At 60.1% G+C, this 51,503-nt stretch carries 39 protein-coding genes (1 of these 39 running past the window's edge); 6 read left to right on the forward strand and 33 right to left on the reverse strand.

Going from position 1 to position 51,503, the window contains the following annotated elements; genetic code table 11:
• From F6X39_RS11850 to F6X39_RS11860, 3 genes are all read left to right on the forward strand, one after another.
• Positions 1–1,082, forward strand: the 3' portion of a protein-coding gene (locus F6X39_RS11850) for a cytochrome-c peroxidase (RefSeq protein ID WP_187616770.1). Its footprint begins 364 nt before the window's first position; only the last 1,082 of its 1,446 coding nucleotides appear in the window; its start codon lies off the left edge, out of view; it ends in the stop codon at positions 1,080–1,082.
• A 98-nt stretch (positions 1,083–1,180) separates the two neighbouring features.
• On the forward strand, positions 1,181–1,867 hold the full coding sequence (locus F6X39_RS11855) for an HAD family hydrolase (RefSeq protein WP_187616771.1): 687 nt from the start codon (positions 1,181–1,183) through the stop codon (positions 1,865–1,867).
• A gap of 208 nt (positions 1,868–2,075) precedes the next feature.
• Entirely contained in the window at positions 2,076–2,330 is a 255-nt protein-coding gene (locus tag F6X39_RS11860) for a hypothetical protein (protein WP_187616772.1), read from the forward strand.
• Positions 2,331–2,425: 95 nt separating this feature from the next.
• Here F6X39_RS11860 and F6X39_RS11865 read toward each other — a convergent pair whose 3' ends face one another.
• The 33 genes from F6X39_RS11865 to F6X39_RS12020 all read right to left on the reverse strand — a co-directional run bounded on the left by F6X39_RS11865 (position 2,426) and on the right by F6X39_RS12020 (position 46,132).
• Positions 2,426–2,818, reverse strand: coding sequence for a carboxymuconolactone decarboxylase family protein (locus F6X39_RS11865; protein WP_187616773.1), 393 nt, complete (start codon positions 2,816–2,818; stop codon positions 2,426–2,428).
• 96 nt (positions 2,819–2,914) lie between these two features.
• Positions 2,915–3,625 (reverse strand): GNAT family N-acetyltransferase, encoded by a 711-nt coding sequence (locus F6X39_RS11870; protein ID WP_187616774.1) that lies wholly within the window; start codon positions 3,623–3,625, stop codon positions 2,915–2,917.
• Positions 3,626–3,724: 99 nt separating this feature from the next.
• The gene (locus tag F6X39_RS11875; protein WP_187616775.1) at positions 3,725–5,200 is read right to left on the reverse strand and encodes a glycosyltransferase; all 1,476 of its coding nucleotides are present in this window, start codon (positions 5,198–5,200) and stop codon (positions 3,725–3,727) included.
• Positions 5,201–5,213: 13 nt separating this feature from the next.
• Positions 5,214–6,299 (reverse strand): glycosyltransferase, encoded by a 1,086-nt coding sequence (locus tag F6X39_RS11880; protein ID WP_187616776.1) that lies wholly within the window; start codon positions 6,297–6,299, stop codon positions 5,214–5,216.
• Between the two features lie 5 nt (positions 6,300–6,304).
• Complete coding sequence (locus F6X39_RS11885) at positions 6,305–7,618, reverse strand: glycosyltransferase (RefSeq protein ID WP_187616777.1); 1,314 nt, start codon at positions 7,616–7,618, stop codon at positions 6,305–6,307.
• The gene (locus F6X39_RS11890) at positions 7,615–8,586 is read right to left on the reverse strand and encodes a polysaccharide deacetylase (protein ID WP_262413934.1); all 972 of its coding nucleotides are present in this window, start codon (positions 8,584–8,586) and stop codon (positions 7,615–7,617) included. The genes F6X39_RS11885 and F6X39_RS11890 overlap by 4 nt, the downstream gene beginning before the upstream one ends.
• A gap of 5 nt (positions 8,587–8,591) precedes the next feature.
• Entirely contained in the window at positions 8,592–9,143 is a 552-nt protein-coding gene (locus F6X39_RS11895; RefSeq protein WP_187616778.1) for a hypothetical protein, read from the reverse strand.
• The gene (locus F6X39_RS11900) at positions 9,140–10,252 is read right to left on the reverse strand and encodes a glycosyltransferase (protein WP_187616779.1); all 1,113 of its coding nucleotides are present in this window, start codon (positions 10,250–10,252) and stop codon (positions 9,140–9,142) included. Before F6X39_RS11900 ends, F6X39_RS11895 begins: the two co-directional genes overlap by 4 nt.
• A complete protein-coding gene (locus F6X39_RS11905) occupies positions 10,249–11,418 on the reverse strand; it encodes a nucleotide sugar dehydrogenase (RefSeq protein WP_187616780.1) in 1,170 nt (389 codons plus the stop codon). Before F6X39_RS11905 ends, F6X39_RS11900 begins: the two co-directional genes overlap by 4 nt.
• Positions 11,419–11,555: 137 nt before the next feature.
• Positions 11,556–12,293 (reverse strand): CatB-related O-acetyltransferase, encoded by a 738-nt coding sequence (locus F6X39_RS37365; RefSeq protein ID WP_316251680.1) that lies wholly within the window; start codon positions 12,291–12,293, stop codon positions 11,556–11,558.
• A gap of 82 nt (positions 12,294–12,375) precedes the next feature.
• A complete protein-coding gene (locus F6X39_RS11915; protein WP_187616781.1) occupies positions 12,376–13,329 on the reverse strand; it encodes a hypothetical protein in 954 nt (317 codons plus the stop codon).
• Positions 13,330–13,391: 62 nt separating this feature from the next.
• Positions 13,392–14,195 (reverse strand): heparin lyase I family protein, encoded by an 804-nt coding sequence (locus F6X39_RS11920; protein WP_187616782.1) that lies wholly within the window; start codon positions 14,193–14,195, stop codon positions 13,392–13,394.
• 53 nt (positions 14,196–14,248) lie between these two features.
• Positions 14,249–16,480, reverse strand: a complete 2,232-nt coding sequence (locus F6X39_RS11925) for a glycosyltransferase family A protein (protein ID WP_187616783.1) — start codon at positions 16,478–16,480, stop codon at positions 14,249–14,251.
• Positions 16,474–17,619 carry a glycosyltransferase family A protein gene (locus F6X39_RS11930; protein WP_187616784.1) on the reverse strand — a complete coding sequence of 382 codons (1,146 nt, stop codon included), beginning with the start codon at positions 17,617–17,619 and terminating at the stop codon, positions 16,474–16,476. Before F6X39_RS11930 ends, F6X39_RS11925 begins: the two co-directional genes overlap by 7 nt.
• Positions 17,597–18,910: an FkbM family methyltransferase gene (locus tag F6X39_RS11935; RefSeq protein WP_187616785.1), complete on the reverse strand. Its 1,314-nt coding sequence runs from the start codon at positions 18,908–18,910 to the stop codon at positions 17,597–17,599. Before F6X39_RS11935 ends, F6X39_RS11930 begins: the two co-directional genes overlap by 23 nt.
• Position 18,911: 1 nt before the next feature.
• Positions 18,912–20,495 carry a hypothetical protein gene (locus F6X39_RS11940; protein WP_187616786.1) on the reverse strand — a complete coding sequence of 528 codons (1,584 nt, stop codon included), beginning with the start codon at positions 20,493–20,495 and terminating at the stop codon, positions 18,912–18,914.
• Positions 20,496–21,758, reverse strand: coding sequence for a UDP-N-acetyl-D-mannosamine dehydrogenase (gene wecC, locus F6X39_RS11945; RefSeq protein WP_410450076.1), 1,263 nt, complete (start codon positions 21,756–21,758; stop codon positions 20,496–20,498). It abuts the gene before it with no gap.
• Positions 21,755–21,886: a hypothetical protein gene (locus tag F6X39_RS36770; protein ID WP_262413946.1), complete on the reverse strand. Its 132-nt coding sequence runs from the start codon at positions 21,884–21,886 to the stop codon at positions 21,755–21,757. Before F6X39_RS36770 ends, wecC begins: the two co-directional genes overlap by 4 nt.
• Positions 21,887–21,942: 56 nt before the next feature.
• On the reverse strand, positions 21,943–23,124 hold the full coding sequence (locus tag F6X39_RS11950; protein WP_187616787.1) for a chain-length determining protein: 1,182 nt from the start codon (positions 23,122–23,124) through the stop codon (positions 21,943–21,945).
• Positions 23,121–23,783 (reverse strand): ABC transporter ATP-binding protein, encoded by a 663-nt coding sequence (locus tag F6X39_RS11955; RefSeq protein WP_187616788.1) that lies wholly within the window; start codon positions 23,781–23,783, stop codon positions 23,121–23,123. The genes F6X39_RS11950 and F6X39_RS11955 overlap by 4 nt, the downstream gene beginning before the upstream one ends.
• Positions 23,780–24,598 (reverse strand): ABC transporter permease, encoded by an 819-nt coding sequence (locus F6X39_RS11960; protein WP_187616789.1) that lies wholly within the window; start codon positions 24,596–24,598, stop codon positions 23,780–23,782. Before F6X39_RS11960 ends, F6X39_RS11955 begins: the two co-directional genes overlap by 4 nt.
• Before the next feature lie 6 nt (positions 24,599–24,604).
• Positions 24,605–25,780 carry a polysaccharide biosynthesis/export family protein gene (locus F6X39_RS11965; protein ID WP_187616790.1) on the reverse strand — a complete coding sequence of 392 codons (1,176 nt, stop codon included), beginning with the start codon at positions 25,778–25,780 and terminating at the stop codon, positions 24,605–24,607.
• Between the two features lie 304 nt (positions 25,781–26,084).
• Positions 26,085–27,416 (reverse strand): aminotransferase class I/II-fold pyridoxal phosphate-dependent enzyme, encoded by a 1,332-nt coding sequence (locus F6X39_RS11970; RefSeq protein WP_187616804.1) that lies wholly within the window; start codon positions 27,414–27,416, stop codon positions 26,085–26,087.
• Between the two features lie 37 nt (positions 27,417–27,453).
• On the reverse strand, positions 27,454–28,380 hold the full coding sequence (locus F6X39_RS11975) for a UDP-3-O-acyl N-acetylglycosamine deacetylase (RefSeq protein WP_187616805.1): 927 nt from the start codon (positions 28,378–28,380) through the stop codon (positions 27,454–27,456).
• On the reverse strand, positions 28,377–36,041 hold the full coding sequence (locus tag F6X39_RS11980) for a type I polyketide synthase (protein ID WP_187616806.1): 7,665 nt from the start codon (positions 36,039–36,041) through the stop codon (positions 28,377–28,379). The genes F6X39_RS11975 and F6X39_RS11980 overlap by 4 nt, the downstream gene beginning before the upstream one ends.
• 2 nt (positions 36,042–36,043) lie before the next feature.
• Positions 36,044–37,576, reverse strand: coding sequence for an LTA synthase family protein (locus tag F6X39_RS11985; RefSeq protein ID WP_187616791.1), 1,533 nt, complete (start codon positions 37,574–37,576; stop codon positions 36,044–36,046).
• 1 nt (position 37,577) lies between these two features.
• On the reverse strand, positions 37,578–38,363 hold the full coding sequence (locus tag F6X39_RS11990; protein ID WP_187616807.1) for an SDR family NAD(P)-dependent oxidoreductase: 786 nt from the start codon (positions 38,361–38,363) through the stop codon (positions 37,578–37,580).
• Between the two features lie 799 nt (positions 38,364–39,162).
• Entirely contained in the window at positions 39,163–39,567 is a 405-nt protein-coding gene (locus F6X39_RS11995; protein WP_187616792.1) for a hypothetical protein, read from the reverse strand.
• A gap of 751 nt (positions 39,568–40,318) precedes the next feature.
• A complete protein-coding gene (gene cyoD / locus F6X39_RS12000; RefSeq protein WP_187616793.1) occupies positions 40,319–40,660 on the reverse strand; it encodes a cytochrome o ubiquinol oxidase subunit IV in 342 nt (113 codons plus the stop codon).
• A complete protein-coding gene (gene cyoC / locus F6X39_RS12005; RefSeq protein WP_018425052.1) occupies positions 40,661–41,266 on the reverse strand; it encodes a cytochrome o ubiquinol oxidase subunit III in 606 nt (201 codons plus the stop codon). It abuts the gene before it with no gap.
• Positions 41,266–43,287 carry a cytochrome o ubiquinol oxidase subunit I gene (gene cyoB, locus F6X39_RS12010; protein ID WP_187616794.1) on the reverse strand — a complete coding sequence of 674 codons (2,022 nt, stop codon included), beginning with the start codon at positions 43,285–43,287 and terminating at the stop codon, positions 41,266–41,268. The genes cyoC and cyoB overlap by 1 nt, the downstream gene beginning before the upstream one ends.
• Positions 43,288–43,290: 3 nt before the next feature.
• Positions 43,291–44,184 (reverse strand): ubiquinol oxidase subunit II, encoded by an 894-nt coding sequence (gene cyoA, locus F6X39_RS12015; protein WP_187616795.1) that lies wholly within the window; start codon positions 44,182–44,184, stop codon positions 43,291–43,293.
• 391 nt (positions 44,185–44,575) lie between these two features.
• Positions 44,576–46,132 (reverse strand): NuoM family protein, encoded by a 1,557-nt coding sequence (locus tag F6X39_RS12020; RefSeq protein WP_187616796.1) that lies wholly within the window; start codon positions 46,130–46,132, stop codon positions 44,576–44,578.
• 669 nt (positions 46,133–46,801) lie between these two features.
• Here F6X39_RS12020 and F6X39_RS12025 point away from each other — a divergent pair.
• The 3 genes from F6X39_RS12025 (at position 46,802) to F6X39_RS12035 (ending at position 51,361) form a co-directional block, all read left to right on the forward strand.
• Positions 46,802–47,533 (forward strand): ABC transporter ATP-binding protein, encoded by a 732-nt coding sequence (locus tag F6X39_RS12025; RefSeq protein ID WP_187616797.1) that lies wholly within the window; start codon positions 46,802–46,804, stop codon positions 47,531–47,533.
• Positions 47,523–50,102: an FtsX-like permease family protein gene (locus tag F6X39_RS12030; protein WP_187616798.1), complete on the forward strand. Its 2,580-nt coding sequence runs from the start codon at positions 47,523–47,525 to the stop codon at positions 50,100–50,102. The genes F6X39_RS12025 and F6X39_RS12030 overlap by 11 nt, the downstream gene beginning before the upstream one ends.
• 176 nt (positions 50,103–50,278) lie before the next feature.
• Positions 50,279–51,361: a lipocalin-like domain-containing protein gene (locus F6X39_RS12035; RefSeq protein WP_187616799.1), complete on the forward strand. Its 1,083-nt coding sequence runs from the start codon at positions 50,279–50,281 to the stop codon at positions 51,359–51,361.
• The last annotated feature ends 142 nt before the right edge of the window (positions 51,362–51,503 follow it).

Raw genomic sequence — 51,503 nt, forward strand, 5'->3', positions numbered from 1 at the left:
CTCCCAACGACCTGACGGTACAACCAGGCGGCCTTCACATGACGGAAGCGGGCTATCGGCCGGTGCCATCGCTCGCGTACCTGTATCGCCAGGCGCCGTTCAGCATCGGTCCCGATCAGGGCGATACCGACGCCGCACCGGTCAGCCTCGATACGCAGGCCTCGGCCGCGCTAGGCGTGCAGCGCGCCCAGAAAACCGCGGGCGTTGCGCCTGCCGCGCCGGCTATGGTGCCGCAAGGGGGACTCTTCTGGGACGGCCGGGCAAGCACGCTGCAGGACCAGGCGCTTGGGCCGCTGACCAACCCGGTCGAGATGGCGAACCCCGATCTGGCTTCGGTTGCCGACAAGCTAAGGCACTCGAAGCACATCGATACGCTCAGACAACTTTTCGGTCCGCACGTCGTCAACGATCCCGATCTGCTCGTGTCGGAAGCCATGTTCGCGATCGGTCGGTATGAATTCGAAGACCCGGCGTTCCATCCATTCTCGAGCAAATACGACGCCTGGCTCGAAGGACGTGCACGCCTCACGCAAGCCGAACTACGTGGCTTGCGTCTGTTCAACGACAAGGACAAGGCCAATTGCGCGGGTTGCCACCTGAGCCAGCCGACGTCGGACGGCCTTCCACCTCTTTTTACCGACACGCAGTATGAAGCGCTCGGCGTGCCGCGCAATCGCGAACTTGCGCCGAACAGGAATCCGAACTTCTACGACATGGGCATTTGTGGGCCCTTCCGGACCGACATGGCCAGGCAGACGCAGTATTGCGGCATGTTCCTGACGCCGACGCTGCGCAATGCCGCCGAACGCAAGACGTTCTTCCACAATGGCGTGTATCACGACCTCAAGCAGGTGCTGGACTTCTACAACCTGCGCAATACGTCGCCGGACAGAATCTATCCGCGCGATGCGTCGGGCAAGGTGCAGAAGTACGACGATCTGCCGCCGCAATACCATGCGAACGTGGATGTGGCTGATGCGCCGTTCGACCGCAAGTTCGGCGACCAGCCCGCGATGACCGATCAAGACATCCAGGACATCATCGCGTTCATGAAGACGCTGAGCGACGGGTACAAGGACTGAGCAGCCGCGCTGGAGGCCGCCGCTGCAGCTTCCAGGCTGCGGCACGCGGCCCGGTGCGGTATCCTTGCCGGTCCGCGACCTTATCCCTACCCTCCCCGATGGCCGATTTTCCTTTCGACGCCGTGCTCTTCGACTGCGACGGCGTGCTCGTCGATTCCGAACCCATCACGAACCGCGTGCTCACCGAGATGCTCGGCGAGCTCGGCTGGCATTTGAGCGTCGAAGAGACGATGCGCATTTTCGTCGGCAAGATGGTCAGGGACGAAGCCGCGTTGATCGAGGCGCGCACCGGCTTCGCGATCACGGCCGGGTGGCTGGCGCAGTTCCGCGCGCGTCGCAACGTGGCGCTCGACAATGAGTTGCGCGCGATCGACGGCGCGCCTTTCGCGGTTCGCGCGCTGCAGCAGAGGTTGAATGGACGCATCGCGGTGGCGTCGGGCGCGGATCGCATCAAGATCGAATTGCAGCTCGTGAAGGCCGGCATCCTCGACTGCTTCGACGGACGCATCTTCAGCGGCCACGAAACGCCGCGCAGCAAGCCGTTTCCCGACGTCTACCTCGCCGCGGCCGCGGCACTCGGCGTCGAGCCGACACGCTGTGCGGTCATCGAGGATACGGTGACGGGCGCGACCGCGGGCGTCGCGGCCGGCGCGACGGTATTCGGCTATTGCCCGACGCACCTCGGCCATAGCAGCGCGACCGCGTTGCATGGCGCGGGCGCGGTGCACGTCTTCAGGGAGATGGCCGAGCTACCGACGTTGCTCGCGGGATGGGGCACGCGCTGATCGACCGACGTGTTGGCGGTTGAACGACACCGGCTTGCCGCAAGTTGGCCAACGCCGATCAGTTTTCGACTGCGCAGATCCGGTCGATCAGCGCTCGACCCAGCACAGACGTTGAATCCCGCCGCATGGCATGGTGCGTGCAACTGGAACGACCGGGCGCAAAGCATTTGCGCGCTCGATACCCATCCAACGTTGCCGGAGATTCATCATGTCGAACTTGACCCTTGCCGACCTGTCGCGCTGCGACGACCTCGACCACGCAGCTGCACAGTCCGTGCGCGGCGGCCACTCGTGTTTCCCGCACGAATACCCGCCTTCGTGTTACGGCGAAAAACCGCCGGTTCGCGGCCCGTCGTACTACAACCCTCCCTCCTACAACCCCTGCCACCCCGTGCATTACGGCTGCGGGCCGGTCTATACCCCGGTCTGCCATCCGGAGCCGGTCAAGATCGTGCCGCTGTAAGCACGAGGCCCAGCGCCGGTGCGTACGACGGCGCAATCATGCATGGGTTGCGGCCCGGGTTGGTACGATCGGGCCGCATTGCGCGCTTCATGCTTTTATTCGAAGGCCGGATCGATCGGCACGCGATAGCCGACCGCTAGCCGGTTCGTTTCGTTAGCCATCCCGACGATGGCCTGCAGCTCGCCGAACATCTCGTCGGTCATGCCGGCGCGGCGTGCCGCCGCCGTGTGGCTCGCGACGCAATAGCCGCAGTTGTTCGTCACGCTGACCGCGACGTATAACAGCTCCTTGACGAGCGGGTCGAGCGCGCCGGGCGCCATCACTTCCTTCAGGCTGTCCCACGTGCGCGTGAGGGTCGGCGGATGCTGCGCGATGTACTTCCAGAAGTTGTTCACGTCGTCGACCTGGCGGGTCGCTTTGATGTCGTCGTAGACGGCTTTGACTTCGGGTGATGCGTCCGTGTATTCGATTGCTTTGGGCTGGTTCATGCGGGCTCCTTGGCGTGTCGGTTGGGGGTGTGCGTCGGGGTATTGTGCACTTGCAGTGGCGGATGCGTGAGGCGAATGTGTACCCCACCGCGCCTCTCAATCCTTCCTGACCCACTCCATCCGCACCGACTCGAGTTCTCGCGGCAAACGCGCTGAGACAGGCGCCCGGCGCGGCAATTCGACGAAGCCGAGACGCCGGTAGAGCGCGTATGCGCGCTTGTTGCTGATCAGCACATCGAGCACGAGTTGCTGCCGATCGCGTTCGCCACGCCCCGCGCGAGCCTGCAAATTCATCAGCTCACCCGCGCGCATCGCATCCGCAAACAGCGTGCTGAAAACACCCGTGCCGCGCAGGCGCTCATGCGTCGCGCAGTGGGCGATCAACCTCTGCGACGACTTTGGCGCCGGCAATTCGCTTTCGAGCACGAGACCGCGCAGCAGCATGCGAACCGTGCGGCGCAAGCCAAAGAACAGTAGTAGCATCAGCGCGACGTGCGGATCGTCGAACCATGTGTGGCGTCCGTCATGCAGCGCGAGCACCGCGACCGGCTGATCGTCCCCGGTCACGGCCACACGGTGGCGTCGATACGAAAAGCGCCCGAGCTTCGAGGCAAACGCAAACGCCAGAAATTCGATGCAAGCTTCGGCCGGCTCACCGAGAAAGAAACCGAATTCACGCACGCCAGATGCGAAGATCAGCGGCGCGCATGCTTCGGCATCGTCGGCGCGCGCGGCGCGAAAGCGCAGGAGGAGCGGTTCGTCGTCGCGAGCGGGCGCGTGCGCACGTGCGGGTTCTACGGCATACATAGCAGACTGCCCTTTCGTGGATTCGTTGATTTTTTGTGTTTAGCGCGGCAGGCGCGCGAGCGCGCACTGGTCTTTATAATTGGCCAGGCTGACAGGAAGTCAGTATCTTTTAAAAGTTCGCTTTTCCTTGCACGTCCAATAGAGCACCATGCCAAAACCGACGCACACAGTCACATTCAGTGGAATCAAAAAATAATTCCCTTTTTTGAATCCTAGCAGTACCGAAATCGCCGAATAGAGGAAGCTGAAGACCTCGCCCGCCAGCAACACGGTATTGATCCGCGGCATGATGGCGCGATAGCCATTCGTGCCTTTCGGCGTTCTGTGAAAGTCGCCATACACGCCGAACAGAGCACGCACGCCGCCGACGAAGTAGTACCAGGCCATCGGCAAAAACATCGCGATATAGCGGTAGGTGTCCCACAAATCTTTCACGGCGCTCCGCTTGTCATCGAAACGTGCCCCGCGGCGCGCACCGAGCGCATTTTCGAGCCCCCAGAGCACAGCCAGACCGAAGAACGTAAACGCCCCCCAGCGCATGAATGCGGCATCGAAATGCACGAAACAGGTAAGCGGCAGGCTCAGCAAGATCAGTACATAGATTGACGCGAGCAGCACCGACGAAAACATCACGGAGATAGCGTGCATTCGCTTCATCAGAGGCATGCGTTGCACCACCATCTGCTTCACATGCTTGAAGCCGCTATGAATTAGTCCGCGCCCCCAACGCTCGCGTTGAATGCGAAATGCGCTAATGGTCTCGGGCAGCACCGACATCGACACCACGTCGCGCAAATAAGCGTATTTCCAGTCGCCGAATTGCGCGCGATAACCGAGATCGACGTCTTCCGTGACGGTCGACGCATTCCACCCGCCCAACGCATCGACGCACGCCTTGCGCCATACACACGAACTGCCGCTGAGCGATGCCATGTCGCCATCCTCGCTCAGGCCGACCGTCACGTATTGCTGATGGCCCATTTCCATCGCCTGGAAGCGCGTCAGAAATGACACGTCGCGATTCTCGTAACCGATGCCCGTCTGCAGGAATCCCAGTTTTGGGTCCCGGAAACACGGAATCGTCTTCAGCAGAAAGTCGACGGGCGGCACGAAATCCGCGTCGAAAATAGCGAAGAACTCCCCGCGCGACTGCTGAATGCCGTTGACCAGATTGCCCGCTTTGTAGCCCTTGCGATCGAGTCGCCTGAGCAGGCGAATATCGACGCCTTGCGCCGCATATTGCGCGACTTTCCCGCGCGCGAGTTGTGTGGTGCCGTCCGACGAATCGTCGAGCACCAGAATTTCGAGCAGTTCCGCGGGATAGCTCAGACGACAGGCGGCATCGATCAGCCGCTCCACCACCTCTGATTCATTGTAGATGGGCAGCAGCACGCTCACCGACGGCCGGCAATCGGCGTTGGCTTCGGCAGCCGAATGCTCGAGTTCGGTCAATTTGCGCCGCTCCACCTTTCGCGAAATCAGAAAGACCCGCATTTCAAGGAGCACGTATAGCGCGAAATAGACGACTACGACGAGAAAAACTGCCTGGCAAAACCAGGAAAGCAATGCGAGCATCGTGACCGGTCCCTCAAAGATTCACGACGGCGCAGATTTCTTCCAACCGATGTGCCCAGGTATGGTTCTCTCGCACGTATTTCGCACCGGCTTCGGCGCGATCGAGGTCCGCACGCGAAGGTCCGTGACGCAGCCGCGCGAACAGATCTCGCGTTTCTTCATAGGTATTCACAACGTGACAGAAATCGCGGAAATGGCGATCGACGGCTCGGCTCGGGTTCGTCACAGCAATACCCCCGCAGGCTAGAATCTCGAGCAAGCGGCGCGAAAACATCGTTTCGGAACTCGTGACCGAATTCACGTTGATCGAAACCGCGTGCGACTTGTAGACGTTCGCCGTTTCCCGATGTGGCACCTTGCCATGCAGGCGCATCTGGCTTGTCTTCGGAAAGCGGAACTCGAAATGGCGCGACAGCCGGTCGTGATTCCGGTCGAACACATTGAGCGGCATCTCGTTGTGCTCGCAGATTTCGAACACCATGTCGAGAAAGCGCCGCCTCTCATTCAGAATGCGCCGGTAATAGCTGCCTGTAAAACAGACTTCGTTGCGCGTGAAATTGAAGCCCGTGAAGCTATGAAAAGCCGGCTGAAAGGGCATGATTAGCGTATTCACGGGCACGTGCGCCGGCACCTGCTGGCGATAGCGTGCGAGGCATTCTTCATCTGTGGTGAAGACGTAATCGAACGCCTTCGCCACGTCGATGAACGCTTCGAAGAACGGACCGTCGTCCTTGTTCCAGAATACCGTGGGAACGCCTGCTTTCCTCGCGAAATCGACCAGACGGAAAATCGCGGTTGGCTTTGTGAGGCGCAACGTTTTCGGCTGCTTCGCCAGTTCGTAGCGCCAGCTTCCGTCCACGCCGTGGAATGCGGATTCGGCGAGCACCAGATCCGGCATCCAGTTAGTGATGACGTCGCGGTAATTCGAGGGCGTCATCACACGAACACGGCATTCGGCAGACAGACAGTCTGCCGTGAAATAGTCCGTGACGAGCGCAATCTTCAGACGGCCAAATGGCCCCTCTCGTTCGACATCTTCCGATACTTTCGGATAGTCGTAGACCAGCGAACCCAGTCTTCTAATGACCCTGCCAACCATTCCCCTCACCCCGCACTTTTTGGTAGCGCCTTGATGACAAAATCGCGCCAGCAACGCTGTGTGGTCGCGTATTCTTTTGCTTGTTCGCCGAGCGCGGCGAGCGCCGCGCGATCTGCCAATGCCGTTTCGATCACGCGCGCGAGATCCGCCGCGTCGCCAGCGTTGAAGAACCAGCCTGCGGGGTGCGCGCCCATTTCGTCGCGAAACACCGGCAGGTCGGGCACGATGACCGGTTTGCCCATCGCCATAGCCTCGACGAGCTTGATGGGCGGCACGATCTCGCAAACCTTGAACGGTTTGCGCGGGATGCACACGAGCGCGCAGCGGCTCAACGCCTCATGCGCCTGTTGCGGCGACGTCCGGCCCAAAAAGCGGATGTGTTCCGACAAGCCGAGGCGCTGCACCTGCGCTTCAAGTGCTGCACGCGCTTCGCCGTGGCCAATGATCATCACGTCCGGCTGCGCACCGCGTACACGTAGTTGCGCCACCGCGTCGATCAGCGTATCGAGCCCTTCGTAGCCCATCAACGAACCCGCGTAGCCTATTGTGTTCGGTTCGATTTCGCGTGGCGTGTGCATTGCGAACCGCTCGGGCTCCACGCAATTGGGCAGCAGGAACATGCGTTCTTCGGCAATGCCCCAGCGCTCGCGCGCGAAGCGGCCCAGTTGCTCTGAAATCACGAAGACACGGTCCGCATGCCGTGCGACCAGGCCTTCCAGTTCCAGACCTTGCCTGAACCCCTGGCGTCCCTCGTAATGCGGCAGACGCGAAATGCGCGTGAGCTCCCACAAACCACGCATTTCGTATTGAAAAGGGATGCCCAATTGCCGCGCGGCTAACAGTGCGGGCAGCGCATTGACGTGATTCGACGCGGCATGAATCACCGACACTCGATGCTGCTTCGCCCACTGCGCCACTACGCGTGCGGCTTGTATCGCATATAACAACACCGGCCGATTGTTGGTCGGTCCGGCTGCGTGCCGATAGTGCACTTCTCCAACCTGTGTTTCGTCGCCCTCGGCATCGCGCAAACGGTCGACGCGATCAAACGGATAGCCCGGACGCGTCAACGCGTGCACGCTGCCGCCAGCCGATCGCATTGCACGGATGATTTCGTGCGTGCGCGTGGTGTAACCGCTCGTGTGGTACGGCAATGCGCTTGCGGCCACGTACAGCAGGTTCGGCGAACCCACCTGGCACTCCCGTGTATTGGAGAGGCGATTGAGTTTGCGCTCCAGCGTCCGCACGGTGAGCCATCGGCTGAAACCGAGGTAGGGCTCGCTCACGAACGTTTGCAGAGAATCGAATACGCCGCTCATGCCCGCGCTTTCCCTTGCGGCTTGATCTCCGCCTGAGCGAGATCGATCGTCTTCGCCGTCCTGATCCGGCCGCGCGCGTGCAGATCGAGAAACTCGGCGGTTGTAATCACATCGTAGTCCTTCGTCAGGCGCGACACCAGCTTGCGGTAGCCCTCGATGCGCTGGTCATCGCGATACGTCGCGTAGCCTTTTTCGTCCCAGCAGAGCAGCGACCACGAATGCAGCAGGAAAATCGAGAACGTCGGGCTGCCGCTGAATGCGTCGAAAAGCAGTTTTCCCCACCACGGACGAAACCGGAAATACGGCGATTCCGGGTACGTGAGGCGCGCCCACCACTCGTCCTTGCCAACCTTTGGCAGGATCTTCTTTTCCGTCATCGGCACTTCGATGATGCCATTGGACCAGGCAAACGGATGGTTCGTGGGCTCGCTGAATAAGCACTGATTTGCGTGAACGGCGCACATCGAGTTATTGAACGACAAACGTATGCCCGCAGTTTCCAGCGCACGTATCGTGCACGCGTTCCATCGAAATGAACCAGCACGATGCGCGAGCACCGGCTTGCCGGTCTGCTCGGAGAGCAGGTCGCCAAAATACTTGATGACGAATTCGGCGCGCGCATCGTCCGTATATTGGTTCATGTATTGTGGCCGGCGATCTAGCCCATGCTCAGCCCAGAACGAATCGGGCAAATATTCCGGATGCGTGTGCAGTTGCACGTCCTGCCCCACCGAGTCGAGCCAACGTATGACCTCGCGCGTTTCGTCCAGATACGACCAGGGGCCGCATTGATCGACGAAGTAGACGTGCTTGACGCCGAACTCATCGCCGATCTCGGCCATCTCACGAATCCCCGCCGTACCGCGGTCGTGCACGCCCCACATGAGCCGCTTGACGTGATCGTGCGACGCGCGCTTGGGGAGCGCCTCCGTATCGACCGTCAACATCGCGTAGCGATTTCTGTCCATTATCCTTAATCCAATGTCAGCAATGCATGCCACTCCGGCTCGCTGGCCAATCCAGCGCTCAACGGCACAATGCATGCATCGCGATAGCGCCATGCGAGATACGCCTGCTTTCTTTCATGCAACGATGGGCCTTCTCCGCTCAATGACGGCACATATTCCACGAGCCAGCCGAGGCGGGAGTAAAAGGCAAAGTCGGCGATGTCCGTGACAAGAACGGGTGCCAGTTCATCTCTGTTGTGCAGTTTTTTTGAAAAACCCTCACACGCGTGGCGTAGCTGATGACGATCCGTGTCGACAGCCCAGATCATTACAGTCTGTACTTCGGCCGAACTCGGTCTGTGCTTGAGGGTAGCGAGCCACGAATATTGCGTAACGTGCGGTGAAATCAGCTTCACGGACGCCAGCAGATGTCGCACGTACCGCCATACGCGTTCCTTCCGGGAGGCTGGGGGCTTTTTGCCCAGCAAATCGTAGCGTTGCAGCAGGCTCCATTCATGGCCGCGAGCAACGGCCTTCAACCGCCGACGCAACGCTTTCGTTTCAACGATTACGCTCACCGCTTGGGCTCCTTTGATGTGGCCAAAGCGAGGATTTTTTCTGCGGCCAGCGACGCCCCATTCATGGGGATATCCGCCTGTTTCTCAGGTGTCGCGCCCAACATCTCTAGCAATTGAGCAACCGCAGTTTGGCGTTCTTCATCGGTCTCGCACGCGCAAACGACTGCAGGGATTGCCTCGGCGACCATATTCGCCCGACGAACCTGGTCGTCAGCCAATTGCGCATTCGGCACCAACAGCGCCGGAACAGTCGCCTGGACCAGCTCGCAGCAGGTGTTATAGCCGGCCGCACCGACAAAAACGTCGAAAGCGCGCAGGTAGCGCGCCAATGGATAGACCGTGAGCGGCGTTACGCTCTGCGGCAATTCCACATCACGAACCGAAATAGGCGCACGCGCCCACACAATCCTGAAGCCAGCCGCTTCGAAAACGCGAATCAGGCCGTGCCCGATCCCGGCAACGTCCTTCAGATTGCCCGGACCGAGTGCGAACAGAACGACGCGCTCCTCTTGCGGGAGACCCAATGCCTTTCGCGCAGCAGCGCGATCGAGCAATTCATCATCTTCCAACACACAGACTGGTGGAACGACTGCACGCGTTCCCCCTCCGTCGAGCATGGATTCGCTTTCGCGTGCGCCAAGTTCCCCTGGTTGAATGACGAGATCGAACAACGCCTCATCCACCGTTACTGTCTTGCCGCCTTCTTTCAGCAAACCACGATTCGACCACACGAGCGCAGGCGATCCGTATTCTTCGCATGCGGCGAGAAAACCCCGAAAAGGCCACGTGCCGTCGAAGACGATCACATCGGGCCGCACGCGTTCAAGCAACATGCCAAAGCGCACAGCAAGTTCGCTGTTCCAGGCGAAGGTTGAACTCGACGACCAGTATGGCGAAACGAAATAGTCCGCCTCGAAACCCATCTCCTCGATGAGCTCGATCGCGGACGCCAATGAAAAGAACACCGGCCGAGCGCGCCCGCGCAACCGACGTGCGTACGAAATGCAACGGTTCAGATGGCCCATGCCTGAGCCATTCACGTTGAAGAACAGGATGCGCGGAAGCTGCGAAGCGGACGAATCGTAGCGAGATCGCTTCGGATCGCTCATGCGTCGCCGCCGAACAAATCTCGGGTGTACACCTTGTGCACGACGTCCTCCAGATCGGCTGTCATGCGATTGGCGACGATCACGTCCGCACAGCGTTTGAATTCAGCTAGATCGCTCACGACCGCCGAATTGAAGAACGTTGCCTCGTGCATTGCGGGTTCATAGACGATAACTTCCACGCCCTTCGCCTTGATGCGTTTCATGACGCCCTGAATGCTCGATGCGCGGAAATTGTCGGAGCCGGCTTTCATGACCAGCCGGAAAATGCCGACGGTTTTGGGCTCGCTCGCAAGGACGCTGTCGGCAATAAAATCCTTGCGCGTTCCGTTCGACTCAACGATCGCGTGAATCAGGTTCTGCGGCACGTCGCGATAATTCGCGAGCAGTTGCTTCGTGTCTTTCGGTAGGCAATAGCCGCCGTAACCGAAGCTTGGGTTGTTGTAGTGCGCACCGATGCGGGGGTCGAGGCATACGCCTTCGATGATCTGGTGTGTTTCGAGCCCATGCTGCGCGGCATACGTGTCAAGCTCGTTGAAATATGCGACGCGCATGGCGAGGTACGTATTGGCGAAAAGCTTGATCGCTTCGGCTTCAGTGCTGCCGGTGAACAGAGTAGGAATGTCATTTTTGACCGCGCCTTGCTTTAGCAGGTTTGCAAAGGTTTCGGCCCGCTCCGAGTGTTCCCCGACGACAATGCGTGAAGGGTACAAGTTGTCGTGCAGCGCTCTGCCTTCGCGCAAAAACTCGGGCGAAAAAATCAAATTTTCCGTACCTAATGCCTCGCGTGTGCGCTCAGTGTAACCAACCGGAATCGTCGACTTGATCACCATGACCGCGCGCGGATTGATGAGCTTAACGTCGGAAATGACGGTCTCGATCGACCGCGTGTTGAAGTAGTTCGTTTCTGGATCGTAGTCGGTGGGAGTAGCGATGATTACGTAATCGGCACCGGCGTAGGCGTCTTCTTTGTCTAGCGTCGCGCGGAAATTGAGTGACTTGTTCGCCAGAAAATCCTCGATCTCCACGTCGTCGATCGGCGATTCCTTGCGGTTAAGCATCTCCACCTTCCACGCAACGATATCGAGCGCAACGACTTCGTTACGTTGCGCAAGCAATGCAGCAAGAGATAGACCGACATAGCCCGTGCCGGCGATTGCTATTTTCATGGGCATCCTTCCAAGGAGCGCGCTCGAAATCTGAACATCAATTCTGGGCCTACCACCAAGCCATGCCGATCAGGCCGATTCGATGAAACCCCGGAGCGTCCGTTCAAAGCTGTCTTCGATGATGTTAAATGGATGAGTTAGGATCGCTTTGCCAGCGTATACGTGTCAAACGGTTCCCGACTCACCTCGACGTAATTTTTCATTTCATCGATGAACTGAAAAATATTTTCAGTGGGAAGCAACTGAAGCTGCTCCGGTGCAAGATTCCACCACTCCGTATTCAACAACTCACCAATAATTTCATCGGGAAATCTATATTTGATGATTTTTGCCGCCACTCCACCCACCACAGCATACGGAGGCACATCCTTTGTAACCACTGCATTCGCGCCCACAACGGCCCCTGTCCCGACAGTAACGCCAGGCATGATTACCGCACCGTCTCCGACCCAGACATCGCTGTTCAGAACGATTAAATTCCCCTTATTTGGGGTTATTCCTAGGATCTCGCGCTCCGTAGCACTGTAAGAGTCCCCGGTTCCTTTACTGACTACCGGCGAACTACTGAGTCCATGGATTGCATGTCTTCCTGCACCAATCGTCACCCGCCGGCCGATACTGCAATATCTGCCAATAAATACCGGCGCTCTGACATACCCACCACCATTCATGTAACTATGAGCACCGACAAATGAGTTGCGTGATGACGATATAACTGGCGACTCCATTTTCGCGTGGCGCTCAAAGTAACAATTCGCGAGATTTAATGCATTTCTTCGATTAGCCTCACCGTCACAAATAGCATCCACGGGCAATTCAATTGCCTCAAGAGTTTTGTGCTCTATTAAAAAAGCAAATTTTCCAGCTATATTCATGGTGATAGACAGCCAACCTTAGAAATTCAATCTTCTGGTTCTTCGCGAATTCCGCGATTAGTGAGCAATTCCGGGTTATTTACTATTTTGCCCGCGCTTCAATAAGTTTCCGCATCGACGCAGCCACAATCCCTGGTCGGAGCGGAAGCTTTTTTGTCTCCCCAATAAGCTTTTCAATTTTTGCCAGATACGCGTCGGCCTCGTCGATCATGTTGTGTTGAATCAGCAACGCGACCACGCTCAATTCGGTATACAGAGATACCTTCGAGAACGGAACCCGAGCTGCCGCGTTTTTGAGCAGGCGAACCTGGTCATCCACGGAGAGCCATTTGAGCGGGTCCTCCTTGAAATATTCCGTTGGAATTTCCCGTTCGAGCCTGAACACCCCCGAGGTGTCGACGGCACCGAGGAACGAGAAATACGGGCTGAGGAATTCCTGCCGAATCTTGTTTTCGAGAGCTGCTTCGAAAAAATAGTCCTGCTGGATGACCACGGTATGCCCGGGAATGTAATGCGGCACGAACGCATTGAACGCAGCAAGATCACGTTCGTAGTTCTTCAGGCAATCGTAGAACGCGATTTCGATCGGGTCGTCCGCTCGCGCCAGCTTCACGATGTCGCCGATACGAAAATCGATCAAATCGAGGTGGGGCTCCAACAAGCGCTGTAATACGGGAAAGTAGTTGTCGCCTTCTTTAAACGTTGCTCCGTTCAGTGCCCGCTGCGTTTCCGGCTGCTCCAGATATTTGTCAAAGCCAGCGCCAGCCCAGATCGCGATATCGTATGCATGAATAGGCTTCTTCAACCCGTCACGTACTGCGGCATAGGCCGACGGATTGTTTTTCAATCCAATTGAAAACGCTTCGGTCGACGCGCCCAGGAAAAGCCCTGCGTCCACAATGGCGCCCTCGCCACGGTAGTATGATCGGGCAAGCCAATAGAGCAGCGATTTTTCATCCTTCGACATCATCGAAGGGAATGACAAAATTGACGGCGGAACCGGTTCGTCACATTGAATGGAACTCAGGAATTGCATGATATCGGCCTGCATTAGAAAACCCCGATCGAAAATATATTTAGAGAGATGGCGATATTATCTTACTGCTCTTGGTGAGCATCGCTCAAGTCGTCCAATTTATCGATGTAAATTTCATCGTGAAAGACGATTCTTGGACCATCGAAATAGGACTTTTGAAACGTCGGTTTGTAAATTCCCCATTTTGGACGAGCAAACTTCAGGGTGGAATTGAACATGTTCGCGCCGGTAAAATTGACCACCGGATGGTATGACTTCTCGCCTTCCTCACGGAGATACACCACGACCATGCCGTTCGCTCCGTCAGACCATAGGACATCTATCCTGATATCCATCCATTTTCCTGGCTCGAAATCTTTTTTTATAACGTACTGACCATCCTTTAGAACTCTCAGCACGACATCATGCCCTTTGATGGCGACAAACATGTCGGCATGTGTGCCAAATCGCTTAAATTGCCAGACGGTATCAACGGACTCACGGGTGTCGTACTGCCACTGGTTGTCCGTTCTGAAGCTAAAACCATAGCGATAGGATTCACCTGCGCTATATAGCAGGGACTTCAGGCCGCTTGTTTCCGTTTCAGCCCGATATCTTCCATATGAAATATACGAGTCAGTGCGACACAAGATGGTCTTCAACGAACACTTGCCCGCACGAGAAACCGAGCAATCGACATTAATCGAATCATCTGCCTTAGGTCTTTGAGCGACCACACCGGATTGCGGCGAAATATTTCCTGATTCGTAGCCGATGTGAAGAAGCTCATGCTCCTTTGCTTCCGCAACCCCAGCCCGGCCAAAGACGCTTGCCGATGAGATCAGCAGCAAAAAAATAACTCTGCGAAATTGATAGTCAATTTTCATAGAAATTCTCCACCAATTTTACGAATCCATTGAAAGCGAGCGGAAATAAAATATTATACTGCCAGACTCGATGTATGCAAAAAAGCCGGAATATCAAGCGACGGCATCGATGAAACATCAATACTCGTATCGCCGATGATCTTGCTGTCAAATTTGCCCTTCTTTTTTTCGAAGAAGGTATCGACATCGTGCCAGGACCCGTCGTATTTCATTGCGTATCGATCCCCTTTAGCTTTTGACCTCAGTACGAGATTCGAAAACTCCTTACCCCCGAAGCCGTCAGAGCGATCCGGTGCTTCACGCAAGTTGCTCACAAGCTGTGAGGTCGTGACATAAGCGTGAAGCGCGCTTCGCTCGGAATATTGCTTGAGCACATCAAAAAATCCGGAGCTCGACTGGATTTCATCGCCCTCACTCGTTTTGACTATCCAGTCGTTGCCCGCCCCCTGGACCACGACGGAGACGCCGGCGAGCAGGAACGACGACTCTTGCTCGACTTCAGGACCCTGCAGAACCACTACAACAGTGTCCGGCAGCCGATATCCGTCGATCAGAAACTCATGCCCTAGTCGCGCGTAAGCTTGCGGTAACGTCGAAAGCGGGAAATCGAAATGAGCCGGCAAGGTATCCGGATCAAGGCTTTGGTGATGGTGATCCGCAATTTCGATATGCACGGCGCGCAGATTGTTGTCCACGGTCAGCTTACCGCCCGATTCCGAGAGGGAACAGATATCCGCGGTCAAATTGCCGCCGTCGAAAGGCTGGAACATCACGGGCAGCTTGATCCACGATAAAGATGATTTACCAGCGAAGCGCTTCACGCGGCGGATAAATTCCGTATCCGCGTTCTTCCGGATATTCTGGAAAAAGCCCACCTTGTCGATGAGATTTGCCTTGAAGCACAGCGACGCCGTCCCGTAGCGCTCGACCTCGTCGTTGAGCGGAAGCGGAGCGTATTGACCATCCACCCGAATGATATTGAACAGGCACGCGAAATCAATATTCATCGACTTGAGTGCGCCTATCTGCAACGTCGTACGTAGCGCACTGCTAGTGTCATCGGAATCGTTGACGAAGAAAACGACGTCGTCGCGTCGATTTCGGGAAATGATCAGATTGCGTATCCAGTATGTTCCACGCTTTGCTTCGTTGATCTCAAGCGCGAACAATGCCGGATCCACGCTCAATCTAGCAAAAAATTCGCGTGTTTTTTCGACCGATTCATCCGTGCTAATATCGTCGACGATTTCCAGTTTGATTCTGGAATGCGTCTGCATCAGCCACCCATACAAGGCCGCGTGAAGATACCTGGCTTTGTTGAAGTTGGACATGATGTAGACCGCCTCCTGCTCCTCACGCGCTGTCACGACAGCGGTGACAGGCACCGGACACCGACGCCCCACCAAAATCTGCCTCGGAAGATCGATCGCTGCGTTTTCGCTCCCGCGATCCGCGACCGGCGGTGAATACGGCGCCGGCCAGATATCGAACACCACCGACTCGCCTTCAGTTCCGGAACGGACGATACCAGGCAAGGTCCTCCACGCATCCTCTCCCTCAGGCTGCAATTCCCCATTCAACGACAGCACCGAGACGGCATCAAACTGGCTGACATCGACACCGCCAAATCGGATCGGTCGTGTCCTGAAAGTCTCCCAGCCTCCCAGTCGGATTAAACCGGTCTCCGTCACGAACAAACGATGAGATTGCGTGGGTGATATGCCCTCAAGCGCAGGCTCGCGCGAGATCGCCAGAGTTTGTTGTTTTCCAGGCGTACATACCGAATGCACGTACCGGAGTCCGTCGTTCCAGTTCGCCGGGAATCGCGCCTTGGGAATAGCTCGCAGCTGCGATTGCCCGGCGTGCCACATGGCGCCGTCCGCACTCAATGCGGAATGGCGAATCATCCCGTGGTGCGCGACAAGAAAACGGATCACACGGGCCGGCCGGCTCAGCAGTTCATTGACGTCTGCGAATACTGCCGTGAGTGCATTGCTGCGGATCGCGGCATCGACCAGGTCGTTCAACACGAGGCTTTCGTGCCCCGAGCAAATCGTCTGGTCAATCAGGCCGTCGGCCAGCCACTTTTGAAGAATTTCGGGCTCAAGACGCCCTCCTCCGCTCATGCCGAGCGTGATGCTGGCCGCGAAACGCTTGCGCAGAACCGCGAGTACCAAGGGCAATTCCGGGATGACCCCCGCGTCGATCCGCTCGCTGACGAAAACACAAATAGCCAGTCCGAGCGCCCCTTTGGGCAGTGTCAGCAATCGCTCTTTCGTTAGCATGATGCGTTCGACTCCGACTGAATCAGCCACGCTAAATCGTAGCCATAAGCGCATGCAAAATAGGCCTCAAGCCGCTCTACCGAAGCGTCATTTTTGCTTTGCGCTCCCGTAGCGTTATGCCGCGCATAGAGGCTATTACCCCTGAAAGACTTGTCGTAGTTGACGACCGGAAAGCTCTTGTAATCCGAACTACATGCCTCTGGATTCAAAACGATTGACGGGAAGCCGTTCAACGCGCAATGCCATTTGATCCACAAGTCATCGGCGGTCGGCGCAATCTCCAGCGCAGCACTCAAATTCAAGAATTCCTTGGTAAAAAACTTGGTGCTGTACAGAATGCCGTCCTTTCCCGTGGGCAGGTTCGAAAGCGTCGGCTCGCACCTGCCCCACGTCCAGGTTTCGTATGGCCCGACCTGCTCGCGGTCGAATTCGATGTGGCGTCCGCGGAATGCAACCACGCAATCGTGTGTGAGGTAATTTTCGTAAAGCTGCTCAAGGAAATATTCCGGGTAGATCGTGTCGTCATCGACCGTCACAAAAAGCCGATCTTCGGCACGCTCCCTGGAGAAATGCTCTTCCAGGAACGGCCAGATCTTCCGGTACGGGCCAATATTCGCCACCCAGTTGACGCGAACCAATGGGAGCGTCATCAGCTCGGCGAGAACCGGATCGTCCGACGCGAGCCCTTCGTCCAACAGGTAGGGCTGATGCGAAATATTGAGATCTATTCGCACCGGCCTCAGCGTTTGCTTGGCCAAGCTTTCGATCACACGGGGCAGATAAAGGAGACGAGAGCGGATCGTCGTCATCGTGACGACAATCTGAGGCGCATCGGATAAAACCGCGGCGCGGTCGACATGTCCGCGCTGCCCTTCGGCGTGCACGTGAATCCGTCGACGGCAAAGTTCGATGTTGGCGCGAACGATATCCGCCCATCCCGGGCGGCGGGCGATACTCTCGTAGAGCGTGAGTGCCCGGCTAAAGTCACCCGCTCGATACAGCTCATTCGCACCCGCGATATTGTTGTTGTCCATACCGTCTAGTACGTCTTCCTTGTTGTTCGTTTTTTCCGCACAGCAAAAGCGGCCGATCCGCTCGAGCGCGTCCTCTTTCCGATCACTCGAATCTCTGTTGTACATCCCAGCGGTGAGCGATCAGGAATCGACTGGCGTTTTCGAGAAGCTCCGCAGTTCTGGACTTCTCCACCAGATCGGGAACATTCGAGTAATAACTGTCGGGACCCAGCTTGAAGATCGGATCGAGCCCTTGATTCCGAATCAGTTGATCGAGTTCGTGCGAGTTCTCTTTATGGCCCGTTTCGACCTGCAACACGATCTCATTCTTCCGGAAAAAACTGGCCCCGCCTTTGATGATCTCCGTCTCGTGGCCTTCGGCGTCGATCTTGACAATGACCCGCCCTAGTCTTTCGGCGTATCGATGGTCGAGCGTCTCCATAGGAACGCGTATCCGATGCTTGACGGTGTCTTGTTCGTGAATGGAAGTCGAAACAATCGAGTTCTTGCCCGAGCAATCGCCAAAGTCTCCAAACTCGGCCGTGCCGCTCTTCGATGACAGCGCGACACAGCTGGCCTCCGCGCCACCTTCACGCTCGTTCGCATTCAGATTCTCGACGAGATTGGTAAACGTGTCCGGCGTCGGTTCAAATGCAACGCACCGGAGTCGCGAAAAATACTTCTGTGCGACAAGGGTGTAGAAACCGACATTCGCACCGATATCGAAAAAGCGCACAGGCTTGGCATAAGCAATCAGTTGCAGAAACAGCGCTATCTGCAGTTCTTCGATTTTCAAAAAATACGGCCAACGCTTTCTGCTTTGCTCGGTCAACGTTATCCCGCTGATCAGATTGTTCGCTCCTTTCACGTCGAATGGCTTGCCGGTGGGGGCGGGATTCGGCTTGACCGCGGTCGCGGTCTTGCTCGCTTCGGGGATGGCGATCGCATCGCCCTCCTGAAGACGCTCGGCTTCCAGACGTGACCGGCGCAACTCTATCTGCCTCGTTTGTGCGTCCGTACGTGCTTGAATTATAAGGCGGGTGTCGCACTCAGATGCACCGGTCGATATCGAATTTTCGAAGTGAAACTGCGCTCGACTTGATTGACGCTCAGCTACGGCGATGCGGCCCAAAGTATTGTGGATCGCCGAGATCAGAATCTTGCTGACCAGTGCCCTGCTTGTCCCCCAGTCCAATGCCAAACGAATGTAATGTCGCGCATCGTCACTTAGCCCCGATTGAAGACGGCCAGCGGCAGCAAAAACCGCGAGCGCCGCGCGATCGGGGTGGTCTTGCAGCATCGCACAATCAAGCATCGCGAGACTGTTCCAATCCCCGAACTGCCATTGCGTTTGCGCACGCTGCAGCAAATGCTTGTCGTAGGGTGGGACGAGTTGTTCTGACCGAAGTTCAGCCATCTCAGCGCTCACCTGATGTCGTTAGATCTCGAAAGAGGATGTCCTTGAGCAGTTCGAGCTGTGTCTCGGCACGCGCCACTTCCTCGCGCAACAGTTGCTGACCCACCGCCGTATGTGCTGCCGCGTCCCGATGCGCCTTCTCCGATGTCGCCTTGTCGCGCTCCAGTTGCAACCGGCCTTGCTTCAGCATCTCGACCTCCTTTGCACAGTCAGCCGCGAGCTTTGCCGCTTCGGCCTTGTCGCGCTCCAGTTGCGCGTTGCTCTGCTTGAGGAGTTCAATTTGCTCGCAACCATGTGCCAGCTTCATAGCCGTCTCGTCGAGCCTGGTCTGGAGGGCTCCGCCCTCGGCCTGCGCCTGTACCTTCGCCTGGATCAGCGAGTTGATTTCGCTCCTGAGTTCGGCCGCGAGCTTGACTGCATCCTCGTGCCGCGCTCTCAGCTCGGCATTGTCCTGTGCCAGCTGCGCACCCGCCTGATTGAGCTCGTCAATTCTCGTGGCATGACCCAGCGCAATCTTCGTAGCCTGATCGAGCCTGGCTTCGAGAGCCGCCTTGTCTCTATCGAGGCTCGCTTGAGCTTGAGTGAGGAGATCGATCTCCTTGCGGCCCTCATCTGCCAATCTCGCCGCTGTCTGGTGCTTGACTTTCAGTGCCTCCGCATCCCGCTCCCGCTGCGTTTTGATTTGCTTGAGGGCGTCGATTTGCCTCGCACGCTCAGCGGCAAGCGTCGCTTGCTGGTCCCGCTCTTGCGTCACGCGATTCAGCCTTTTCTCGACTTCGATGCGTCGTTCGTCGTATCCCGTCTTTTGTTTGGCGTCGCGTTGGCGCGCGAGCGCAGCCTCGTTGCGCAACTGATTCGCCTGTCGCGTCTCCGATTCGCTAAATGCTGTATCCGACGGCAGGACGTCAATCATCGCCTGCGCCTGAATGACGTCGCCCGCCTTATGAAGCTTAAAAGCGAGCCACTTAAGGCGATACGTTTTCGGATCCAACGCAAAGGCCCGATGTGCGGCCTCGGCCGCGCCGCCGCGATTTTGCTCGATCAAATACCTGCTCAGCGCCGTGTACGCGTTCGCTTGTACGATCGGGGAAATGTTGAGCAAAAGCTTTTCAGCCGCCTCAAAGCCGCCCGTCTTGAAGGCTTCGATGACCCGGCCGAAATCTTTTCCCCCAAGCGACTCGGGCGCCGTCACGCGGCGATACCTGCGCCAAATCCCGGCAAGCCTGACAGGCAGTGCGAGCAACGCTCTGGGAGAATCGACACCCCGAATCATGAGGTCTCCCAGCTTCACGTTCAGTGCGTTTCGCGTTTGCACTTCGTGTACGTCTCGCTGGACTTTGACCACGGTACGTAAGTGCTGACACTCAGCGAGTGCACCGACCAGCTCGTCATCCACCCAGTCTTTTCCTAGCGAAATGCTCCGCTGGGAATGCTGCCCCGCCTCCTTTTCGAGTGCCTCACTCCGCAGTTGGCAACGCTCCAACTCTTCCTGAACTTGATGCAGCTGCTCGATCAGTAATTCGTTTTCATATTTCACGCCGTCGAAATCCAATGCAACAGGGACATGATTGTTTTGTTCCATCATTTATTTCACTCCCCATATACCGCGTGTATCGATCAGCTTTTGTCGCCGGTTCAGTTCGGGCCTGACGCGCTTGAATTCGGCATGCTCCACAAGCAAAACGAGGATGTTACTTTGGGCGATTGCGTCGTCCAGCGTTAGTAGCGTGGCGTTCGTCTGCTCAAGGTGATCGGGCAATACCTGGAGGTTGGGTTCAACGATCGCAATTTTTTGGTCGTAGCGGCGCGCGAGATCTTCGGCGATTTCGAGCGCGGGGCTCTCGCGCAGGTCGTCGATGTCCGCCTTGTAGGTGATGCCCAGACACGCGATCCGGATATCCTCGAGCGCGACGCCTGATCGGGTCAGCTCTTCGACGGCCCGGTCTACCTTGAGCGAGACCCATGCCGGTTTCGAGTCGTTCACATGGCGCGCGGCACGGATCAATTGCGTGTCCGCCGGCGCACTGTCCACGATGAACCAGGGATCGACCGCAATGCAGTGTCCGCCAACGCCGCAGCCCGGCTGCAGAATGTTGACGCGCGGATGCCGATTGGCAAGCCGGATGACTTGCCACACATCGATGCCCTGTTGATCGCAGATTATCGAGAGTTCGTTTGCGTAGGCGATATTGACGTCACGAAAGCTGTTCTCAGCCAGCTTACACATTTCGGCGGTCCGCACGTCAGTGACGATGCAATCGCCTTGCACGACGAGCTTGTACAACGCAACAGCCGCCTCGGAACAAGTACGCGTCATGCCGCCGATAATACGGTCGTTGGCAACCAGCTCATGCGCGACACGTCCGGGCAATACTCGCTCGGGACAATGCGCGATCCGGATATCCGACGCGTCGCCGCGCTGATGCGGAAAGCTCAGATCCGGACGGAACTCCGCGAGCCACTCGGCGAGGCGCTCCGTCGTGCCTACCGGAGAAGTGGATTCAAGGATGACCACATTGCCTGGCTTGAGCACTGGGGCGATCGATCTGGCCGCAGCTTCGATATAGCTCACATCGGGCTTGTTATCTCCAGTCAATGGAGTCGGCACGGCGATGATAAACGCATCGGCGGCCTCAGCGTGCAGAGTCGCCCGAAGATAGCCCGCGCCGACCGCGGCCTGAACGAGGATATCGAGCTCGGGCTCGACGATATGGATATTCCCGCGATTAATGGTGTCGACAACATAGGGCGAGACATCGACACCAATGACACGGAGCCGGCGCGAGGCAAACATTGTTGCAGTGGGTAGGCCGATGTAGCCGAGACCGATGATCGAAATGGTATTCACGATACCTTCACCAGGATATCGCGCATGCCATGCGCGGCGTTGTCGTCGCCATGAGAATTGTTCGCGTGTGACATCCCGACATAGGCGTCCGCTTCCGGCCGCGCTCCTACGACAATCAGGTTTTTCATTTTGACTGTTTGTTCCTGGCAAAAAACTGTTACGTGAGCAGATACAGTTCAGTGGCTCAGTCGACGTGATCGAGGATGATGCTCTCGATCAGTTTCAAGACACCCATCATCGCAAGCCCGACGAGCAAGGTCACGAATGCGCTATACAAGCGCTTCGGCTCCACGGGGTAGTCCGGCCGCGTCGCGGGCTGCAACACCGAAACCATCTTCAAGGTACGGGCTGCATCCATGCGGCCCTGCTCCAATGCTGAAAGCGCAGTCTTGTACAAGTCCTGGGCGAAGCCGACCTGCATCTGCAAGCGCTGGAACTCTTCGACCGTGTAGTTCAGTGTTTTGCTTGACGGTGAAGCCAGTTCCGCTCGCCTTTGCGCAATCTGCTGATCAATGGCGGCGAGATTCTTCTTGAGCATCACCACAGTGGGTTGATTGGCGCTCAACGTCGAAGGCAGCGAATCGAGTTGGGTCTGAACCTCGGTTTTCTGCGCCTCGAGCTTGTCGATCAGGCCGTTAAGACTCGCTGCCGTAGTTGCGGGCGCGACTAGTCCCTGGTGATTCTGGAAATCAACGAGGGCCTGCGTCTCGTCGAGCAGGCGTTGGTGTGTGACTGTGACCTGCTTGGTCAGGAAATCAACCTGGGACTGCGCGAGTTGATGACCGATCCGGTTCATCTGTGCCTGCCCCTCGCGGATCATGAACTCCACGATGGCACGCGCGGTTTTGGCATCGTAGGCCTGGATCTGGATGTCGATGACGCCGTTGTAGCTGTCGTATTCGACGTCAACGCGCGACAGCCAGTACTGATAGAACCATTCAGCCGGCTCATTCCTGAACAACATGCGCGAAATCGGATCATGATGCCAGCCGCTGTAGTGCGAGCGCAGATCAAACGCGGCATCCAGCTTATCCAGCATCTCCCGTGACAAAAGATATTGCGTCAGTAACAACTGATCGGCACTGCTCGGGCTGGCGGCGCCTGCGACTGCGGCAATGCCCGGCGCAAGGCTGATTGGCGAGCCGCTGACTTGATCGGTCCGTTGGATGACCACAATCGCATTCGAAACGTAACGATCGGACGCGAAGAACAACCAGTACGGAATGGACAGAATCGTGTACGCGGCGACCAGTCGGATGAGCAATTTAAAAGCCCTGACCGAAAACAAAGCGTCCTTGCATTGGCCCAGGAACATGCCCGATCTGGCAATTACACCCGGGTTGGCCGGCAACAATGAATCACTCATACCAGAACATAATCCTTATAGACTTTCAAACCATCTTCGAGATCGTCGAACCAGTGGGCCTGGCCGTTATTGATCCAGATAGCCGACTGACAAAACTGTTTCAGTGTGTTTTCGTCGTGGGAGACCATGATCACGCTAGCCTGAGCGGTCATATTTTTGAAAGCGTTTGCGGCTTTCTTTCTGAATCTCGCGTCTCCTGCCGCCGTTACTTCGTCGGAAATGTACACATCGAAATTGAAAGCCAAAGACATCGCGAATTGCAGGCGCGAGCGCATGCCCGACGAATAGGTCTGCACGGGTTCGTCAAAGGCAGCGCCTAATTCGGCGAAATCCTGGATATAGGCCAGGCGATCGACGAGCTCATCCTGGTGACCGTGAATCCGGCACACGAATTTTGCGTTTTGACGCCCGGTCAATGTCCCCTCCAGACCGGCGCCACCCATGGGCCAGGAGACCTGGCAAAGGCGTTGAACGCGTCCCTTGGTCGGAAAATCGATTCCGCCAATGATCCGCAGCAGAGTGGATTTACCAGCGCCGTTTTTTCCAATCAAGGCCACACTGTGACGCGATGGAATCGTGATATTGATGCCACCCAATATCCATTTTCCGGCTCCGTGTTCACTCTGGTAGCGTTTGTGAACGTCTTCGACAAGTATCATCGCATCACCAGCTTTCTGGAGAACCGCTTGTACAACATCAACCCCAGCAGCAGCAGGGCCAGGGCCCACGCATAAACGTAACCAAGGCTCACGCCTGCGAGCGCGTTGTAATTGGGCCAATAACCCAGCCGCATCATCTCAACGCCATCAACGATGGGGTTGGCGGCAAAGATGTATTGATAAGGCAGCGGCACGTACAACGTCAGCGGCAACAACGCACCCGACATGTAATACAACGGAAGATAAAGAATCTTGAAGATGTGATCGACTTCAGGAACAAATCGCATCAGCACCGAGGTCACCATTCCGAATCCCAAACCCAATAACCACAGTCCGAAAATCGCTGCGATCACCAGCAGAGGATTTTGCGGAAGCCATACTGGATCTTGCGTGTTCTGCGTTATTCCATGTCCAGTCATGATCACCAGAGACATGATTAGAATCGCGACTGGCACCATGAGGAACAACTCGACGAACGCGCGCACGAACGCGACATCAAAAGGTTTGATTTGCCGATAAGCGAAAAAAGCCCGATTCGAGTCGATTCCATGCAACACCTGCATCCATGTGCGACGCCAAAGCAGAAATCCGATGAAGCCCGCGACAATGAACATATTGATCGCCATTCCACCAACCTGGTTAACGTGCAATGTCTCGAATCCAAAAGCATGCAGACCAATGTAGGCAACTGGCTCAACTAGTAGCCACAGCCAAGCGGCACGCCCTTCGAACAGACGATCAACCGCCTCACGCAAAAAAATAGCGCGCCAGACCGAAAACGTAATTTCGCTCGGACTACGAGTCTTTCCTGTCATAAGCCGCTACCGATTCATGTCGTAAGTGATGGTCGCCGCGGGATAGGCCACCATCGTGATATAGGACAGAAATTTGCTGAACTCGGCACCCGGCGAATTCGAAACGTAGATCAGGTCGTGGTTCTGAATCGGGAAATTCTGCGTCACAAAAAACGAGGCAGGATCACGCAGGTTGATTTCATAAACAACCGGCACGGTTCCGTTGACTGGCTGAACGGATGCATCCTTGCGATCGACCAACTTCGCATCCTCAAACCGGAACACAAATACTCCTCGCGCATCCGCGCGAGAATCACTGAGCCCGCCCGAGCGAGCGAGCGCCTGAGCCAGCGAGATTCCTTGGGCTTCAAGTGGAATTTCCTCATTCTTGCCCGTTGCGCCCAACACCGAGAACGTCTCGGGTTGATAAAGCGCTGTCACTACATCGCCGGGCCGGAGCGGCACGTTCTGATGCGGATCGCGAATCACGGAATCCAGCGGCATTGTCGCCGTCACATTGCCGCGTGAAAGACGAATAGCCATATGGCTGATCGTCTGCTTCCCTCCCCCTGCAAACGCCAACGCATCCAATAACCTCTCACCTCGCGGGGTAAGCGGCATCATCTTGCTGTCATTTACCTCACCAATAACCGTGACATTCGATGCGTTGTTCTTCGCCAGACTCACTAGTACCTGAGGCTGATTTGCCTTGCCTTTGAGCTGACGCAAAATGCTGGCCTCGATCTGCTCGATAGTCAGGCCCTTGACGAAGACCCGGCCAGCAAACGGCACCGAGATCGTGCCATCCGCGTCTACCATCTGAGGCGGCAATGGCACGCCCGTGCTGCCGCTCGGCGTTATGGCGGCGATCGATGTTGCCGGCGTCAGGCTCCCAAACAATATCGCTGGCGGCGCCTCCCATATCGTCACGTCGATCACATCGCCCGGGCCAATCACGTAAATGTTGGCCGTCCCGCTCGTGAAGATGTTCGAGAATCGGCCGAGCTGCTTGGCATTGGCCAACTTGCGTGCCAATGCATCGTTGACGTCCACGACCTGAATGCCCTCAACGCGCCCCGAATCGTGCTGTTCTAAAACCTGCTCTCGGCTCGCGCCCGACGACGGCATCCAACCCGGAAACGTAGCGCACCCCGACAACGTCAAAACCACCGGAAGGCAAGCGATAAAAAAAGTCTTATTCATGAACCCTGAAACCTGAACCGGGCGCGACCTGCGAATCGGGTTGCCACGATGCTGAAAACTTCCGGCGAAAGCCAGTCATCACATCGCGTTACGAGCTCACCCTGACGAGCGCACCGCTTTTAAAATTGAGCTGGCACATTTAGCGCTATTTTGGATAGCCAGCATTTTATCCAGTGTCAATTGCACGCGATAGCGTTTCTTATTTCCGTTGAAATTCGATTACGCTCCAAAACGTGCTAATAACAAGCGCACGATCAGCAGCAACAGCACTAACCGCGCGACAATCTCGCACCACACAAAAGGTTCAACACCCCGCCAGCCTCGCCACCGCTGCAACCGTCCGGCTAATCTGCTCCGGCTCATGCGTCGAGCAGATGAAGAAGCGCAAGCGCGCCGCTTTCTCCTCCACAGCCGGATAAAAAATCGGCTGCACGTTGATACCCTCTTCGAACAGCGCATTCGCCCACTGCGCGGCTTTCAGCGAACTGCCCGTGATGACCGGCACGACTGCATAGCCCGCGCTCGTGCCAGTGTCGAGTCCGGCTGCGTGCGCCGCTGTCAAAAACTGGCGACCGCGCGCCTGCAATTGCGTGACACGGTGAGGTTGCGCGATCAAACATTCAAGCGCGGCGAGCGAAGCCTCGGCAAGCGCCGGAGCGAGACCCACGCTATAGAGAAAACCCGGTGCAAGGTTGCGAAGCATATCGGCGAGCGGCTGGCAGCCAGCGATAAAGCCTCCGCAACCTGCCAGCGTCTTGCTCATCGTGCCCATCCACAGATCGACGCGGTCCGACGCCACGTCGCAGTGCTCGCGAATACCCCTGCCCGTCGCGCCGAGCACGCCAAGCGAATGTGCTTCGTCGACCAACAGGAACGCACCGTGCCGCTCCTTCACCTCGCAAAAGCGCTGCAGATCGGGAAAGTCACCGTCCATGCTGTAGAGACCTTCGATCGCGACTAACACGTTGCGATACTCGCGGCGCACGCGCGTAAGCAGTTCGTCGAGCGCCTGCCAGTCGTTGTGCGCGAAGCTCAGTCGCTTTGCACCACTTAGCTGTGCCCCCTGCACGATGCTGTTATGCGCGAGCGCGTCGTGCACGATCAAATCACCCGGCCCGAACAGCGAACCAATGACGGTGACGTTCGTCGCGTGGCCGCTCACGAACGCGACGCAGTCGTCCGTTTCATAGAACGCGGCGAGCGCTCGTTCGAGCTCACGATGCACGGGCCGCTCGCCCGCAACGATGCGGCTCGCCGAAGCGGACGTGCCGTACCGGTCGATCGCCGCCTTGGCGCGCGCCCCGATGGCCGGCTCACCTGCGAACCCGAGATAACTGTAGTTCGCGAAGTTCACATACTCGCGCCCGCCTATCTGCGTAGTCGCACCCGCAATGCCGTCGTGCACGCGAAAAAACGGCGACTCGACGCCCAGCGTCTCGCCCATCTCGCGCATCAGCTTGACCTGCTGGAATTGCGGCATCGCTTCGAAGCGGCTGCGCGCTGACAGTGTCTGCGCGGCATACGCCGCCTCACCATCAGGCATCCCAGGCGCCGCAACCGCATCGGTCGCGCGCTCCAGTTGCCGCTTCAGCGCTTTGGCCGCCAATTGCTGGCGTAGTGTTTCCCCGAGTCCCATGTAATCCGATCTAACCTGTTTATGTGGCATGCCTGCGTTATGCGTGCGCCTCGACCCACTCGTATGCGCCCGGTGTGCCCAACAGCGCAGCAAGCAGCCGGTAGTTCATTTCATGCGTTGGCCGCCGCGCGCTCACGTGAGCGAGCAGCGGCGCACCGGCGAGCGCGAGGTCACCGACCAGATCGAGCACGCGATGGCGCACGAACTCGTCTGGTTGACGCAAGCCGCCTACTACACGCTTGCCGACAATCGCCGCCGTGCATGACATCCGTGCGCCGCGCAGAATGGGCCAGCCGCGCAGATAGCCCACGACGATCGCGGGCACGGCCCACTTGATCTGCCCATACGAGCGCGACGAAGCGATCTCATCGGCAAAGGCGCGCGGCGTGAGCCGGCCGTGCCATTCCATGTCGCCGAACCCCTTGAGGTCGTTGTTGTGCACGCTGAGCGCATAGTCGTCGGCGGGCTCGACGCGCATTTCACGGCGCGCGGCGCCCTCACCGTCGGCGACGCTCACAGTCTCGAGCACGCGCAAGAAGCGCTTCGGCTGCGGCAGCGCGGCGCGCCCGCATGCCAGGATCGCATCGATCCATGGCTGCGCGCTGCCGTCGAGAATCGGCACTTCTTCAGCGTCGAGTTCGACGATCGCGTGATCGATCTCGCACGCGAGCAACGACGCGAGCAGGTGCTCGACCGTGCGCACGCCGAGGCCATCCTTCGCGCGCAACATCGTGCAGAGCGGCTGCCCCCGGCGCAACGACGGATCGGCGGCCACCGTGCCGAGCGCTTGCCCCTTGTGCAGGCGCCGAAACACGATGCCGTGTCGTCCGCCCGCCGTCGCCGAGGTCTCGACGGGCAAAATGCGCACGTTCACGCGCCGCCCGGTGTGCAAGCCGTGCCCCGACAGTTCGAGCGGCCGCGCCAGCGTGCCTTCGCTCGGCCGCCAGCCCGCAGGCAGCTTCACTCCGCAAACGCCGGCGTCGACTGACATGACTCGTCTCCCTGTTGATCCTGATAGTTGTTGCCCGCGTTTCGATTACGTTTGAGCAGCGCGCGCGCCTCGTTCTCGTCGAGCGCGTGGCGCGCGGCCAGCGCCGCGAATTCCTCGTTCGCGCCATTCGCGGCCCCCTGCGTGCCGGGCTCGTTTTCGCCGCTCTCGTCGTCGAGCATGTCGACGATGCGCACGGCGAGCGTGTGCACCGTCGCGCCTTCGGCGATCGCCATGATCGACAGCTTCACGCCGAACGACTCCTCGACCGCCATGCCGAGTTCCATCCCCATCAGCGAGTCCATGCCAAGATCGAGCACCGAGCGGTCGAGCGCGATGCGCTCCGGCGACATGTGCAGGATGCGCGCGATGTGACCGCGCAGCGCGGTCTCGACCGCCGCGACCGCTTCGACTTTCGGGAGAGCGCGCAACTGTTCGAGCAGTGCGCCGTCCTCGCTCGTTGTCTCGCTAGCGCCGCCGCCTTGCAATGCCATGTAGCGACGCGCCTGCGCGGCGGGCATGCCGCGCGCGATCGCCGCCCAGTCCAGACGCACCACAGCCTCGCCGACCGCACCGGTTGCGAGCGCGTGCTCGAGCGCCGTCATCGCCTCGTCAGAGGTGATCGACGCACCGCCGATGCGCGCCTGCAGCGCTTCACGCGTCGTGCTGTTGCGCGCGAGGAAGCCAACATCCTCGATCGGCCCCCACGCCATGAAGGTGGCGGCCAGCCCGGCCGCGCGGCGATGGGCGACAAGCGCTTCGAGGAAGCTATTAGCCGCCACATACGCGCCCTGGCCCGGATTGCCGAGATAAGTCGTGGCCGAGGAATACAGCACGAAGAAGTCGAGCGCGCAGCGCTGCGTCGCGCGGTGCAGATTCCATGCACCCGCAACTTTGGGTTCGAGCACGGCGAGCATGCGCGCGTCGTCGATGTTGCGCAGCAGGCCGTCGTCGATGCGCATCGCGGAGTGCAGCACGCCCTTGAGCGGCGTTCCGCGCGCCTCGATGCGCTCGATCAGACCATCGAGCGCCGCCGCATCGGTCACGTCGCACGACACCACTGTCACGGTCGCGCCATGCTCGGCACGCCAGCGCTCGAGTTCCTGCTGCTTCGCCGAGTCGAGTGCGCCGCCGCGGCTCGCGAGCGTCACGTGACGCGCGCCGCGCGCGATCATCCAGCGCGCGCTTGCGTAACCGAGACCACCAGTTCCGCCGACTATCAGATACGCCGCCTGCGGGTCGAGGCGCAGCACGGGCTGCGCGACGCCCCGCGTGGGCGCCGGCGTACCCGACGGATAGGTGACGAGCACCTTGCCGATCTGGCGCGCCTGCTGCATGTAGCGGAACGCCTCCTCCGCGCGCGCGGCCGGGAAGGCACGATACGGTAACGGATGCAGCACGCCGTTCACGAAGAGCGCCATCACTTCCTCGAAGAGGCGCGTGGTGAGTGCGGGCAGCACGCCCATGAGCTGATCGGCGTCGATGCCGAAATAGCTGATGTTGTTGCGGAACGGCCGCAGGCCGATCTGGCTGTTCTCGTAGAAGTCGCGCTTGCCCAGTTCAAGGAAGCGGCCGAACGGACGCAGCGTGTCGATGCCGCGCACCATCGCCTCGCCCGCGAGCGAGTTGAGCACGATGTCGACGCCCTCACCGTTCGTGCAGACGCGCACCTCGTCGGCGAACGCGAGGCTGCGCGAGTCGAACACGCGATCGGCGCCGAGCAGGCGCACGAACTCGCGTTTTTCGTCGGCGCCAGCGGTGGCGAACACTTCCGCGCCGAGATGGCGGGCGATCTGGATCGCGGCAATGCCGACACCACCCGCACCGCCGTGTACGAGCACGCGCTCGCCCCGGCGCAGCCGTGCGAGCTCGCACAGTGCGTAGTACGCGGTGAAGAAGGTCGTGGGAATCGTAGCGGCTGCTTCGAAGGAAATCGTTTCGGGCTTGCGCGCGATCGCGCTCGCACGCGTGACCACCCGCGTGGCGAACGAAGCCGGCGCGAAGCCGAGCACCGCGTCGCCGGGCGCCCAGCCTTTGACGCCCGCGCCGACGCGCATGATGCGGCCCGAGAGTTCCATACCGATCGTCGCGCCCGCGAAACCGGTTTCGACCGCCTCGTCGGAGAGCAGGCCCATCGAATACATGACGTCGCGGAAGTTCAGACCGGTCGCCATCGGCGCGATCTCGACTTCGCCTGGACTCAGTTCGCGCTCGGGCAACGCGAACCATTCGAGGTTGCGTAGCGAGCCGGGCATATCGAACGCCAGCACTGCGGGCACGGGGTCGGCCACCTGTTCAGCCGTGGATTCGTCGCGCGGCGTCTGCCGTTCCGCTGTTTGCGCCGGCAGCATGCGTGGCACGTAGCGGCCCTGCGCCGTGAGCAGCACCTCTTCCTCGCCGTCATAGTGCGTGAGCGCGTGCGCCAACTGCGATACGGCCTTGCCATCCGCGCCCGCCACGTCGATAAGGCGCAGCGCAAGCGTCGGGTATTCGTTCGCCATCACGCGGCCGAGGCCCCATAGGCTCGCCTGCTCGGGCTGCGCCGCTGTGCCCGAGCCTTGACTGAACGGCGCGCCTCCGCGTGTCACCACGGACAGGCGCGCCAGCGCGGCCACGCAGGCTGTTTCGAATTCGCGTGCGAGCATGGCGAGCGCGAGCACGCCGTCCTGCTGCGCGCGCATGATGTCGGCGCCGCTGGCGTCGTCGAGCTGTACGAGCGGTGCCACGAACACGATCTGCGCTTGCGTGTTCTTGCGTTCGAGCCATGCGGCCGCTTCGCGCACGCTCGTCGCTTCAACCTGGCAGCCAAAGCGCTCGAGTTCTTCCGCGAGCGCAGACCCGAACGCGTCGTTGCCGCTCTGCACGATCAGCCACGGCTGCGCGTCGGTCGAACGGGGTTGCATCTGCTGAGCGGACGCAGGCTTGCGCGCGACCATCAGCGTCGGCGCACCTTCGAGATCGAGGCCCTGCTCTGAGTGACGCACGACGTCCTGCAGACCGGCGCGTTCGCAAAGCGTGCGAAGCGCGGCCGGTGCGAGCGCGCCGTAGGCCTGTGCGGCGACCTCGTGGCCCGCCACGCCGAAGACGATGTCGGCGAAACGGCTGCGGCGCGCGTCGGCGAGCACGACTACTCCGCCCGGCGCGAGCCGTTCGGCAATTGCTTGCAGCGTGGAGAGTGGATCGGCCTGTTCGCCGATCATGCGATTGACGACGATCACGTCGAACGGCGCGGCGTCACGGTAATGCGTGAAAAGCGGTTCGTTCACTCCGAGCTGCAGCGTCTGAACGTGCGCGTGCGCTTCCGCGTCGAGCGCGGCGAGCTGCTGGTGCGTGCCTGCAATCACGTGTTCGCACCGCGAAGCCGGCACGCCGATGTCGAGCGGCTGGAGCACTTCGACGCTCGTCGCGCCGATTTCCAGCATGCGCAGGCGACGAGTGCCCGGCCACGCTGCCAGCGCTTCTTTCGCGCAGGCGGCGAGCATCGCGCGGGCATGCGACCACGTGGGCGAAGCGTCGAAAAACTGCTCGACGAGGCTGCGCCCCGTCGGCGACAGCAACGCGGGCGCATCGGCATCGGATGCTCCATCGCGCAGCACGCGTGGCAGCGCCGCGCCCACGTGCGCGAGCAGTGTCAGTTCGGCGACGTGCGCGGGCGAAACCGCCAGCACATCGCGCCACAGCGCATCATGCGAAGGCATCGCCGCGAAGACGGCCGCGTCGTCGCGCACGAGACGCTCGCCCTCGAAGCGGGCGAGTCCGTCTTCCACGACGATCTGCGCAAGGCGCGCGAGCAGTGGCGTATTGGCGAGCGTGGGCAGCACGAGCTGCGCGAATGCGCCGATCGCTTCTAGCGCGTTCAACGCGTACAGGCCCGCGAGCACGTCGAGCAACGGCAGCGTTTCGTTCAAGTGACGCGTACGTTGCGCGCTGTCCTCATGCGAAGCGAGACGCGCGCTCGCACGTTCGACGAGCGCAGCCGGCGTGGGCAGCGCGGCAGCCGTGAAGCCCTCAGGCAGCGGACGCGCTTCAAGCGCGTAGGCAAAGCGCGCCGGTGCGGCGTGGCGTCGGCCCGTAAGGTCGACGCGGCGGAAACGGCACGCAGAAAGACGCGCGACGATTGCATTGTCGGCGTCGAGGAATTCGAACGACGCAACGATCGAATGCGGGCTGCGCCGCTGCACACGCGCCAGCACACGCCGTACCGAGTCGCCACGCAGAAAGTCGACGCGGCCGATCTGTACCGGCACGAAGGCTGCTCGCGCTTCGCCTGGCGCGGCGCCGGCCTGGCCCAGCACGGCGAAGAGCGGATGAAAACCGCTGTCCATCAGCGCGGGATGCAGCAGCCAGCCGGCCACCGCGTGCGCGCCGGCAAGCACCTGCGGCACTTCAAAGTCAGCGAGCGCGTCGTCGCCTTGCACCTGCACCTTGTGCACCCAGCGGAACGCCGGACCATAGCTCAGACCGATAGCGGTCGTGCTTGCGTAGAGGGCGTCGCCGGGCATCGCGGGGATAGCTTCGAGGCGCGCCAGCACCGATTCATCGGCCGTGCTCTGCGCGCCTAGCGTGCTGCCGCTTTCGAGCAGGCGGCCCGTCACGTTGAGATTCCACGGCCCGTCGCTCATGCGCTCGCGCGTCTCGATCGTAAACGACGCGGTGCGCGCGTCGATCACGAAGCGCAACAGCTTCGCGTGCTGCGGCTGGAACACGACCGGCATGCGGATCTCGAGGTTCTCGAGCGCGACGTCCGACGTGCGGAAGAACACGCGCGCAGCGGCCAGCGCCATTTCCACGTAGCCCGCGCCCGGAAATGCAACGCCACCATCGACGACGTGATCGGCGAGCATCGGCACGCGCTGCGGATCGAGCTGGTTTTCCCATGCAAACGCATGCTCGTGCAGACGGTAGCCGAGCAGCGGATGATCGACGCGGCGATTCACGAGGTTGTAGCCTTCGATGGTGGCCGTCTGCCAGTGGCGTTCGCGCTGCCACGGGTAAGTCGGCAGCGCCACATATGAGCCCTGAGACGCTACTGGCACGAAGCGGTCGACATCGACGCGCGCGCCGTGCGCGACCGCCGATAGCGTCGAATGCGCGAGCATCTGCGCGCTGTCGTGATGGCGCTTGAGTGTGGGCACGACCTCACCGGCGAGATTCAGGCTCGCGAGCGTCTGCTTGACGTAGTGGCGCAGAATCGAGTGCGGGGCGATTTCGATGAACACGCTTACGCCTGTATCGGCGAGACGCGTGAGCGCTTCGCCAAAACGCACCGGCTCCCGGATGTTGCGCCACCAGTAGCCTGCGTCGAGCGACGTGCCGGCAAGCGTGTCGCCGGTGACAGTCGAGACGTAGCGCTTCGTGCCTTCGCGCGGAGCCAGATCGGCGAGACCGGCGCGCACGACCGGCTCGATGGCGTCCATGCGGCTGCTGTGGAACGCGTAATCAAGATCGAGCAGTTGGAAGAAGCTGCCGTTCGCGGCGAGCGAAGCGCCGATCGCTTCGAGTTCTTCGGGCGATCCGGCCAGCGTGACGGCTTCGGGGCTGTTGGTGCCGGCCAGTTCGACCATCTCCGCGAGACCGAGGTGTGCGATCAACTGCCGTGCCTCGGCTTCGCCAATGCCCGCCGCAGCCATCTTGCCGGTGCCGCGCGTCAGGCCCTGCGCGCTGCTGCGAACGCGGATCACGCGCACGGCCTGGGCAAGCGTCAGCGCGCCCGATGCCCACGCGGCCGCGATTTCACCAACGCTATGACCGACCGCCGCATCGAAACAGATGCCGCGCGCTTCGAGTGCGCGCGTGATGCCAACTTGGATAGCGAAGAGTAGCGGCTGCGCGTTCTCCGTCGCGGCGAGCCATTCGGCGCTCGCGCCGGCGCGCAGCACGTCAACGAGCGAGTCGCTGCCGTCGGCACGCCAAAGCACGTCGACTTCGTCGAGCGCCGTGCGGAACACTGCGTCTTCCGCATAGAGCTGCTTGCCCATGCCGGCCCATTGGCAGCCGTTGCCAGCATAGACGAACGCCACCTTGGCGGCCGCCGCCAAGGCCTGGCCGCGAGCGACGTAAGCCGGGAGCGCCTGATCGGACGAATCCGCCAGCATCAAGAGTGCGGCGCAACCGGCTTTCAGGCCGGGCGGCGCAATGACTACGCGCTGTTCGAGCCATTCACGGCGGCGCGCGGCGCCGACCGCGAGCGCAGACCAATCGGCGCCGCTCGCGAGGCGCGCGTGGTAGCGCGCGGCGAGTGCGGCAAGCGCAACCTGCGAGCGCGCCGTAAGGACGAGCGGCGGCAAGGCTGCGTGCGCAACCGCCAGCATGCCGGCGACAGGCGCGACGGGCGCGGCTACCCTCACCGCCTCCGCTAGCACGACGTGCGCGTTGGTGCCGCCGAAGCCGAACGAGTTGACGCCAATCGTCAGCGGCGCACCATCACGCCGCGAGAGTGGGGTGAAGCGGTCGACGACGCGTAGGCGTCCGCCCTCGAAATCGATGGCGGGATTGGGCGTTTCGAAATGGAGCGAGCGCGGCACCGCGCCGTGCTTCAGGCAGAGGATCGCCTTGAAGAGGCCGGCCATGCCCGAGGCGGTTTCGAGGTGCCCGACGTTGGTCTTGACCGAGCCGATCAGGAGCGGATCGTCGGCCGGACGGCCGCCCGCGACTGCCTCTATTAGCGCGCGCGCCTCGATCGGGTCGCCGACTGCGGTACCCGTGCCGTGAGCTTCCAGATAGGCGAGCGAGCGCGGATCAACGCCCGCGCGGCGGTAGACCGAGCGCAGCAGTTCGGTCTGCATGGCCGTCGTCGGCACACTGATACCGCCGTGCGAATGGCCGTTGGAATTCACGCCCGAACCGGCGATGACCGCGTGAATTGTGTCGCCGTCCGCAAGCGCGCGCTCGAGCGGCTTGAGTAGCACGAAGGCGCCGCCCTCGGCGCGCACATAGCCGTCGCCGGTCGCATCGAATGCGCGGCAGCGGCCTCGCGGCGACAGCATCGACGCCTTCGAGAAGCTCACGAAGCCAAACGGATGAAGCAGCAGATTGACGCCGCCCGCGAGCGCCATTTCGGTTTCGCCCGACTGCAATGCCTGCACGGCCTGATGCAGCGCGACGATCGACGACGAGCAGGCAGTGTCCACCGACATGCTCGGACCGCGCAGATCGAACAGATAGGAAACGCGATTGGACGCAATGCTGAGCGTGTTGCCCGTGGCCGAGTATGGATCGATCCAGTTCAGGTCGTCCATGCTGCGGTTGCCGTAGTCCATGCTTGCGGCGCCGACGAACACGCCGCAGTCCCGGCCGCGCATCTCCGCTGGACGCACACCGGCGTCCTCGAACGCTTCCCACGCGAGTTCGAGCAGCAGACGCTGCTGCGGGTCCATCTGGGTCGCCTCGCGCGGCGAAACGCCGAAGAAAGCGGCATCGAAACCGGCCACGTTGTCGAGAACACCCGCCGAGAACGTGTAGCTCTTCCCCGGCTCTTTCCTGGACGGATGCTGGTAGAACTCCGTGCCGAATCGATCGGGTGGCACGACGGTCACTGCGTCGCGCTCATCGCACAGCAGTTGCCAGAAGTCTTCGGGTCCGGTCACTCCGCCGGGAAAGCGACATGCCATCCCGATAATTGCTATTTTTCTTTCCATCATCATGCCGGCATCTGCTGCAATTCGTTTCGCGAATCGGTGTCGCCACCATCGGCAGGCATCATCGCGCGCTGTATCGTGGAACCGAGAGTCTCGACACCAACATCTCGGCGCTTGCCGATGTCGCTTCCGAAATTGCGCCAAATAAAGTAATCACTGTTCGTCGGTTCCGTTTCGAGCGCATCGAACACGGAAGACATAGCAGGAACGTGATCGCCATAAAAACACAGGACCGTCGGCCGATTACGCCCGCGCAGATAGTCGGTCAACCTGCCGATCATCGCGTCCGCGTTTTCCACATGCCGAAGGTACGCGGTCAGGTCGCGCCAGCGTGCGTCGTCTCCTAGCGTGTGCCGCGATGAGGACTCCCCAGGGGAAACCGTCTCCAGATGCAAAGGGCCGTGATTTTCCATCGTGATCGCAAACGCAAACAGCGGTTTGTCGTCACTGGCCTGCAGGAGGGCGATGAGCTTGTCCGCTACCGCAAGATCCCCAACGTATGGCCCCACACGAGACGCACTTTCGAAATGCTCAATGTCCAGAAAGCGGTCGAAGTGCATGTGCGCGAATGCCCGTCGACGGCCAAAGAAGTTCGCGTGGTACGGATGCAGGGCCACCGTGCGATATCCTCCGCGCCGGAAATAACCCGCCAGCGACGCGCACGCCCGGCGCACGAACATATACGGATAAAAGCGCGCGTATCCAAGTTCGACCGACGTCAGGCCGGTGAGCATGGCGAATTCGCTGCGCATCGTATTCGCGCCCCAGGCCGGCACGGACAATTCGCCTTGCTCGAACGACTCGCGTTTTGCGCGATCGAAGTGCGCATAGGGCTCGCCAGACACGCATTCGCCGAGCCGGCGGGCGTCGAAATACGACTCGCTTTGAATGACGATGACGTCCGGATGAACGTCTGGGCGCCCGACCGAAAACGGGCTGTTACCTTCGGCGCGAGTGAACGCGCGCCGTTGCGCACTGCTCAATCCGTTGATCAAATAGGCAGCGGACGCCGAGAAAAAACCGAATCGGCGCTGGTCCGAAAAGGGTTGCAGCGTGAGCGGCAAGCGACGAGAAAGCGCGATGCACACTGGTAGACAAATCAATGCGACGACGGCTTCAGCCCATCTTTGCCGCAGCGTCACGGGACGTTCGGCAATGAACGCCCCCGCCGCTGCCCCTATTCCGACGAGCACGATGATGAGCTTGCCAAAACCAAGAAACGGCAAATACAGGCGAGGATGCGAGAAGACCTGGCTGAAAAGGCTCAGGTCGCTGAAGACCAGCGGTTCGCGCAGCGAGGCGTATTTGGCGTTGCCGACGACCGCGAGCAAGCCAATCAACACGAACGCGACGCCCATCGAAAATAACGGCCGCCCCGTCAGGGCGATGCAACCTGCCGTCACCGCAGCGAGCGCCGCCAGATGCAGCATCAGCGCGACAGGCGGCCTACGAAGCGACGATCTTGTGACAGAGATCGCTTCAACGGCGAAGGAGCATGCGACCATGGCGGCCGCGATCGTAATACCGTGCGGCACTTCACATATTCCGACGAGGGATCTGAAACAGGAGACCCAGGATTGCGTCACCGACAGCCGCTGGCAACAGGCGTAGTAACTTGAGGCCGAGCGTCAAACCGAAAGGGAAAGCGATTTCCACGCGGCGCCGAGTCAGGCGCTTCTTGATAAACAAGGCGGCCTTTTCGGCGCTCCATATGAAGGGCTTGTTGCCAGGAAAAACGTCGCTCATCCCAGTTCGCACGAAGCCGGGCATCACGACTGAAATTCCAATATGGTCGCGTGCGAGAACCGGACGCACGGAATCGCAGTACGCCACGAGCGCGGCCTTGCTCACGCAATAGGCCGGCGAGATTGCCATCCCCCTCAATCCGGCGAGCGAACTGACAATAGCGATCTGGCCGCCCCGCCGATTCCGCATGCGCTCGATGGAAGGCAGCACTGCGTGCAAAGCACCGTAGAGATTGGTATCGACGACTTCGGCAGTCCGACTAACGCCTTCCCAGTCGTCAGATGAGCGGAGTGTGCTGGCAACGCCGGCATTGGCAATCAGCAAGTCGATTGGATGTCGCGAGTCGAAATCGAAGATCCACGCCTGAAGCGCCGCTGCATCACGGACGTCCACGCTGCCAACCACGACCTCGGCGCCGCGCGCGCGACACGCCTCGGCAACGTCCTCGAGACGTTCAGCGTTTCTTCCGATTAAGCCTAGCGTGATACCGGGCGCGCAATAGCTTAAGGCCAGCGCACGCCCGAGTCCGGCACTACCGCCAGTGATGACGACTACACGCGGCACACTCGTTCTCACTCTCCCCCCGATCTCAAGCAATATTGTTTTGCCACGGTCTGTGAATGAAGTTGTTTGCTTCTTTGCCGTGGTCGCACGGAATAAAACGCGCAGACCTTCATTGAAAAACATGCGAGGCCGGACAACCACTGTTTCCGCTAACGTCGATTTGAGCCAATCAAAACTTTGAAGTCGGAACGTCTGCTCCTGCAGCGCCGATCCTTTCACCGTCCTCTAGCGACGACACGGGAACATTCAATCCTGCGCAACACGGATAGTGCCGAGCGAAGAGACGTACTGAAAGAGACGAAATGGCAAGCTTGTAAGCGCCGGCAGAATATTAGCGCAGGAAGATTCTTTCGCACCATTACAATTGACGAATATTTCTGTAAGAGTCGCGTCTTCACAACAGACGGAAAATTTCCAGTTGTTACAATCCCAATCCATTGCCGCCCTCGCGTGAGCGGTAAAAATTTCTTCTTGCTTGGGTCGCAAATATCTGCATCTTCAACTGTCCAGGGTTGCCGGTAGCCATTGGCAGGCTTTTCCACTGAAGATCAATGCAGTAGTTCGCAAAGTGCAAAGATTATTTTTCAAAATGGCACCTGAATTTCCGTAAAACAAGCCAGCACCGCAAACGTTTGGTCATGCTCAAATGAAGCGAAAATAGTTCAATTGGGACAATTGTTAAAATAGGTTGGCGTCACCGCCTCTGTTTTAGTGGCTTATGGCAGGTACCCTCGCCCGACGTCCAGTACACCGCAATAGCTTCTTCTTTCGGCACGAATTTCTTTCTCAACAATACATATAGGACCCGCACCTAACATAGCGAAAAAGGTCCTCTGTAACCATGCGTGGCCATGGCGATCAGCATCGCGGACAGCGCCGGCAGCAACAGATCTAGTACTTTGTAGGCGTCCCAGTGCCATGGGAGCCAGCCAATCGCCCAGGTATAAGCGTGCGACTCGAAAGCAAGCAATTCTTCCTTATCCAAGGTTTCGAGTTCACACTCGAGTTTTTTGCGCGACCAATACCAGACGATTACGGCAAGGGCTCCAATTCGGAAGTCGAACAGTAGCCCAACCGGTGTCTGCACCAGCAACCCCTCCAGACAGTGAGACAGGGACATGCGCCACCTTGCCGCCGCGAACCAGTCAAGTAGAGACGTCATTGGAATATCCTCCTTGTTCCAACATGCCAATGTGTCAAATTGAATTGGCTTCATCTTAACTGCACGTTGAGTTTCCGGGTTATGCGGTATTCCGATGCTATCGCGTGCCAACTGCCGTCATGCCGCCCGCGCCGATAGCCCGTGGACGTATGTGATTTAACCAGGCTGTGCCGACACCCGAATTATGCCGCGCCAAGGTCGCGGATCAGATCGATCATGTCTTTTCTGACCGTGGAGTCGGCATGCGGTCGCAACGGGTACCCCGGCCTCGGGAGATACCACGAGTTGGAAGCGAAAGATCCGCCTTCGGCCAGCCAGATATTACCCTCCGCTGTAGGGTGTGGCACTCCCTCATCCGGGCGCGAGAGAGACTTGAACCGTCCTGAACAACGCGCTACTCAGGGCACACTGCGGTATCTGCCGAGTTCTCGCCCCGGCTCGAAGCCCCTTTCCTTTCAGGCATGAGGCGAGATCTCCCAGGTAAAAGCGCACTCCTTCATCGCACAATCAACGCATCTACGCCATTTCGCCTTGCTCACTAAAGCTCCGCGATTTCGTACTTGCTCGCTCCGCTGGACAACGCCTTCCATACGGTTTTTGCTCATCGTCTCGCGATTCACGCTCCACATCGGGTCTCGTCACTCGGTCACCCTCCTGCGGTTGCGCTTCGCTTCGTCCGCCGTGACCAGCGTATGGCGAGACTTGCACCAGCAGGAATGCGCCGATTCCAGGCGTACATGACAAAAGCCCCGCAAGAACTTTCATTCTTACGGGGCTTCTCTTTTGACGCTAAAGCGTTATCCGCTTAGCGCGACATCATATTCATGCTGACGTTATGCAACACCCACAACGTCCCGCCAACCACGATAACAGCGGTCAGCACGGTGAACGCAAACGCCGTCACATTCCAGCGCTGCGACGACGACGTGTTCATGTGCAGGAAGAACACCAGATGCACGAGGATCTGCACGAACGCCAGACCCGCGATCGCGAGCAACGCGCTCTGGCCCGTCAACGTGCCGGTCATCACGATCGCGAAGGCCGCGACGGTCAGAACGACGGAGAGCACGAAGCCCGCCGTATAGCTGCCGAAGCTGCCGTGACCGCCTTCCGAGTGTGCGCCATGGGCGCTATGACTATGGTCCATTTAGATCACGCTCGCAAGATAGACAAAGGTGAAAACGCCGATCCACACGACGTCGAGGAAGTGCCAGAAAAGGCTCAGGCACGTCAGACGGATCATGTCGCGTTCGGTCAGGTCGCGATGACGCATCACCTGCAGCGCCAGCACGACCATCCAGATCAGGCCGAACGTCACGTGCAGACCGTGCGTGCCGACCAGCGTGAAGAACGACGACAGGAACGCGCTGCGGCTCGGACCCGCGCCTTCGGCGATCAGGTGCGAGAACTCGCGCATTTCCAGCACGAGGAACGCGAGGCCCAGCAGGAACGTCACGCCGAGCCAGCCGAGCAGCACACCCTTGCGGTTCTTGTGCGCGCCGAGCATCGCGAAGCCGTACGTGATACTAGAGAGCAGCAGCATCGTCGTTTCAAGTGCGACGCCCGGAATCTCGAACAGGTCCTTGCCGCTCGGACCGCCCGCGAACTGGTGGCTCATCACCGCGAACACCGCGAACAGCGCCGCGAAGATGATGCAGTCGGTCATCAGGTACAGCCAGAAACCGAACACCGAGTGCGACGGCACGTGGTCCGGCGCGAGTTGCGGCTCAACCGCAATTGTCTTCTGTAACATCAGTCCACCTCCAGCGCGACCTGCTTGCCGGCGCTTGCGCCGACACCGGCCACGGCACCAGCACCGCCGTTGCGATTCTCTTCAATCAGCGCAACAGTGTCGGCAGGAATGTAATAACCGTCGTTGTCCATGAAGCTGTAGATGATCACGGTGGCGATCGCGCCGACCGCGCCAACGATCGCAAGCCACCAGATGTGCCACACACCGGCAAAACCGAGCACCAGCGAGAACAGACCCACCAACAGACCCGCGGACGTATTCGACGGCATGTGAATGTCGCGATACGCCGGCACTTTCACACCGCCCTTGCGCGACTTCATTTCGGTGAACGCGTCGAGCGAGCGAACGTCCGGGATGTGCGCGAAGTTATAAGCCGGCGGCGGCGAACTCGTCGCCCATTCCAGCGTATGACCGTCCCACGGATCGCCCGTGAGGTCGCGGTTTTCCTTCAGGTTGCGATCGCGGATGCTGACGACCAGTTGCAGCAGTTGGCAAGCGATACCGATTGCGATCAGCACCGCGCCGAACGCGGCGGCGATCAGCCACGGATGCCAGGTGGGGTTGTCGTAGTGGTTCAGACGACGCGTCATGCCCATGAAGCCGAGCACGTACAGCGGCGTGAACGCAACCCAGAAACCGATCTGCCAGAACCAGAACGCGGCCTTGCCGAGCTTCTCGTTCAGCTTGAAGCCGAACGCCTTCGGGAACCAGTAGTTGAAGCCGGCCAGATAGCCGAACAGCACGCCACCAATAATTACGTTATGGAAGTGAGCGATCAGGAACAGGCTGTTGTGCAGCATGAAGTCCGCGCCCGGAATCGCCATCATCACGCCGGTCATACCGCCGATCGTGAAAGTGATGATGAAGCCAATCGTCCACATAACCGGTGTCGTGAACTGCAGACGGCCCTTGTAGATCGTAAACAGCCAGTTGAACACTTTGACGCCGGTCGGGATCGAGATGATCATCGTCGCGATACCGAAGAACGCATTCACGTCCGCGCCCGAACCCATCGTGAAGAAGTGGTGCAACCACACGAGGAACGACAGCACCATGATCGCGCAGGTCGCCCACACCATCGTCTTGTAGCCGAACAGCGGCTTCTTCGCGTAGGTCGCAACGACTTCCGAGAAGATACCGAACGCCGGCAGGATCAGGATGTACACCTCGGGGTGTCCCCATGCCCAGATCAGGTTCAGGTACAGCATTGCGTTGCCGCCGGCATCGTTCGTGAAGAAGTGCATGCCGAGGTAACGGTCCAGACCGAGCAGCGCGAGCGTGACGGTCAGGATCGGGAACGACGCCATGATCAGCACGTTCGTGCACAGCGCGGTCCAGGTGAACACCGGCATCTTCATGAACGACATGCCCGGCGCGCGCATCTTCACGATAGTCACGAAGAAGTTCACACCGGTCAGCAACGTGCCGATACCGGAGAGCTGCAAGCTCCACAGGTAGTAGTCGACGCCGACCCCGGGGCTGAACTGCAATTCGGACAGCGGCGGATAAGCGAGCCAGCCCGTCTGCGCGAATTCACCGATCACCAGCGAGATGTTGATCAGGATCGCGCTGATTGCCGTCATCCAGAAGCTCAGCGAGTTGATGAACGGGAACGCGACGTCGCGTGCACCGATCTGCAGCGGCACGATGAGGTTCATCAGACCGACCATGAACGCCATCGCCATGAAGAAGATCATGATGACGCCGTGCGCGGTGAAAATCTGGTCGTAGTGATGCGGCGGCAAAAAGCCCGGGGCGAGGTACGACAGGGCCAGTTGCATACGCATCATGATCGCGTCGGCAAAGCCGCGCAGCAGCATGATGAAGGCAATGACGATATACATGACACCGATCTTCTTGTGGTCGACCGAGGTCAGCCATTCGGTCCACAAGTAGCGCCATTTGCCGAAATACGTGATTGCGCCGAGCACAGCCAGCGCGGCGAGGATCATCCCCGCGCCCGCCGTAACGATGATTGGCTCGTGATACGGAATCGCATCGAGCGTTAGTTTTCCGAACATGAGTTACCCCTTAGGCGCACAGTTGGCGTCTTTCATGTTGTCGATGACGTTGCCGTTGTTGTAGCGGGCAATGATGTTGTTGAAGAGCTTCGGATCGACCGTCGAGAAGTACCGCACCGGGTCCTTTTCGCTCGGCTCGGACACCGCGTGATAGCGGTCCATGTCGAGACGGTCCGACGAAGCGCGAACCTTAGCGACCCACGCGTTGAAGTCTTCAGGCGAGCTGGCGAGCGTGCGGAACTTCATGTCCGAAAAGCCCTTGCCGCTGAAGTTTGCCGAGGTGCCCGCGTAGTCGCCGGCGTGATCGGCGATCAGGTGCAGGCGCGTCTGCATGCCCGCCATCGCGTAGATCTGGCCGCCCAGCTGCGGGATGAAGAACGAGTTCATCACCGTGTCCGACGTGATCCGGAAGTTCACCGGCGTGCCGACCGGGATCGCGAGCTGGTTCACCGACGCGATGCCGAGGTCCGGGTAAATGAAGAGCCACTTCCAATCGAGTGCGACGACTTCGACGTTGATCGGCTTGACCTGGGATTCGAGCGGGCGATACGGATCGAGTTCATGCGTCGTCCGCCACGTCAACACGGCGAGGAACAGAATGATCAAAGTCGGAATCGTCCAGACGACGACTTCAACCGCGGTGGAGTGCGTCCACCCTGGCTGGTAGTCGGCGTTCCTGTTCGACGCGCGATAACGCCACGCGAAAAACAGTGTCATCAGAATGACCGGCACCACGACGATCAGCATGGCCCACACCGAAGTCGCGATCAGATCACGCTCCGCGAGTCCCACACTCCCCTTCGGATTCAGAATATCGAGGTTGCTGCAACCCGAAAGCAGCAACATGAGGCTGGCGGAAATGAAACTTGCCGGCCTTCTCAGCGTCCGTCCTTTCATATCCACTGCCTCGTTTTTTTGACTTCAACGAACGTCATTCGACGGCTCTCCATTAATAAGCGCTCGCATAATAGGGGGGCATCGGATGCTGATAAACACTCGATTCAGCAACGAACTATTGCGTCGCGACGCAGTGCGACACGTTGCCGCATTTCCCCGCGCACCCTATTCACCAGCGTCGTTTGCGACGCTTCGAAACGAAGCATCGAAAAGCTGACGCATCGCAAAAGTCCCCTGAAACAAGCGCTAAAAATCGCTGGACGCGCAACGGTTTTCGACGTACTGCAACACGCATGCATTCACAAAGGGATTGATAACGACGCGCAAAAGCGCAAGAGCGTCGCCGCATCCTGACGCGCGGATGCGACAACGACTCTTGCGCTCTGTTCTTTTAACCCGGAGTCTGCGTGGCGACGGGAGCCGGTCCGGGCGCCGCTGCCTGCAGATGCTCGCCGCCCTCCGTCGGCACGGAGTCCGAAGGCAGCGCCGAGCGTTCCGATTGCGCGAGCAGCGTGCCGACCGACGGATCGATCGCATCGGTGAACGGCTTCGGGTCGAGACCGATCGCGAGCACCAGCAGCGCCAACGCACCGAGCAGCGCGAACTCGCGCTTGCCGAGATCCTTGAGCTTCGCGACGCGCGCGTTGGCGATCGCACCGAAGATCACGCGCTTGTACATCCACAGCGTGTAGGCCGCGCTCAGAATCAGGGTGGTCGCGGCGATCGCACCGATCCAGAAGTTGAAGCGGATCGCGCCCATCAGCACCATGAATTCGCCGACGAAACCCGACGTGCCCGGCAGACCGATGTTGGCCATCGAGAACAGCATCACGAAAGCGGCAAAGCGCGGCATCGTGTTGGCGACGCCGCCGTATTCGGCGATCGACGCGGATTTCGTGCGGTCGTAGAGCATGCCGGTGCACAACAGCATCGCGCCGGACACCACGCCGTACGAGATCATCTGCACGATTGCGCCGGACTGGCCGAAGCGGTTGAAGACGAACAGACCGAGCGTGACGAGGCCCATATGCGCGACCGTCGAATACGCGAGCAGGCGGCGCATGTCGGTCTGCACGAGTGCGAGCAGGCTCGAATAGATCACCGCGACGAGCGACAGCGTGATCATCATCGGCGCGAAGAAATGGCTCGCTTGCGGCGCGATCGGCAGCGCGAAACGCAGCAGACCGTAACCGCCGATCTTCAGCATGCCGATCATCACCGCGGCGCCCGTCGGGCCGTCGAGGTGCACGTCGGGCAGCCACGTGTGCAGCGGCCACATCGGCACCTTCACGCCGAACGCGGCAAGGAAGCCGAGGAAGATCAGCGCCTGCGGCACCATGTCGAGGTGCGCTTCGCGCCACACGGCGAGGTCGAAGCTGTGCGTCTGGCTATACAGGTAGAGCAGCGACATCAGCATCATCAGCGAGCCGAGGAACGACACGAAGAAGAACTTCACCGCCGCATACGTGCGGTTCTTGTGACCGTAGGTGCCGATCAGCAGATACAGCGGGATCAGCGTCGCCTCGAACGCAATGAAGAACATCATGCCGTCGAGCGACGTGAACACGCCCTGCATGAAGCCCGACAGCATCAGGAACGCGCCGAAGTACTGCGCGGTGCGCTGCGTGATCGACTCCCACGATGCGATCACGATGATGATCGTCGTCAGCGCGGTCAGCGCGACGAGCCACAGCGAAATCCCGTCGATTCCCACATGCCATGCGATATCGAACGTCGGCGACCAGCGGACGTTCTCGACGAACTGCATCGAGGTCACGTCGTTACGGAAACTCGCCACGAGCGGGATCACCGGCAAGAAACCCGCCACCGCGCCGATCAGCGCGAGCCAGCGCGTGCGATCACGCGCCGCGTCCGACCCGGCGCGCAGAACGACGAACCCGGCGACGATGGGGATCCAGATGAGAAGACTTAGGAGAGGCAATGGCATGTGCTCTGTCAAAACTTGAAGTACAAAACGCCGCGTCAACGCCCCCTGAAACAAGCAGGCATTGAAATGGAAATGTAAGTTGGAGTTCGCTGAAATTGACGCGTGGCGGGGATTCCCGCTACACGTTTACCCGCAGCCGACTGACCAAGGGTGGGAGATTACCAAGATAAGAATAATTTTGCATCGCAACAGCCGCGAAATCCGCGCCACAATACATTGTTGCGACATGGGCGCTTGCAAAATGCAGCGAAATGTGCGCTTGCACATTGTTACAAAGGCGTCGTTAGGCCTTGGCAGTTTGGCAGCAAAAGCTGGCAATTAGCCGGAGGTTGGCCGCTGTTAGACATTCGCTGTTTATGGGGCTGGTTCGACTGGAACGGATCGTGCTCTCGCGTGCTTTTTGACGGTCGGGGACGAGCGGCAACCGTCGGCGATAAAAAAATTTTTGTGCGGGCGGTCTAAACCGACCGGCGAGGAGGTCGCTAGCGGTGCCGCGCGCCTCCATCAAGGTGCGCTGAAAATATTCCGCTCCAGGCGGACGAAGCTTCCGTTTTCCTTACACAGACCAGCGCCGCGCCATGGTAACTGCTGCAGAAACTCGCGCGGCGAGGCACACTCAATTCGCGCAACGGGCTCCCCTCGCCCGACTCCTTTTCCGGACCTCCTCGCATGGCGCTTCGTGACGACGTCGTACCCGCACTCGAATGCCGCGGCCTGAGCAAGCGGTACGGCACCGGCCGCATCGTGCTCGCGCAGCTCGACTTCACACTCGCTGCGGGCGAGTTCGTCGCGATCATGGGCGACTCGGGCGTCGGCAAGTCGACATTGCTCAACCTGATCGCCGGGCTCGACCGCGCCGATAGCGGCAGCGTGCTAATCGACGGACGACCGGTCGAACAACTCGACGACAACGCCGCGACGCGACTGCGGCGCCAGAAGCTCGGCTTCGTGTTCCAGGCGTTTCACGTGCTGCCGCATCTGACGCTCGCGCAGAACGTCGCGCTGCCACTGCTGCTCAATGATCTACCGACGGCCGCCTCGCTCGACATGCTCGCGGCGGTCGGCCTCGGCGGACGCGGCGACGACTTTCCGCGCGATCTCTCCGGCGGCGAGTTGCAGCGTGTAGCCATTGCACGCGCACTCGTGCATCGTCCGACGCTGCTTCTCGCCGACGAACCGACCGGCAACCTCGACCCTGCCACCGCGCGCGACGTGCTCGGCCTGTTCCGCGCGCAAAGCAAGGCGACCGGCGCGGCGACGATCATGGTCACGCATTCGGAGGCCGCGGCCGCCGTGGCGGACCGCGTGTTGATCCTCAGCGAGGGCGGCTTGCATGGCGCGCGCGATAAGGCCGCGAACGTCGCGCACGCCGCGGCCCGCTCGACCCACGATGGCCGCTGACCTTCGTCCACTGCCGCGCGCGCCGGGATATCGTGTTCTCGCGCGCTGGCTGATGGTCGCGGAATGGCGCAGTCATCGCGCACGCGCACTCGTCGCCATCGCGACGATCGCGCTAGGCGTCGCGCTCGGCTACGCGGTGCAATTGATCAACAGCGCCGCCTTCAACGAATTCTCGGCGGCCGCGCGCAGTCTGTCAGGCGAAGCGGATCTGCAGGTGCGCGGCGCGCAGCCTTTCGTCGACGAGTCCCTCTATCCGCGACTCGCCAACGAACCGGGCGTGGTGCTGGCGAGTCCCGTGCTCGCGCTCGACGTCGCGGTGCCGGGCCGCACCGGTGCACTGCCCGTTCTCGGCATCGATGTCTTCAAGGCGAGGTCGATCACGCCCGATCTGATCGGCGTGCCCTCGCCCGATCGCCCGTTCGACACGCTCGCCTCCGATGCGATATTTCTGTCCACGGCCGCGCAGCAATGGCTGCACGTCAAGACCGGCGACGATGTCACGCTACGCAGCGGTACGTCGGACCTGCATCTGCGCGTCGCGGGCGGGCTCGTGCGCACGCGGCCGGGTCAACGGCTCGCGGTGATGGACATCGCCGCCGCGCAATGGCGATTCGGCAAGGTGGGCAAGCTGACGCGCGTTGACGTGCAACTCGCACGCGGCGTCGATCGGCAACGCTTCAAACGCGATCTGCAACAGCAGCTCGGCAGCACATGGGTAGTCGCCGAGACGCGCGACACTGAGAGCCGCACTGATCGCCTGTCGCGTGCTTACCGGATCAACATGAACGTGCTCGCGCTGGTCGCGCTGTTCACGGGCGCGTTCCTCGTGTTTTCGACTCAGGCACTCGGTGTCGTGCGACGCCGATCGCAATTCGCGATGCTGCGCGTGCTCGGCCTCACGCGCGCTCAGCTATTGCGGCAGATCCTGCTTGAAGGCGCGCTGCTCGGGTTACTCGGCTCGTTGTGTGGACTTGCGCTCGGCTACGCGATGGCCAGCGGTGCGCTGCGCTTCTTCGGCAGCGATCTCGGCGGCGGCTATTTTCCGGGCGTGCAACCGCGAGTCGGTTTCGAGCCGCTCGCGAGCGCGGTGTTTCTCGCGCTCGGGGTCGCGGTGTCGGTGTTGGGCAGCGTAGCGCCCGCTATCGACGCGGCGCGCGCACGGCCTGCCCCGGCACTCAAGGCCGGTGCCGAGGAAAGCGCATTGGCGCGGCTCGCCACGCCGTGGCCGGCATTCGGCTGTTTGCTGGCGGCCGCCGCGCTGACGCGCGTGCCGCCGTGGTTCGATGCGCCGATCGCCGGTTATCTGGCGGTCGCGTTGCTGCTCGTCGGCGGCATTGCGCTGATGCCGCGCGTGACCGCGCTGATATTCGGCGCGGCAGGCCGCGCGCGCGTCACGCGACGCCGCGCGGGCGCGACGGGCACGCTCGCGATTGCGCGTCTCGCGAATGCGCCGGGGCAGGCGTCGATCGCGATGAGCGGCGTGCTGTCGAGCTTCGCGCTGATCGTCGCGATGGCGATCATGGTGGCCAGCTTCCGCGTGTCTGTCGACGACTGGATCACGCATCTGCTGTCCGCCGATCTGTATGTGCGCGTGGCGTCGGGCGGCAATAGCGGCGACAGTGGCGGCTTGCGGCCCGACGAACAGACGCGCATCGCGACGGTGCCCGGCATCGCCAACGCCGCGTTCGCGCGCATCACACATCTGACGCTCGATCCCGCGCGCCCGGACGTCGCGCTGCTCGCCCGGGAAATCGACGCGACCGATCCGGGCGCGACTCTGCAGATGACCGGCGCGGTGCTGACGCCGTCCGCGCTTCGCGCCGGCGACATACCTATTTGGGTTTCCGAAGCAATGATCGACCTGTATGGGTATGAGCTTGGTCAACGTGTGCGGTTGTCGCTCGGCGAGCATGGCCAGACGTTCGTCGTAGCCGGCGTCTGGCGCGACTACGCGCGCCAGAGCGGCGCGATCCAGATACGGCTTGCCGATTATCGGTGGCTGACCGGCGACTCCACCGCAACCGATGTCGCCGTGACCGTCGAGCCGGGCGTGACCGTCGAACGCGTCGTCGCAAGTTTGAAGGCGCTGCCGTTCGGCGCTTCGCTCGAGGTGTCGCAACCGGGCGAGATCCGTGCGCGCACGCTGGTGATCTTCGATCGCAGTTTCGCGGTCACGTATCTGCTCGAGGCGGTGGCGATCGTGATCGGATTGTTCGGCGTCGCAGCGACGTTTTCCGCGCAGACGCTCGCGCGCGCCCGTGAGTTCGGGATGTTGCGCCACGTCGGGGTGACGCGCGCGCAGATTCTCGCGATCCTCGCTTCGGAGGGCGGTCTGCTCACCGCATGCGGCATTGCGCTCGGTTTCGCGCTTGGTTTCGCGATCAGCCTGATTCTCGTGTTCGTCGTCAATCCGCAGTCGTTTCACTGGAGCATGTCGCTGCATGTACCGTGGTTCGTGCTGGGCACAGTCGCGTTGGTAATGCTGGTGCTGTCGTGTACGACGGCGCTGGTCGCGGGACGCGGCGCGGTGTCGGTGGATGCAGTGCGTGCGGTGAAGGAGGACTGGTGATGCCAGCTGCGCGGCGTGCGTGGAAAATTCGGTTGATCTGGGATAGCGTGGCCACTCGCGAGGTTTGCTCTGCGCTTGATGGCTGCGCAACGTGCATCGCGCGCCGACACGGCAGGTCACCTCCGCGGCGCCTTCAGCTTTTTTTCCGAGGGCTAGTTTGGATTGGCATAGCCGCTGTGTCGCCCTCTTTCGCCGCTAGTAGCGACTCCACTCGATCCAGCCCGGTCGCCTTCGCGGCAGTCACGCCAGACCATCCGATCTCGTTTCCGCGGGACAGCGGTGCTCATCCGGCTTTCCGCACCGAATGGTGGTACGCGACAGGCTGGCTCACGACGCCCGACAACCGACCGCTCGGATTCCAGATCACGTTCTTCCGTACGGCGACTGGTCACGATGCCGCCGATCCAAGCGATTTCGCCCCGTCGCAACTGATCATCGCGCACGCTGCGCTGAGCGATCCGGCCATCGGACACCTCGTTCACGATCAACGCATCGCTCGACAGGGTCTCGGGCTCGCCTACGCGAAGACCGCCAACACCGACGTCAAACTCGACGCCTGGAAAATGATTCGCGCCGCGGACGGCCACTACGACGTCACCGCCGATGCAAGCGGATTCTCGCTACGCCTCCAACTCGCGCCAACGCAGCCTCCGCTGATTCAGGGCGAGCGCGGTTACTCGCGCAAAGGACCGCGGCCCGAACAGGCGAGCTATTACTACAGCGAACCGCAACTCCGCGTGACGGGCACTGTGGTGCGCCCAGCCGGAGGTGAAAACGACACGACGCGCGATGCAGCAGTGACGGGGACCGCATGGCTCGATCACGAGTGGTCGAGCACGTTGCTCGACGCCAATGCGGTCGGATGGGATTGGCTCGGCGCCAATTTGACGGACGGCTCGGCGCTAATGGCATTCAAGATCCGCAGCCGCGACGGACATGCAATATGGGCCCACGCGACGCTTCGCAGACCCGATGGTCAGGTAACGAATTTCAACCCCGGTGAAGTGGACTTCACGCCGCGTCGCATGTGGCGCTCGCCGCACACGAATACTTTGTATCCGGTCTCGATGACGGTTAGAGCGGGAACGCTGACATGGCAACTCGATCCGCTGATGGACGATCAGGAACTCGACTCACGACAGTCGACCGGTGCCGTGTATTGGGAAGGCGCAGTACGGGTGAGTCAACAGAATGCGGATGTAGGGCGAGCCTATCTGGAACTGACGGGATACGCGGATGCGTTGCGGATCGGAAAGTAGTGAAGCGCGCAAAGTCGGCCGCGTAAACGCAAAAACCCCACCGCGGCGGGTGGGGTTTCTGACTGGGGGGGAGCCTGACGATTACCTACTTTCACACGGGCAATCCGCACTATCATCGGCGTGGAGTCGTTTCACGGTCCTG

Origin of the sequence: Paraburkholderia sp. UCT2, assembly GCF_014397665.1 — a bacterium.
Taxonomy (GTDB): domain Bacteria; phylum Pseudomonadota; class Gammaproteobacteria; order Burkholderiales; family Burkholderiaceae; genus Paraburkholderia; species Paraburkholderia tuberum.

Bases quoted from the DNA above. Each gene is read 5' to 3' on its own strand.
- F6X39_RS11955 (WP_187616788.1), bottom strand. From the start codon at position 23,783: ATGATACTTGTCGAAGACGTTCACAAACGCTACCAGAGTGAACACGGA.
- F6X39_RS11855 (WP_187616771.1), top strand. From the start codon at position 1,181: ATGGCCGATTTTCCTTTCGACGCCGTGCTCTTCGACTGCGACGGCGTG.
- F6X39_RS11925 (WP_187616783.1), bottom strand. From the start codon at position 16,480: ATGCTAACGAAAGAGCGATTGCTGACACTGCCCAAAGGGGCGCTCGGA.
- F6X39_RS11915 (WP_187616781.1), bottom strand. From the start codon at position 13,329: ATGCAATTCCTGAGTTCCATTCAATGTGACGAACCGGTTCCGCCGTCA.
- F6X39_RS11865 (WP_187616773.1), bottom strand. From the start codon at position 2,818: ATGAACCAGCCCAAAGCAATCGAATACACGGACGCATCACCCGAAGTC.
- cyoA (WP_187616795.1), bottom strand. From the start codon at position 44,184: ATGAAAGGACGGACGCTGAGAAGGCCGGCAAGTTTCATTTCCGCCAGC.
- F6X39_RS11940 (WP_187616786.1), bottom strand. From the start codon at position 20,495: ATGATGGAACAAAACAATCATGTCCCTGTTGCATTGGATTTCGACGGC.
- F6X39_RS12025 (WP_187616797.1), top strand. From the start codon at position 46,802: ATGGCGCTTCGTGACGACGTCGTACCCGCACTCGAATGCCGCGGCCTG.
- F6X39_RS11935 (WP_187616785.1), bottom strand. From the start codon at position 18,910: ATGGCTGAACTTCGGTCAGAACAACTCGTCCCACCCTACGACAAGCAT.
- F6X39_RS11970 (WP_187616804.1), bottom strand. From the start codon at position 27,416: ATGGGACTCGGGGAAACACTACGCCAGCAATTGGCGGCCAAAGCGCTG.
- F6X39_RS11890 (WP_262413934.1), bottom strand. From the start codon at position 8,586: ATGGACAGAAATCGCTACGCGATGTTGACGGTCGATACGGAGGCGCTC.
- F6X39_RS11980 (WP_187616806.1), bottom strand. From the start codon at position 36,041: ATGGAAAGAAAAATAGCAATTATCGGGATGGCATGTCGCTTTCCCGGC.
- F6X39_RS36770 (WP_262413946.1), bottom strand. From the start codon at position 21,886: ATGAAAAACCTGATTGTCGTAGGAGCGCGGCCGGAAGCGGACGCCTAT.
- F6X39_RS11870 (WP_187616774.1), bottom strand. From the start codon at position 3,625: ATGTATGCCGTAGAACCCGCACGTGCGCACGCGCCCGCTCGCGACGAC.
- F6X39_RS11885 (WP_187616777.1), bottom strand. From the start codon at position 7,618: ATGAGCGGCGTATTCGATTCTCTGCAAACGTTCGTGAGCGAGCCCTAC.
- F6X39_RS11965 (WP_187616790.1), bottom strand. From the start codon at position 25,780: ATGAATAAGACTTTTTTTATCGCTTGCCTTCCGGTGGTTTTGACGTTG.
- F6X39_RS11875 (WP_187616775.1), bottom strand. From the start codon at position 5,200: ATGCTCGCATTGCTTTCCTGGTTTTGCCAGGCAGTTTTTCTCGTCGTA.
- F6X39_RS11995 (WP_187616792.1), bottom strand. From the start codon at position 39,567: ATGAAGCCAATTCAATTTGACACATTGGCATGTTGGAACAAGGAGGAT.
- F6X39_RS11950 (WP_187616787.1), bottom strand. From the start codon at position 23,124: ATGAGTGATTCATTGTTGCCGGCCAACCCGGGTGTAATTGCCAGATCG.
- F6X39_RS11960 (WP_187616789.1), bottom strand. From the start codon at position 24,598: ATGACAGGAAAGACTCGTAGTCCGAGCGAAATTACGTTTTCGGTCTGG.
- cyoC (WP_018425052.1), bottom strand. From the start codon at position 41,266: ATGTTACAGAAGACAATTGCGGTTGAGCCGCAACTCGCGCCGGACCAC.
- cyoD (WP_187616793.1), bottom strand. From the start codon at position 40,660: ATGGACCATAGTCATAGCGCCCATGGCGCACACTCGGAAGGCGGTCAC.
- F6X39_RS11905 (WP_187616780.1), bottom strand. From the start codon at position 11,418: ATGAAAATAGCAATCGCCGGCACGGGCTATGTCGGTCTATCTCTTGCT.
- cyoB (WP_187616794.1), bottom strand. From the start codon at position 43,287: ATGTTCGGAAAACTAACGCTCGATGCGATTCCGTATCACGAGCCAATC.
- F6X39_RS11900 (WP_187616779.1), bottom strand. From the start codon at position 10,252: ATGAGCGATCCGAAGCGATCTCGCTACGATTCGTCCGCTTCGCAGCTT.
- F6X39_RS12020 (WP_187616796.1), bottom strand. From the start codon at position 46,132: ATGCCATTGCCTCTCCTAAGTCTTCTCATCTGGATCCCCATCGTCGCC.
- F6X39_RS11880 (WP_187616776.1), bottom strand. From the start codon at position 6,299: ATGGTTGGCAGGGTCATTAGAAGACTGGGTTCGCTGGTCTACGACTAT.
- F6X39_RS12030 (WP_187616798.1), top strand. From the start codon at position 47,523: ATGGCCGCTGACCTTCGTCCACTGCCGCGCGCGCCGGGATATCGTGTT.
- F6X39_RS37365 (WP_316251680.1), bottom strand. From the start codon at position 12,293: ATGAATATAGCTGGAAAATTTGCTTTTTTAATAGAGCACAAAACTCTT.
- F6X39_RS11930 (WP_187616784.1), bottom strand. From the start codon at position 17,619: ATGTACAACAGAGATTCGAGTGATCGGAAAGAGGACGCGCTCGAGCGG.
- F6X39_RS11920 (WP_187616782.1), bottom strand. From the start codon at position 14,195: ATGAAAATTGACTATCAATTTCGCAGAGTTATTTTTTTGCTGCTGATC.
- F6X39_RS11860 (WP_187616772.1), top strand. From the start codon at position 2,076: ATGTCGAACTTGACCCTTGCCGACCTGTCGCGCTGCGACGACCTCGAC.